Origin of the sequence: Lyngbya sp. CCY1209, from assembly GCF_035615495.1 — a bacterium.
In the GTDB taxonomy this organism is placed as follows: Bacteria; Cyanobacteriota; Cyanobacteriia; order Cyanobacteriales; family Microcoleaceae; genus Limnospira.
The window spans coordinates 1-53,435 of record NZ_JAJENU010000588.1 but is presented as its reverse complement, the minus strand read 5'-3'; the positions used below and the strand labels follow the sequence as shown (position 1 = coordinate 53,435).

At 54.1% G+C, this 53,435-nt stretch carries 44 protein-coding genes; 17 read left to right on the top strand and 27 right to left on the bottom strand.

The features are described 5' to 3' along the window. Positions 1-235 (top strand): hypothetical protein (locus LKE08_RS21560; RefSeq protein WP_324706321.1); only part of this gene is annotated, 235 nt, incomplete at its 5' end. Positions 236-397: 162 nt separating this feature from the next. On the opposite strand, the gene LKE08_RS21555 is transcribed toward LKE08_RS21560, so the two are convergent. The 7 genes from LKE08_RS21555 to LKE08_RS21525 all read right to left on the bottom strand — a co-directional run bounded on the left by LKE08_RS21555 (position 398) and on the right by LKE08_RS21525 (position 7,101). After that, positions 398-2,101, bottom strand: a complete 1,704-nt coding sequence (locus LKE08_RS21555; RefSeq protein ID WP_324706320.1) for an NAD+ synthase — start codon at positions 2,099-2,101, stop codon at positions 398-400. A 98-nt stretch (positions 2,102-2,199) separates the two neighbouring features. After that, positions 2,200-2,997, bottom strand: coding sequence for a BMC domain-containing protein (locus LKE08_RS21550; RefSeq protein WP_324706319.1), 798 nt, complete (start codon positions 2,995-2,997; stop codon positions 2,200-2,202). Positions 2,998-3,209: 212 nt separating this feature from the next. After that, positions 3,210-3,839, bottom strand: a complete 630-nt coding sequence (locus tag LKE08_RS21545) for a carbon dioxide concentrating mechanism protein (protein ID WP_324706318.1) — start codon at positions 3,837-3,839, stop codon at positions 3,210-3,212. Between the two features lie 45 nt (positions 3,840-3,884). Further along, entirely contained in the window at positions 3,885-5,525 is a 1,641-nt protein-coding gene (locus LKE08_RS21540; RefSeq protein WP_324706317.1) for a ribulose bisphosphate carboxylase small subunit, read from the bottom strand. A 120-nt stretch (positions 5,526-5,645) separates the two neighbouring features. Then, a complete protein-coding gene (locus LKE08_RS21535) occupies positions 5,646-5,954 on the bottom strand; it encodes a EutN/CcmL family microcompartment protein (protein WP_324706316.1) in 309 nt (102 codons plus the stop codon). 225 nt (positions 5,955-6,179) lie between these two features. Continuing rightward, positions 6,180-6,536, bottom strand: a complete 357-nt coding sequence (locus LKE08_RS21530) for a carbon dioxide-concentrating mechanism protein CcmK (protein WP_324706315.1) — start codon at positions 6,534-6,536, stop codon at positions 6,180-6,182. A gap of 253 nt (positions 6,537-6,789) precedes the next feature. Then, positions 6,790-7,101: a carbon dioxide-concentrating mechanism protein CcmK gene (locus LKE08_RS21525; RefSeq protein WP_324706314.1), complete on the bottom strand. Its 312-nt coding sequence runs from the start codon at positions 7,099-7,101 to the stop codon at positions 6,790-6,792. Between the two features lie 430 nt (positions 7,102-7,531). Here LKE08_RS21525 and LKE08_RS21520 point away from each other — a divergent pair, with 430 nt between their 5' ends. The 6 genes from LKE08_RS21520 to folK all read left to right on the top strand — a co-directional run bounded on the left by LKE08_RS21520 (position 7,532) and on the right by folK (position 15,552). Further along, positions 7,532-9,403: an NAD(P)H-quinone oxidoreductase subunit F gene (locus LKE08_RS21520; RefSeq protein ID WP_324706313.1), complete on the top strand. Its 1,872-nt coding sequence runs from the start codon at positions 7,532-7,534 to the stop codon at positions 9,401-9,403. 37 nt (positions 9,404-9,440) lie between these two features. Beyond that, a complete protein-coding gene (locus LKE08_RS21515; protein ID WP_324706312.1) occupies positions 9,441-10,964 on the top strand; it encodes an NADH-quinone oxidoreductase subunit M in 1,524 nt (507 codons plus the stop codon). A gap of 57 nt (positions 10,965-11,021) precedes the next feature. Further along, entirely contained in the window at positions 11,022-12,176 is a 1,155-nt protein-coding gene (locus tag LKE08_RS21510; protein ID WP_324706311.1) for a CO2 hydration protein, read from the top strand. Between the two features lie 438 nt (positions 12,177-12,614). After that, entirely contained in the window at positions 12,615-14,360 is a 1,746-nt protein-coding gene (locus tag LKE08_RS21505) for an ABC transporter ATP-binding protein (RefSeq protein ID WP_324706310.1), read from the top strand. Positions 14,361-14,627: 267 nt separating this feature from the next. After that, positions 14,628-14,999, top strand: coding sequence for a dihydroneopterin aldolase (gene folB, locus LKE08_RS21500; protein ID WP_324706309.1), 372 nt, complete (start codon positions 14,628-14,630; stop codon positions 14,997-14,999). A 49-nt stretch (positions 15,000-15,048) separates the two neighbouring features. Then, the gene (gene folK / locus LKE08_RS21495) at positions 15,049-15,552 is read left to right on the top strand and encodes a 2-amino-4-hydroxy-6-hydroxymethyldihydropteridine diphosphokinase (protein ID WP_324706308.1); all 504 of its coding nucleotides are present in this window, start codon (positions 15,049-15,051) and stop codon (positions 15,550-15,552) included. 1 nt (position 15,553) lies between these two features. On the opposite strand, the gene LKE08_RS21490 is transcribed toward folK, so the two are convergent. The 7 genes from LKE08_RS21490 to LKE08_RS21460 form a co-directional block, all read right to left on the bottom strand. Further along, complete coding sequence (locus LKE08_RS21490) at positions 15,554-16,504, bottom strand: NAD(P)/FAD-dependent oxidoreductase (protein WP_324706307.1); 951 nt, start codon at positions 16,502-16,504, stop codon at positions 15,554-15,556. A gap of 78 nt (positions 16,505-16,582) precedes the next feature. After that, positions 16,583-17,488, bottom strand: a complete 906-nt coding sequence (locus LKE08_RS21485) for a dihydropteroate synthase (protein WP_324706306.1) — start codon at positions 17,486-17,488, stop codon at positions 16,583-16,585. A 121-nt stretch (positions 17,489-17,609) separates the two neighbouring features. Further along, complete coding sequence (tmpR, locus tag LKE08_RS21480) at positions 17,610-18,332, bottom strand: bifunctional dihydropteridine reductase/dihydrofolate reductase TmpR (protein ID WP_324706305.1); 723 nt, start codon at positions 18,330-18,332, stop codon at positions 17,610-17,612. A gap of 34 nt (positions 18,333-18,366) precedes the next feature. Continuing rightward, positions 18,367-18,768 (bottom strand): NUDIX domain-containing protein, encoded by a 402-nt coding sequence (locus LKE08_RS21475; RefSeq protein ID WP_324706304.1) that lies wholly within the window; start codon positions 18,766-18,768, stop codon positions 18,367-18,369. A 119-nt stretch (positions 18,769-18,887) separates the two neighbouring features. Then, on the bottom strand, positions 18,888-19,136 hold the full coding sequence (locus tag LKE08_RS21470; protein ID WP_324706303.1) for a hypothetical protein: 249 nt from the start codon (positions 19,134-19,136) through the stop codon (positions 18,888-18,890). Beyond that, positions 19,136-19,639, bottom strand: a complete 504-nt coding sequence (locus LKE08_RS21465; RefSeq protein ID WP_324706302.1) for an acyltransferase family protein — start codon at positions 19,637-19,639, stop codon at positions 19,136-19,138. Before LKE08_RS21465 ends, LKE08_RS21470 begins: the two co-directional genes overlap by 1 nt. A 168-nt stretch (positions 19,640-19,807) precedes the next feature. Continuing rightward, positions 19,808-20,002, bottom strand: coding sequence for a cation transporter (locus LKE08_RS21460; protein WP_324706301.1), 195 nt, complete (start codon positions 20,000-20,002; stop codon positions 19,808-19,810). Positions 20,003-20,270: 268 nt separating this feature from the next. Between LKE08_RS21460 and LKE08_RS21455 the strand changes: the two genes are divergently transcribed. The 7 genes from LKE08_RS21455 to LKE08_RS21425 all read left to right on the top strand — a co-directional run bounded on the left by LKE08_RS21455 (position 20,271) and on the right by LKE08_RS21425 (position 34,297). Then, positions 20,271-20,843: a DUF3611 family protein gene (locus LKE08_RS21455; RefSeq protein WP_324706300.1), complete on the top strand. Its 573-nt coding sequence runs from the start codon at positions 20,271-20,273 to the stop codon at positions 20,841-20,843. A gap of 142 nt (positions 20,844-20,985) precedes the next feature. Next, positions 20,986-22,068 carry a CAP domain-containing protein gene (locus LKE08_RS21450; protein WP_324706299.1) on the top strand — a complete coding sequence of 361 codons (1,083 nt, stop codon included), beginning with the start codon at positions 20,986-20,988 and terminating at the stop codon, positions 22,066-22,068. 292 nt (positions 22,069-22,360) lie between these two features. Then, positions 22,361-22,549: a hypothetical protein gene (locus LKE08_RS21445; protein ID WP_324706298.1), complete on the top strand. Its 189-nt coding sequence runs from the start codon at positions 22,361-22,363 to the stop codon at positions 22,547-22,549. A 152-nt stretch (positions 22,550-22,701) separates the two neighbouring features. Continuing rightward, on the top strand, positions 22,702-31,743 hold the full coding sequence (locus LKE08_RS21440; RefSeq protein ID WP_324706297.1) for a polyketide synthase: 9,042 nt from the start codon (positions 22,702-22,704) through the stop codon (positions 31,741-31,743). 164 nt (positions 31,744-31,907) lie between these two features. After that, positions 31,908-32,534, top strand: a complete 627-nt coding sequence (locus LKE08_RS21435; protein WP_324706296.1) for a methyltransferase domain-containing protein — start codon at positions 31,908-31,910, stop codon at positions 32,532-32,534. A gap of 31 nt (positions 32,535-32,565) precedes the next feature. Beyond that, on the top strand, positions 32,566-33,738 hold the full coding sequence (locus tag LKE08_RS21430) for a TauD/TfdA family dioxygenase (protein WP_324706295.1): 1,173 nt from the start codon (positions 32,566-32,568) through the stop codon (positions 33,736-33,738). Further along, positions 33,731-34,297, top strand: a complete 567-nt coding sequence (locus LKE08_RS21425) for an HD domain-containing protein (RefSeq protein ID WP_324706294.1) — start codon at positions 33,731-33,733, stop codon at positions 34,295-34,297. Before LKE08_RS21430 ends, LKE08_RS21425 begins: the two co-directional genes overlap by 8 nt. 75 nt (positions 34,298-34,372) lie before the next feature. Here the strand turns inward: LKE08_RS21425 and LKE08_RS21420 are convergent, their stop codons facing one another. The 5 genes from LKE08_RS21420 to LKE08_RS21400 all read right to left on the bottom strand — a co-directional run bounded on the left by LKE08_RS21420 (position 34,373) and on the right by LKE08_RS21400 (position 41,751). After that, positions 34,373-35,380: a tetratricopeptide repeat protein gene (locus LKE08_RS21420; RefSeq protein WP_324706293.1), complete on the bottom strand. Its 1,008-nt coding sequence runs from the start codon at positions 35,378-35,380 to the stop codon at positions 34,373-34,375. Between the two features lie 415 nt (positions 35,381-35,795). Beyond that, positions 35,796-38,372, bottom strand: coding sequence for a leucine--tRNA ligase (leuS, locus tag LKE08_RS21415; RefSeq protein ID WP_324706292.1), 2,577 nt, complete (start codon positions 38,370-38,372; stop codon positions 35,796-35,798). A 63-nt stretch (positions 38,373-38,435) separates the two neighbouring features. Continuing rightward, positions 38,436-39,146 (bottom strand): hypothetical protein, encoded by a 711-nt coding sequence (locus LKE08_RS21410; protein WP_324706291.1) that lies wholly within the window; start codon positions 39,144-39,146, stop codon positions 38,436-38,438. Between the two features lie 139 nt (positions 39,147-39,285). Beyond that, positions 39,286-40,581, bottom strand: a complete 1,296-nt coding sequence (locus LKE08_RS21405; protein WP_324706290.1) for a serpin family protein — start codon at positions 40,579-40,581, stop codon at positions 39,286-39,288. Positions 40,582-40,791: 210 nt separating this feature from the next. Further along, complete coding sequence (locus LKE08_RS21400) at positions 40,792-41,751, bottom strand: 3'(2'),5'-bisphosphate nucleotidase (protein WP_324706289.1); 960 nt, start codon at positions 41,749-41,751, stop codon at positions 40,792-40,794. A gap of 217 nt (positions 41,752-41,968) precedes the next feature. Between LKE08_RS21400 and LKE08_RS21395 the strand changes: the two genes are divergently transcribed. Continuing rightward, positions 41,969-42,760 carry an MOSC domain-containing protein gene (locus tag LKE08_RS21395; protein ID WP_324706322.1) on the top strand — a complete coding sequence of 264 codons (792 nt, stop codon included), beginning with the start codon at positions 41,969-41,971 and terminating at the stop codon, positions 42,758-42,760. Between the two features lie 242 nt (positions 42,761-43,002). Further along, positions 43,003-43,488 (top strand): hypothetical protein, encoded by a 486-nt coding sequence (locus tag LKE08_RS21390; RefSeq protein WP_324706288.1) that lies wholly within the window; start codon positions 43,003-43,005, stop codon positions 43,486-43,488. Between the two features lie 262 nt (positions 43,489-43,750). On the opposite strand, the gene LKE08_RS21385 is transcribed toward LKE08_RS21390, so the two are convergent. The 5 genes from LKE08_RS21385 to modA all read right to left on the bottom strand — a co-directional run bounded on the left by LKE08_RS21385 (position 43,751) and on the right by modA (position 48,454). After that, entirely contained in the window at positions 43,751-44,338 is a 588-nt protein-coding gene (locus LKE08_RS21385) for a PAP/fibrillin family protein (RefSeq protein WP_324706287.1), read from the bottom strand. Positions 44,339-44,520: 182 nt separating this feature from the next. Next, positions 44,521-44,730: a molybdopterin-binding protein gene (locus tag LKE08_RS21380; protein WP_324706286.1), complete on the bottom strand. Its 210-nt coding sequence runs from the start codon at positions 44,728-44,730 to the stop codon at positions 44,521-44,523. Between the two features lie 10 nt (positions 44,731-44,740). Then, positions 44,741-46,642: a molybdate ABC transporter permease subunit gene (gene modB / locus LKE08_RS21375; RefSeq protein ID WP_324706285.1), complete on the bottom strand. Its 1,902-nt coding sequence runs from the start codon at positions 46,640-46,642 to the stop codon at positions 44,741-44,743. Positions 46,643-46,778: 136 nt separating this feature from the next. After that, positions 46,779-47,624 carry a ModD protein gene (gene modD / locus LKE08_RS21370; protein ID WP_324706284.1) on the bottom strand — a complete coding sequence of 282 codons (846 nt, stop codon included), beginning with the start codon at positions 47,622-47,624 and terminating at the stop codon, positions 46,779-46,781. A gap of 32 nt (positions 47,625-47,656) precedes the next feature. Beyond that, the gene (gene modA / locus LKE08_RS21365) at positions 47,657-48,454 is read right to left on the bottom strand and encodes a molybdate ABC transporter substrate-binding protein (protein WP_324706283.1); all 798 of its coding nucleotides are present in this window, start codon (positions 48,452-48,454) and stop codon (positions 47,657-47,659) included. Between the two features lie 190 nt (positions 48,455-48,644). On the opposite strand from modA, the gene LKE08_RS21360 reads away from it, so the two are divergent. Next, the gene (locus LKE08_RS21360; protein ID WP_324706282.1) at positions 48,645-50,063 is read left to right on the top strand and encodes a radical SAM protein; all 1,419 of its coding nucleotides are present in this window, start codon (positions 48,645-48,647) and stop codon (positions 50,061-50,063) included. A gap of 79 nt (positions 50,064-50,142) precedes the next feature. Here LKE08_RS21360 and LKE08_RS21355 read toward each other — a convergent pair whose 3' ends face one another. Genes LKE08_RS21355 through LKE08_RS21345 form a run of 3 tightly spaced genes read right to left on the bottom strand, consistent with a single transcriptional unit; the run spans position 50,143 to position 53,338 of the window. Next, positions 50,143-51,156: an NAD-dependent epimerase gene (locus LKE08_RS21355; protein WP_324706281.1), complete on the bottom strand. Its 1,014-nt coding sequence runs from the start codon at positions 51,154-51,156 to the stop codon at positions 50,143-50,145. Positions 51,157-51,167: 11 nt separating this feature from the next. Next, a complete protein-coding gene (locus tag LKE08_RS21350) occupies positions 51,168-52,460 on the bottom strand; it encodes a nucleotide sugar dehydrogenase (RefSeq protein WP_324706280.1) in 1,293 nt (430 codons plus the stop codon). A gap of 20 nt (positions 52,461-52,480) precedes the next feature. Continuing rightward, the gene (locus LKE08_RS21345; protein WP_324706279.1) at positions 52,481-53,338 is read right to left on the bottom strand and encodes a polysaccharide deacetylase family protein; all 858 of its coding nucleotides are present in this window, start codon (positions 53,336-53,338) and stop codon (positions 52,481-52,483) included. Positions 53,339-53,435 lie beyond the last annotated feature (97 nt).

Below are 53,435 nucleotides of genomic sequence, written 5' to 3'. Positions count from 1 at the left end.
AATTGCCAGCACCTATCCGTCTCTAAACCTAGAGCAAGTCTACGCCACGATCTTGTATTATCTGCACCACAAAGAAGCCGTTGATGCGTATATGACCGATTGGCTGGAGTGGGCGGAACGAATGCGGGAAGAGCAGCAACGCAATCCACCCCCAGTGGCAGAAAAAATACGTCGATTAAGGGCCCAAAGAGATGCAATGAGGCAGGCGAATGACCCTCAAGTATCTTATGGATGAAAATGTTGATTTTCTACCACTCCCTTGAGATGTGGAGGATAAAATGTTAGTGCGATACTCTCGCCCTCACCCCCAGCCCCTCTCCCAATCCTGGGCGAGGGGAGCAACTTTCTTGTTCCCCCCAAAATTGGGGGGTTAGGGGGGCTTCCGAGACTGCCATCCCTACAGATATTTCCCCTTGGCGATCGGCATCCGCCACCCCGTCCCGAAGGCGCGATCGCTGATTTTCAGTCCCGGCGGCGCCTGACGACGCTTAAATTCCGCCCGCATTACCAACTGAATAATTCGCTTAACGGTTTCTTCGTCGTGTCCCGCCTCGACCATCGTTTTTAAGGATTCGTGCCGCTCGATCAGGCGATACAAAATATCGTCTAAAATTTCGTAAGGCGGGAGAGAATCGCTGTCAACCTGACCCGGTTTTAACTCGGCGCTGGCGGGTTTTGTTATCACATTTTTGGGGATAATTTCTCGCCCTTTGTCGCGGTTCAACCACTTGCAAATCGAGTAAACTCGGGTTTTGGGTACGTCGGCGATGACCGCCAAACCGCCGTTCATATCCCCGTATAAAGTACAGTATCCCACCGACAATTCCGATTTGTTGCCGGTCGATAATAACAAGTTGCCGAACTTGTTGGAAATTGCCATCAGCAACGTCCCCCGAATTCGGGATTGGATATTTTCCTCGGCGATGCCGAATTCCGTCCCGGCGAACAGGTCGGCGAGGGTGCGATCGAAGGCGCCCATCGCGTCTTGAATGGGGAGGGTTTGGGTTTCGATTTCCAAATTTTTCGCCAATTCCAAAGCATCTGTAATCGAGTGTTCGGAACTGTAGGGGGAGGGCATCAACACCCCCAAAACCCGATCGCGCCCCAAAGCTTCCGATGCGATCGCGGCCACCAAAGAGGAATCGACGCCGCCGCTCAACCCGATCACCGCTTTAGAAAAGCCGCATTTCCGCGTATAATCCCGGACGCCCAAAACCAAGGCCCGCCAAATTTCTTCGTCGATATCGTCCGTGGGTTTGGCGGGGGATTCGGGGGATTCGACGACGATGGGAGTATCTGCAGAAGTGCGATCGAAACTCAATACTTGAAAGTCGGTTTCAAAGGCGGCTAACGCCTTCACCACCTCGCCCTTTCCGTCGAGGATGAGGCTGCACCCGTCGAAGATCAGATCGTCGTTGGCGCCGACCTGGTTGGCGTATAAAATGGGGATTCTGTAGCGGCGGGCGCTGTGGCCGAGCATGGATTTCCGCAACTGTTGTTTGGCGGCGCGGTAGGGGGAGGCGGACAGGTTGACGACCAAATCCACGTTGCGATCGCCGAGATCCTTCATCGGGTCGCAGGTGTAGGTGCGGTGTCCCCAAAATTCTTCGTCATTCCAGAGATCTTCGCAAATTGTGACGCCAATTTGCAGCGGCGCGTCGGCGTCCGGGTCCGGGAGGGTGACGACGTTGCAGTTTTTCCCCGGTTCAAAATATCGATATTCGTCGAAAACGTCGTAGTTGGGGAGCAACCGCTTGTAAAAAATCTGTTGAATTTTGCCCCCCATCACCCAGGCGGCGCCGTTGAAGAGGGGTTTGCCGCCCTGACGGCCCGATTCGGGGTTGGGAAAGACGGTTCCCACCAAAACCGCCAATTCCGGGGGCACTTGTGTGGCGAGTTGTCGCAGTTGGGTGTCCGCCGCCTCGATGAAACTGGGGCGGATGAGCAGATCTCGGGGGGGGTAGCCGACGAGGGCGAGTTCCGTGGTCACGAGGAGGTGAGCGCCGGCCTCGATGGCCTGGTGGGCGGCGTCCAAAATCTGTCCGGCGTTTCCGCTCAAATCGCCGACGGTGGGGTTGAGTTGTGCGATCGCAATTTTCATCGAAATTAGGGGGTAGGGTGTCGGGTGTGGGGTGTGGGGAACAATTAATAATTGTCAATTATCAACTGATTTGTCTGGCACGACTCCCGATTACCAATTTAATCCCAAGTTTCCAGGGAGCGATCGGATTCCTTTTCTTCCATGGGCACGGATTCGGTGGAGAGTTGTTTGAGGTCGGGCAGTTGGATCACTTCTTTTTCGGGCTGTTTGATATTGATGGGCAACTGCAGCGGCTCGTCTTTTTCGATCCAACAACTGGCCAGCGGCAGGGTTTGTTCCAGGTCATCGAGGGGTCTGGGGATGACCATGACGGCGTTCAATTCTCCGATCCGTTCAGCTTCGTACATCCCCGCTTCCACGGCGACGGCGACATCAGCGACGGACCCCCGGATGATGGCGGTACAAAGTCCCGCCCCGATGGTTTCGTAGGAAGCCAGGTAGACATCGGCGGCTTTGAGCATGGCGTCGGCGGCGCCGACCATGGCGGGAAATCCTCGGGTTTCCAGCAGGCCCACGGCTCGGTTGCTGAGGCGGGAGTGGCTGCCGTTGGCGAGTTGGGAGAGGCGGGAGCCGATGGGGAGGACGTATTCCAAGTTGGGGAGGGGTCGGGCGATGACCAGGGAGGACACGAACTGATCGAATTGTTTGGCGGTGTCCACTCCGGTTTGAATCGCCAGACGGATGTCGGCGATGCGGCCCCGCACGATCGCGGTACAGTGGCCGCTGCCGATTTTTTCGTAGCCGACGAGGTGAACACCTGCAGATTTGAGCATCATATCGGCCGTGCCGACGATCGCGGGAAAGCTGCGGGTCGAGACCAGACCCAGAGCGGCGTCTTTGAATTCGGGCTCGATGTTCCTTTTTTGGGGAACGGATATTTGCAAGTGTTCGTCCATGTTTCGTCTCTTCTCCAACAAGCGCGTGCGACTGACCGACTCGGTGTTTCGGGAGAAGGGTGGGGGGTCGGGGGGTTCGACGGGTGATGTTTGGCGATCGCACTTCCAAAGCTCGGGGCGATATCACGTTCGCTCAAATAGTTTTTTTTCAAACTATTTCTGTGATTCGATAATCAAAAATCTATACAATAACTGATTATCGGAACTTGATATTACGAGAGTCCCGAAGGAGGCGATCCGGAATTGGGGGGGGTTATGGGGTTACGGCGGTGGGGGAGCAAGGTTTTCAACAACTCGTTGATTTGAGTGTGTCCGTAAACCTGCGGCCCCATGCGCGTCTGGGGTTCTGATGCCGGCTGTGTCCGGGCCGGTTCGGGTTCCGAGTTTTCTGTTGCCGGTTCGGGTTCCGAGTTTTCTGTTACCGGTTCGGGTTCCGGTTCCGGGTTTTCTGTTGCCGGTTCCGGTTCTGCCGCCATATCGGGGGAGGATGCCCCCACCCGACGCGAGCGATCGCCAATTAAGGAACCCGAAGCGACCACATACTGGGCTTCGACGGCCGGATCGATGGCGGTCGAGTCGGAACCGATGCAGGCATTGACCCCAATTTTTCCAGTTCCCACCACTAGCACGCCCGCACCGATGCAGGCGCCCTTCTCTACTTCTAGGATACCGTGATGAGCATGAAGAATTGTTCCCATGCCAATGCAGACCCCAGCGGCGATCGCGATCTGAGAATCCGGATCGGCTCGGAGAACCACTCCGGGGGCGATGGCAGCACTGGGGTCAACGGTCACATCGCCACTCACGTAGTAAGACGGGTCTGGGTGATGCGGTGGCGACATACACATTCGGTCTGAACCTCTGGAAATGTGGACGGCGTTTCTACGTCATTCGGGACGCTGGATAATTTCCTCCAGAACCCGGCGCTTGGCTTTCGGATCGATACCGATCAAGCGGACATATTCGCCCTCATGTTCCTTCATACAGGCTTCCAGACCCGCGATCACCTCCCGCTGGTTGTTGGAGTCGATGGGGGTGCAACTGCGCCAGGAACCGGTGCGGAAGCGGCGCTTGTCGGCGTGTTCGGTGCCGATCTTGTAGCCCTGGGACAGGAGGCCCTGCACTTGGGCGATCGCCTCGGAACTCAAGTTCCCCTGAGACGGGGAGACGGAGGCGGCGCCGCTGCGGGCGGGGGTCGGGGCGGCGGGGGCCGTCACCGAGGTGGTTTGGGATACCTTGCCGTCGGGGCGCTGAATGATTTCTTCCACAACCCGGCGCTTGGCTTTCGGGTCGATGCCGATCAGGCGCACATATTCCCCGGTATGCTCGTTCATGAACGCATCCAACTGGGCCATGACAGCGGAGGCTTGGGTGCTGTCAATTTTCGGGCCGCTGCGCCAGGAACCGGTGCGGAAGCGGCGTCCATCGGCGTATTCGGTGCCGATTTTCAAGCCCTGGGCCAGCAGTTGGCTCACCTGCTGCCCGAAGTCCGAACCGCCGCCGGACGCGGATGCCCGAGGAGCCTGACGGGAGGCGGATTGGGAGGCCACCTGGCCGTTGGAGGACTTCCCGCCTACCGGACCGTCGGGGCGCTGGATGATTTCTTCGAGAACCCGGCGCTTGGCCTTGGCGTCGATCCCCAGCAGGCGGACGTATTCGCCCTGGTGTTCTTGCAGGCAGGCCTCCAGAGCCGACACCACCTCGCCGGTGTTCTGGGAGTCGATGGGGGCGCAACTGCGCCAGGAACCGGTGCGGAAGCGGCGCGGGTCGGCGTGTTCGGTGCCGATTTTGTAGCCCTGGCCCAGGAGTTGGCTGACGGTGGACACCGTTTCGGCGGGCAGGCCGGAATTGCCACTGTCGGCGCGGGTGCGATCGCGTCCCCCGCCGTTGCTGCCGGCCCGCTGGGACTCATTGCGGAGGGGGGCGATGCAGGCCACGTTTTCCGAACACTGGTAGCCCGCGGCCAGGGCTTGGTTGACGCCGATGACGTGGGTGGAGAACTTGATGTCGGTATCCGTCACGTCGGGCAGGCGATCGGCCTGTTGTTGGTTGGTGATGATGGCTCCGGAGGGGATGTACTTTCCGGCGGGAATTTCCACATCTTGGATCAGGGCGTGCATCATCACGATACACCCGTTTCCGACCCGGGCGTTGAAGACCGTGGACCGGAAACCGATGAAGCAGTTATCTCCCACGTAGGCCGGTCCGTGAATCAGGGACATATGGGTGATGGAGGAATTTTTTCCCACCCACACGGAGTAGGATTGCCCGTCATCTCCTTTGACCCGCCCTTCATCTAAACCGTGGATGACGACGCCGTCCTGGATGTTGGAGTTGTCGCCGATGTAGAAGGGGAAGCCTTCGTCGGCCCGGATGGAGGTGCCGGGGGCCACGAGGACGTGGGCGCCGATGCGGACGTCACCGATGATATTCGAGAATGAGTGGACGTAAGCTGAGGGGTCGATTTTGGGCTCCGCCAGGTTTTTAGACCAGGGTGTTGGAGGAGCCGCGTGGCTGCGAACTGCCATAACTCGATTTCTCCTAACCGACTTTCTATAAGGTTGACTTGTTGTTGGTGGACTCGGGCACGGGAGACGCCGGACGGAGGTGTTTCCGGGTTCGATCCCGATGGGATGGAACCCGGAACCTCAGCCCTGGCGGCCGTGCTCTCTTTGGTTGTAAATCTGCCGATTTCCGGCCGTCACCGTGTCGATAATGCCGACGACGGCCGCATCGGTCGGACGTGTTTCACTTCCGGACATTTGGCGGGCTGCACTTCCTCGGCTCACCAGGACCCATTCATCGAAACCCGCACCCACGTAGTCGATCGCAACTTCATATTCGGCGGTGGGCTCTCCCTGTTCATCTAGGAGTTGCAATAGCAAAAACTTGGACCCCCTGAGACTGGGTTCCTTTTGGGTACTGACGACGGTGCCAAGAACTCTGGCAATTTGCATTGGTTTTGCGGGGAATGGGTGACAGGATTCGGATAACTGACGGTTGAGAGTCGCTCCGAAGGCGCGAAGACGATGCCCCGACAGGGTTCGGGGGACGCAAGTTGCCCATGGTTTCGCGCCGGGGTGCGCCCGCTTCGGTGCGATGGTTCGGAAGCCATGTTTTGAGGTTGTCGTGGGGACGGGCGATGATATGGGTGGAGAAAACTCACCCCCCATTTACCCGCCTCACGGACGTCCCGGCGACGGACGGTTCAGCGGACGCAGGCCGCTGACGCTTTCGCGGAATTGTTCGACCTCTTCGGTGTAACGGATCGGAAGCACGTATTCTAAGTTTTCGTGGGGACGGGCGATGATGTGGGTGGAGAGTACCAACCCGCCATTGACCCGCCGCACGGACTCCGTTCCGGCGCTCACAGAGGCTTGCACTTCCGAAACATCGCCTCGCACGATGACGGTCACACGGGCGCTGCCGATTTTTTCGTAGCCCACCAGGGTGACGCGGGCGGCTTTCACCATCGAGTCCGCCGCCTCCACTACCGCTGGGAACCCCAGGGTTTCTATCATGCCAACTGCAATGGCCATAGTCGATTTTGACTCCTGAATCTCAAGATTGAAAACCCGCTCGGATGTCGTACTCGACGGCAGTCCGCTCCCCCGTTCCGGCGATGCCATCTCGGACACCGCGCCGATCCCCCGAGACTCGATCTCGGGGCGGGACTTTCGCAACTCACGTCAATCTCCTCGACGGTTGCCAGCCCCGTCTCTTCGGAGCGGGGTGCTGACTCCTGTACGACCTTTCCGGCGATCGGGTCGGGTCGCCTGACCGGCGGGCGATTTAGTAGGTCCGGAACTGTTCCACCGCGTCGGTGTAACGGATCGGGAGAACGTACTCCAGGTTTTCGTGGGGACGGGCGATGATGTGAGTGGACGAGAGCTCGCCACCGTTGACTCGTTTAATTGCTTCCATGCCCGCCGCGACTGAGGCTTGCACCTCGGAGACATCTCCTCGGACGATGACCGTTACGCGACCGCTTCCGATCTTTTCATATCCCACCAAGGTGACGCGGGCGGCTTTCACCATCGAGTCCGCCGCTTCGACGACGGCCGGAAAGCCTATGGTTTCAATCATTCCAACAGCGATTGACATCGTATTACAACTCCTAATGACGGACAGACAGAATTTCCGAGCGTCAATGCCTTACGCACTGAGTCCGGCGATCGCACAGACTACGGATTCTTTCTGCCTTTTGCGAAAAAAGTTTTCAACCTCCCTCAAATTTAAGAATAGGAGAATTGTGCGTTCTTTGACAATATTAATCTTCATTATAATTTCTCATATTCGTTATTATTTTTATTGATTAGTAATATAAATTAAGATTTTTTTAAAAAACTTAATAATTCCGCCGATCTCTTCGCCATTTGTCTTGACTTTTGTGCCAAACTGTGGTCAAAAAATCCCCCGGTCGCGCCACAGGTGGGGGGCGATCGCCGGGGGATTTTCGACATCCCCCGCCTCCGAGACGGACGCAAATGCTGATATATTAATTTGAGAGTTAATATTTCTTTATCTAACTTAAATGATTGAGTTCCTCCTACAAGCAAGTTGGTGGATACCGATATATGGCCTGATCGGGGCAGTTCTGACCCTGCCGTGGTCAACGGGACTGATCCGCCGCACCGGGCCGAGGCCAGCGGCCTATTTTAATCTGTTGATGACCGTGGCGGCATTCGCGCACGGTTCGGTCATCTACCGGGCCACCTGGGACCTGCCGAGACAGCAAATAACCATTCAATGGCTCGACGCTGCGGGCTTAGATTTATCATTCTTATTGGAAATTTCCCCCGTCAGCCTGGGGGCGGTGGAACTGGTGACGGGCATCAGCCTGGTCGCCCAGCTTTACGCCCTGGGATACATGGAAAAAGACTGGGCGACGGCTCGATTTTTCGGCCTGATGGGATTTTTTGAGGCGGCGGTGAGCGGGTTGGCCCTGAGCGATTCCCTGCTGCTGAGTTATATTTTGCTGGAACTGCTGACCCTCTCCACCTATCTGCTGGTCGGGTTCTGGTACGCCCAACCCCTGGTGGTGACGGCGGCGCGGGATGCGTTCCTCACCAAGCGGGTAGGGGACGTGCTGTTGCTGATGGGGGTGGTGTACCTCTCGACGGTGGCGGGGAGTCTGAACTTCTCCGATTTGGAACTGTGGTCGGAAAGCCACAACTTGCCCCCCCTGACGGCGGCTCTGCTGGGGTTGGCCCTGATCGCCGGACCCGTCGGCAAGTGCGCCCAATTTCCGCTGCACCTGTGGCTGGATGAGGCGATGGAGGGGCCTAACCCGGCCTCCCTGCTGCGGAATTCCGTGGTGGTGGCGGGGGGCGCCTACGTTTTGATCAAACTGCAGCCGCTCCTGGCTTTGTCCCCGGTGGTCTCCGATACGCTGATGGTGTTGGGGACGGTGACGGCGGTGGGGGCGTCCCTGGTGGCGATCGCACAAATTGACATCAAACGGGCGCTCTCCCACTCCACCAGCGCCTATCTGGGGCTAGTCTTCGTGGCGGTGGGTCAAAATCACGTCGATATTGCCCTGCTGCTACTGCTCACCCATGCGATCGCCAAGTGCCTCCTGTTCATGAGCGCCGGTTCCGTTATCCTCACCACCAACACCCAGGACATGACGGAAATGGGGGGACTCTGGTCGCGGATGCCCGCCACCACCACCGCCTTTATTGTCGGTGCCGCCGGGATGGTCGCCCTGATGCCGTTGGGGATGTTCTGGACGCTGCGGCGGTGGGTGAGCGGATTTTGGAGCCTGCCGCCGTGGCTGGCGGTGCTGCTGGTGCTGGTGAATTTTCTGACGGCTTTGGGTTTGACCCGGGTGTTCGGTTTGGTGTTCGCCGGAGAAACCCAGCCCAAAACCAGGCGGGCGCCGGAAGTCCTGTGGCCGATGGCCCTGCCGATGGTCGCCATGACCGTCGTGACGCTGTTGGTGCCGCTGATGCTCCAACAGTGGCAACTGTTGCTGAGTTGGTCCGCGCCGCTGGTGGAAGTCCCCGCCTCCGGCCTGGAAGCCCGGATCGAAGACTTCACCTTCCCCCTGGCGATCGCATCTGGGGGACTGGGGGTGGCGATCGGTTCGTTCATCTACCTGTACGGTCCGGACAAGCAACCCTACAAACTGCCCTGGAAGTCCGTACAGGATTTACTGGCCTACGATTTTTATATCGATCGCCTCTACGATGTCACTGTCGTCTTTCTCGTCAACCGCATTTCCGCCGCCAGTGCTTGGGTCGATCGCTATGTCATCGATGGGGTGGTAAACGGATTCGGTTTGGCGACCCTATTGAGTGGGGAAGGGCTCAAATATAGCATTCCCGGACAATTCCAGTTCTATGTCCTCACCATCGCTGCTAGTATCGGTCTGCTAATGATTTTGATGCTGTGGCAATTCTAGACCCCTTGGGAAACCCAGAGAACGGACAACCTCAAAAATGCTAAGTGTTTTAATTTGGATTCCCCTCATCGCCGCCCTCTATATCGGGATCTGGCCGAAACTCACCGCCCAACTCGCCCGCCAAATTTCCCGATTTGTAGCGGGGGGATTGTTTCTGTGGTCGGTGATATTGACCCGTTGGTTCGATCCCGCGATCGCCGATTTGCAGATGGTGGAGCGGATTCGGTGGATCGAGTCCCTAGGGTTAAACTATACCCTGGGCATTGACGGGTTGTCCCTGCCGTTAATTATTATGACCAGTCTGTTGGTGGCGATCGCGATCGGGTGCACCGACCTGGAAATTCCCCGCCACCGCCTCTATTACGCCCTGCTGCTGGTTATCTTTTCCGGCATTGCCGGGACGTTCCTGGCTCAAAACCTGCTCCTGTTTTTGCTGTTTTACGAAATCGAACTGATCCCCCTCTACCTGCTGATCGCCATCTGGGGCGGCCAACGCAAGGGGTACGCGGCGACCAAATTCCTCCTCTACACCGCCGTTTCCGGGTTCCTGATCCTGGCCGCATTTTTGGGGGTGGTGTGGCTCACCCAGGCGCCCAACTTCGATTTGGACACCCTAGCCACCGCCCCGACGGGCATCGCGGCCCTGGCCCCGACCACTCAATTCATTCTCCTCGGGGGAATTATCGTCGGATTCGGGATTAAAATTCCCCTCGTCCCCTTCCACACCTGGCTCCCCGATGCCCACGTCGAAGCCTCCACGCCGATTTCTGTCCTGCTGGCGGGGGTATTGCTGAAATTGGGAACCTACGGGTTGCTGCGGTTCGGCGTGGGGTTATTTCCGGACGCCTGGAGTGCGATCGCGCCCTACATGGCGGGTTGGGCGGTGGTCAGCGTCCTCTACGGGGCCTCCTGCGCCATTTCCCAGAAAGATATCAAAAAAATGGTTGCCTACAGCTCCATCGCCCACATGGGTTATATTCTGTTAGCATTTGCGGCGGCCACCCCCCTGAGTTTGCTGGGTTCGGTGATGCAAATGGTCAGCCACGGCCTGATCTCGGCCCTGCTATTCCTCTCCGTGGGGGTCGTTTACAAAAAATCGGGAAGTCGAGATATCGACGTGATTCGAGGATTGCTGAATCCGGAACGGGGTTTACCGCTAATTGGCAGCATCATGATCGTCGCGGTGATGGCCAGCGCCGGCATCCCAGGTTTGGTCGGTTTTATCGCCGAATTTATCATATTTCGCGGCAGTATGGAAGTGTTCCCGGTGCAGACGTTATTGTGCATGGTGGGAACGGGTCTGACCTCGGTTTACTTCCTGATCATGGTCAACCGCGCCTTTTTCGGGCGCCTGTCCGAAACCGTGGTGAATTTGCCCCCGGTTCAGTGGCGCGATCGCATCCCCGCGATCGCTTTAGCCGTGATTATCACCTTCCTCGGCATCCAACCGGCTTGGCTGGTAAAGTGGACCGAAACCACCACCTCGGCGTTAATGCCTGTTCCTGCGATCGTCGCACAAATGGGAGGGAGTCGGGAGTCGGGAGTCGAGAGTCGGGAGTAGGTCATTTTTCACTTTTCATTTTTCACTTTTCACTTTTCACTTTTCCCCACCCCATCCATGACATCTCAAACCCATCCACTCAGCAACTACATCCATCGCCTGGAGTCGGGCGACGCCCTGCTGCCGGACTATCCCGAAAACCTGGTCGAAGTCGTCGGCATCCTCAAAAGCTACGGCGTGGTATTGGACGCCTACTCCGTCAACCTGATCTATATCGCCGACCATCAATTCTTGGTCTTATTTCCCTTTTTCAAATACTTCAACGGGGAAATCAACCTGCAAAAACTCCTCAAATTTTGGTGGCACGATCGCATCAACTACGAATACGCCGAATACTGCATGAAAACCATGCTCTGGCACGGCGGGGGCGGATTGGATACTTACCTCGACTCCCAAGAATTTAAAACCCTCGCAGAAGCCGCAATTCAGGCGAAAATTAAAAACAATCCGTTCATGGTCGGGCTGCACAAACTCTTCCCCGAATTCCTACCCGAACAAGTCCGGCAACTCGCCTACTACAGCGGTTTGGGACAATTTTGGCGGGTGATGAGCGATATGTTTTTAGACCTGTCCGATCGCTACGATCGCGGCGAAATCCAATCCATCCCCGCCGTCGTCGATCACATCCTCAACGGCTTGGTCGCCGCCGCCAACCAACCTATCACTTACTCCGTCGAAATCAAGGGCACAACCTACGACATCATCCCCAAATCGGCGGGACTGACCTTTTTGATGGATACGGCGGTGCCCTATGTCGAAGCCGTTTTCTTCCGGGGGGCGCCCTTCCCGGGCACGGTGTCCTACAACGCCCAGGCCCACCAGATCCCCGGCGAACAGAAAGATTTCGCCTACGGCGCCCTCTACGCCGACCCCCTGCCCATCGGCGGTTCCGGCATCCCCCCCACCCAGTTGATGCAGGATATGCGCCACTTTTTGCCGGACTACCTGCACGAAATCTACCGCAATAGCTGCCGGGGGGAAGATGACCTGCGGGTGCAAATCTGCCAGAGTTTCCAAAAGTCGATGTTCTGCGTCACCACCGCCGCCATCCGGGGACTTGCCCCCCACCCCCTCGACACCGACGACCCCGCCCAAAAACAGGCCAACCGCGCCTATCTGGAAAACTGGATGAATCGCTTCGTCCACTCCCGCCTTGCCGAAGTCAACGAACCCACCTCCCGCGAGTGCCGCCCCTTCACGCGATCGGAATAGTCAATCGGCGTTAAAATTTGGGGAGGCGACCGGAGGCGGAGGGGGCACAGGAGGCAGATCTGCCAATTCTAGACCCGCCTTGAAATTCATTTCAAGGCGAATCGCAAAAGTCCACGCTTGCGTGGACTGGGTTGGACATAGGGTGTCCTAATCTCAGATCCGTATGAACTCCCCAATCATCTTTAGATGATTTGAGCTCTTAGCTTGGGAATTAATATCAAATCCGGTTATCCCCTCCTAAACCTCCCCAATCATCTTCAGATGATTTGAGCTGTTAGCTTGGGAATTGATTCCCAAGCGGTTTGGAATATCCAACCCGTTTTGTTCCGGGCATTCAACCGGATTTGATATAATTCCCAAGCGGTCTAGGCGGAAAACCCGCTCCCTCCGCTTCCTCCGCCCCCTCCGCCCACACCCCACACCCCACACCCCAACCCTATGGCTCATTCAAGACTCAAAACCCTGGGAAGATACCTGCGCCCCCACTGGAAAGTGTCGGGGCTGGGGACGATCGCCCTTTTGGTCGTGAATGCCTTGGGCGTGTACATTCCGCTGCTGATCCGCAACGGGGTGGACGATTTGCAAGAGACAGTCGATTTTCAGCCCGTCATCTGGCAGGTTTTATTGATTGTCGCCCTGGCGTCGATCATGTGGACGATCCGGATGGCTTCCCGGATTTTGATTTTCGGGGTGGGGCGGAAGGTGGAATTTGACCTGAAACAGAAGATTTTCAACCACCTGATCGGCTTGGAAGCGTCCTATTTTTCCAACAGCCGGATCGGGGACCTGATCAACCGGGCGACGAGTGACGTGGACAATATCCGCCGTCTGGTGGGGTTCGCGGTGTTGAGTTTGGTGAATACGGTTTTCGCCTACGCCCTGACGCTGCCGGTGATGTTGGCGATCGATGTCAAGTTAACATTGTTGTCGGTGTCGGTTTATCCGCTGATGTTGCTGCTGGTGCAGGTGTTCAGCGGGAAGCTGCGGGACCAGCAGATGGAGGTGCAGGAAAAACTTTCCAATCTCAGTGACTTGATTCAGGAGGATATGAGCGGCATTTCCCTGATCAAAATTTACGCCCAGGAGGAGAACGAACGGCGGGCGTTTGTGGGGAATAATCGGGAATTGCTGGAGGCGAATTTGAAACTGGCTCGGACGCGGAATTTTTTGTTTCCGTTGTTGGGGGGTTTGGCGAGTTTGAGTCTGTTGATTTTGCTGGCGGTGGGGGATCAGGCGATCGCCACCGGGGAACTTAGCGTCGGGGATTTCGTGGCGTTGGTGCTCTATATCGAGCGGTTGGTGTTCCCGACGGCGTTATTGGGTTTTACGATTACGGCTTACCAGCGGGGGGAAGTGAGTGTCGATCGCGTCGAGTCGATTTTGTCGATCAAACCGAAGATTCAAGATCCTGTCGATCCGATACCGCTGCGGACTCCGGTGAGGGGTTGGCTGAGTGCGCGGGATTTGACGTTTACTTATCCGGAGGCGAAAACCCCGGCTTTATCTGAGGTGAATTTTACCATCGCGCCGGGGGAAACGATCGCCGTGGTGGGGCCGATCGGTTCGGGGAAGACGACGCTGGCGAACGCGATTCCCCGGTTGTTGGATATCGACATTGATCGCCTGTTTCTCGACGGCCAGGATATCACCCAAGTGCCGCTGGCACAACTGCGGGCGGCGATCGGTTATGTCCCCCAGGAGAGCTTTTTATTTAGTACCACGATCGCGAATAATATCTGTTATGGCTGTCCCCAGGCGGAGCGATCGCAAATTGAGGCGGCGGCGAAGTTGGCTCGAATTCACGACGAAATTCTTAATTTTCCCGATGGCTACGATACCATCGTGGGGGAACGCGGCATCACCCTTTCGGGGGGGCAGCGACAGCGGACGGCGTTGGCTAGGGCTCTGATTTCGGATGCTAAGGTTTTGATTTTGGACGATTCTTTGTCGAGCGTGGATAATCAGACGGCGACGGAAATTCTGGATAATTTGACGGGTGGAACGCAGCAGAAAACGGTGGTGTTTATTTCTCACCAGATGTCTGCGGCGACGACGGCGGATCGGATTTTTGTGATGGATAAGGGTGCGATCGTTCAGGTGGGGAGTCATGAGGAGTTGGTGGCTGAGAAGGGGTTGTATCAGTTGCTTTGGAATCAGCATCGGTTGGAGGAGATTTTGGGGTAAGTCCGCAGATTTCGCAGATTTTCGCAGATGGGGGATTTCGGTTTTGTGGCAGTCCCCTGGCGGGGAATTGACTCGCACAACCCGCGAGAGCGTACCTATCGCGGATCGCACCCCGGAAAAAATGAGAAAATCCCGTCGGCGGCCGGCCGGGAGAGGTGCGGGGGTCAGTCGGCAGATTTCCCGGATTTTCGCAGATTGGGGATGGCCGGGTATGGGGTATACTATTAGCTGGCGTACTGGGGCATTACGGAGTAACCTTTAGAAACAATGGACGCGATCGAAATTACGGGCTTGCGCTATTACGGATATGTGGGATATTTCCCGGAAGAGCAGGCTCTAGGTCAATGGTTTGAAGTGGATTTGACCCTGTGGTTGGATTTATCTGGGGTTGGCAAAAGCGATCGCCTGGAAGATACCTTAAATTATGCGGATGTGGTGGAACGGGTGCGCCAACTGATCGAAACTTCAAAGTTCAAGATGATCGAACGGTTGAATACTGCGATTATCGAGGCCGTTCTGGATATGGAAATGGTGCAAAAAGTGCGATCGCGGGTGATTAAACAGCCGCCGATTCCCGGTTTTGGCGGTCATGTGGCGATCGACATGACTCGGAGTAGAGATGAAGTCGCTGAATTTTGAGAATCGCAATAGTTTTGACCGGAATTTTATAGTCTATCAAACTGAAAAGATGATCACTACAAAACGGACCCTGAGTGCGATCGCTATGGGTAGTAATCTGGGCGACTCTCACAGAACCTTAGAAAAGGCCCTCAAAACGATTGACCAAACTCCCGGCATTACTGTCAAGGCCTATTCGAGTTGGTACAAAACCGCACCCATCGGCCCCTCACAGCCGGATTTTCTGAATGGTTGTGCCCTGTTGGAAGTGCAGCTAACCCCCCAAGAGTTACTCCAAACGCTGCTCGATATTGAGGATCAATTTGGCCGAGTCCGTCAAGAGCGTTGGGGGCCGCGAACTTTGGATTTGGATGTGCTATTATTTGGCGATTTAATCCTAGAAACGCCGGAGTTGCAAATACCCCATCCGCGCATGACTGACCGAGCATTTGTGTTAGTTCCCTTGGCGGAAATTGCCCCGGATTGGATCGAACCGGTTTCCGGAAAGGCAATTTCTCAACTGGTGAAACAGGTGGACGATTCGGGAGTCTCTTTGGCGCTGGTGCGAAACTAAACTATCGCAGATCTTCTTCTGCACTGCGGGCGGCAATTGCTCCGTGACCGACAGCGGTGGCTACGCAGGCATCGCGGGGATTGGTCACATCTCCCACTGCGTAAACATGGGGGATTGAAGTCCGCAAAAATGGGTCGGTGGCGATATATCCTCCTGAATTGAGTTCCAGGGTCCCCACCCCTCCGGCGTCAAAGAGTTGAACAATGGGCTCGACGTTGGGCGCAAAGCCCATCCGAAAACAGATGTAGTCAAATGGGAGAGTTTCTGGGGATTTTTCGCCCTCTTGAAATGTCAGACAAAGGCGATCGCCTTTGTCTGACATTTTCTCAATATTTGCCGGTTGGTGCAACGTGATTTTGCCGGCTTTAATATACTCCAATACCTTATTTTGATTGATTCCGAATCCTTTCAGATGGGAGCGAATAAACAGGTGAATATGTTGGGCCGTGTCGGCCAGCATGATTGCCGTACCCAGTCCGTTATCGCCACCCCCAACCACTGCCACGACTTGTCCGTAGGTCATGGGAATTGCCCCCGGATTAAAGCAAATGCGGTTGGAGGATGATAGGCGATCGCTTCCGGGAATCGAGGCGATCGCTTCAAATCCTTTAAACCTTTGACCGGTGGCAATTACGATCCCTTCGGTGGTGATTTCGTGTTCTGGGGTACAAATTTTAAAATTCTCCCCACCCTGAATACTTTCGATCGGAGAGTTACACAGAGTCCGAATCACCTCGACCTCAATATGTCGGCGGAATTCCTGGGCCAATTCTTTGCCGGTTTTGCCCGCCACTCCCAGATACCATTTCTGATGAAATGGATTGATATTTTGCAACCCGCCCAGTTGCGGGCTTTTTTCGATGATAATGGGATACAATCCGAGGTATTTTAACCACAAAGCACAAGACATCCCGGCTGGCCCGCCACCAATTACTGCAACCTTTTTTTTCATCTGACTTTCTTTTTTTAGTCAATGTTTTGCGATCGCCTGTGGGAGCCCGGGCGATCGCGACGTTGAGCGACCCAACCCTCACATCAAACTCATCGTCTCCAAAACTGCTTTCACTTTGGAGACTTCATGGGTTCTGAGTATATCGTTTTTTCCCAAGGCGGCAAAAACCGAGGTAAAGACTTGAGCGCTTCTGACTTCTTCTGCAAAAACTTCCAGAGCCGTCGGAATTTGATTGAACACAGGAAATCCTAATTTTCTCAGTCGAAAAGCACTCAAAAGGCTTTTGATTTGATAGTTGAGTCGCTTGGATACATATTCATATTTGTAGTAAAAATTCGAGTATCCCAAGCCAACAGCGGGATCGATAAAGATTTTTTTAACCCCCAGTTTCGTGGCGATTTCTGTTTCTTTTCCGAAATAATTATACAAAAATTCAATCGGATCTTTCGCTAAGGTGAAGTCGAACTCTCCCACATCTCTGGCGTGTTTTCCTTGAATGTAACACATGATAATTGCCGCATCAAACTCGGCTACCACCTGGTACATTTCTTCACTCTTCTCGGTGCCCGTAAAATTGATCACATTGGCTCCGGCTTTCAAACATTCTCTGGCCACTTCCGGGTGATAGGTTTCGACCGAAGTCAATATGCCTTCTTGACTTAAAGTTTTAAGAATCGGCAGCAGTTGACTGGTCTGCTTAACCTGATCGGCCCGTTGGGTGTGTTGTGAACTCGCTTCCGCCCCAATATCAACAATGTCGGCTCCTTGAGCGGTTAAAATTTTGGCTCGTCGAATTGCTTGTTCGGAATGATAACAGACGGCATGATTAAACCAAGAATCAGTGGAAAGATTGATCACTCCTAGCAGGGACGTTTGAGAATTGAAGTTAAATGTTTTATGCCCGATGGTGAATTCTTCGACTCGGGCATTGTAGTCATCTTTATGGGCGACGTAAATTTCGTATATATCTTCGAGAGTCAGCATCTTTAACTACCTGTAATAAATCGGATGATTGGTCAGTCGGGCGAGGGTCTTGAGCGGGCAGGAAAGATTTCGGTTTGGGGAGAAATTTCGCCTTTACGACCCATGGAAAATTCTCCGAAAATTACAACTTCCAACCCCCCGCCACTTCCAAAAATTGTCCGGTGATATATTCGGACTCGGGACTGATAAAGAAATCGACCGCATTGCAGATTTCTTTTAATCGGGCGGGACGTTGGTTGGGCAAGAGCGGAATTGTCTCCTCTAAGCCGACTGAATTTTCGGCAACTCCGGGCGCGATGATATTCGCCGTAATGTTGTCCTTAATTAACTCCTTTGCCAGTGACTTAGTATAGATGATAATACCGGTTTTGGCAATGCGATACGCCGTCTGGTCGTCGGTGGCGATGAGATGTTGGGCGCTGGCGAAGGCAAAGTTTACAATCCGTCCCCAACCGGCTGCTTTGAGGTGGGGAATTGCTGTTTGAGTCACGTAAAAAGTGGCATTGAGATTGGAGTCGATCATTTCTTGCCACTCTTTTATGGAGGTTTGACTGGCGAGTTTTTCCAAATAATTGCCCACGTTGTTGACAACCACAGACAGGCCGCCGAGTTTTTCGGCGGCGGTTTCTACCAGGGACTGGGCTTGTTCCGGTTTCGTGACGTCGGCTTGCAGCGCCATCGATTTGATGCCGTAGGTGGCGGCTTCTTGACTGGCTTGGTTGGCCGCGTCGGCACTGTTTTTATAGTGAAAAGCGACATCGAATCCCTGACCGGCAAGGTGAAGTGCGATCGCCCGTCCAATTCCCACTGCCGATCCGGTGACAAGGGCCTTTTTTAGCATCATTAGTTTGGGTTAACTTTGCCAATTAATAATGATACTATAGATCAACATTTTTGTCAATATAATTCTGAATTAAAATTCGAGTATAGGTATTGAGATTGTACTCCATTGCCTCTCGGGGTGTCACCCAAGCCCACTCCCGAATTTCTTCATTGGGAACAATTTTTTCCCGGGCGGAGAAAGCGTAGTAGTTGATCATAATAAAATGGGCGGGTTGGCAAAACTGGGAATCCAGAATAGCTTCTTGTAACAGGGCAAAGCGGATTTGCGTCAACTCCAAACCCACTTCTTCTTGGAATTCTCGTATCAGGGCGGAAACGAGACTTTCCCCCCATTCAACTTTCCCCCCGGGAACGCCCCAGGTTCCCCGCCACTTGGTCGTTTTCACGATTAACACTTGTCCGCGATCGTTCGCCACCAAAGCACCGACAGTTGACAAGGGAAATTGTCTTTGTCCTGATGGAGCCGATGTTTTGGCTAGGGTCGTTGGATTTTGTCCGCTCACTTTGATGATTGACTGGTAAATTAGCTGTTCGAGTTGAAGATTGCGATCGCATTTTACCAGATGACGATCGCGGGAGCCAAGAAATGACCCGAAGATCTGCTGCGACGCGGTTTCCGTCCCCGGGCAGGGAATGGAGCGAGGTTAATTGAAAAAGTGATGGTGAGGGTCCAGGTGGCGATCGCCCGTTCCTCGGCGCGAACGGTGACTCCCAGCATGAAAACGAATAAGAACAGGTAGACGTAGCTGGCATCGGCCAAGAAAATGGACTGCTCCCAAGCGGTATAACGGAAAATCCCAAACATCAATAGGGTAGCGGCCAGAACGATCGCCCTTTTGACCCGAGAATTAGCCAGGGCAAGGCGATCGGTATCAGCATCAGGGTCGAAAGGTAGACGGCAATATACCACAGACTGCCGGGGTAAACGGGGATGCGAGACCACAGCTTGCTATCCGGGCTGACCTTTAGCATGGAAGAAAAAGCCGGCAAAAAATTGGGGAAGGCATTCTCTTTGAGGGCGAGGGCAAAAAAGATGCCGATCAGCAACAAAGCGCTGACCATGAGATAGTTCAAATACAGATTGATGAACTGCTTGAGCGATCGGCGCAGCGATTTGACGAAATTTCCACTTCGATTCAGGTAGCCAGAAATGAAAACAAATGCGGTGACATCTGCCAGCAAACTGACTTGCCGAGACACATCTGGTAGATACTCTTCTCCCGTCCAAAAGACGGTGTGGATGTGGATGACCCAGAGGATGAGCAATCCCTTAAATAAGTCGATGAATCGATCGCGATTGGCAGGCATGGTGAGATGTTCAAAATGGTGAGTAATCGGCGCGAGGCAAGTTTTTGTTTCCTCGTCACGCCGGACGGCTAGACTTTAACTTAACTGGATCAAAAATGGCAACCCGCAGCCCGCCGGTCCCCCACCCCGTCCGAACTCGCGACAACCGCGAATCGCACCCCCGAACCCTTATTCGATGGTTTCACCCGTGGAACGGAGCGCCTGTCTGACGGATTCTTCGGACATGGATGTATCGACTTCGACGGTTTTTCCTTCCCAGTCAACTTTAACGTCCGCGTCTTTGTCGGCCGTTTTCACCACTTCTTTGATGGTGGTGGCGCATCCTTGGCAAACCCAACTGGGGACCCGATAGACTGTACTCATAAATAATGACTCTCTATGGTGACTTCAATCTGGCTGTACTTTACAGCTTGGGGGGCGATCGCGTCGTCTGTCTGTCGAAAGATTGATCCCGTTTTGACTGTCATTTTTCCTTCGCCCACCTGCAGATGGAAATCGCTGTCACCTCCGATGTACTCTCTAGCCAATTCGCGGCCGTGGAGCTATAATACTCTAAACCGAACTTTTTAAATTAAAAAATCGGGCGATTCCCACGTGATCGCCTCAGACTTCAAACCGGAGGTACGGTCAATTGACAGGTAATAAAACAAAAAATATCAATAATCCTTTGCTCCCCAACGAGTTGCAAGAAAAAGGAAAAATTCTCCGCATGAGCGGTTTGGCGGGTTTGTCTTTACAATTTATCGCCGCCTTCATCGCCATTTTATCGCTCATTTTTACCAGCACCGGACGGGGCATCGCCGACGACACGAATCCGGCCTTGGGAATCGGAGTGACGTTTGCCGTCATCGGGCTGATCGCGGCGGGATTCGGCATTTTTTTCTCGTTTCGATATAGCCAAATTGGCACACAATTGTTGACGCCCACCGGCGTCGCCCAACCCAAGAAATCGGATACGGTCAAACTGTTGAGGCTGGGGTTGTTGGTCGGGTTGATTGGCATTTTAATCACGTTGATCGGTTCCGGGATCACGGCTTCTGTCTTGATCGCTAAAACGATTTCCCAGCCGCCGGGAACCACCCTTACCGAAGCCAGCGAAGCCGTCCGCGCCCTGGATGTTTTTGTCATCGTCGCCAATTTGAACGGGTTGGCTTCCCACTATATCGGAAGCGTGACTTCGATTTGGCTATTATATCGACTTTAAATCCTCCGTTGTTGGGCTTGAGCCCCCGGAGTGCGTCGCAGCGCCGCAACTTTTTCGGAACAGGAAGGCGGGTATGCGAAGATTAAGTAGGGGGAATTCTCCGGGACTTCCCCTGTTGAGTCGATCGCGAGGAAAAAGAAAAATGGTATTGACACCGGATGGGGAACTCGGCGCGTTATTGGGTGAGGATAACGCCGAACAAATCAACCTGTTCTCCGGACAGTTGAGCGGATTTCCGGGGGGACTGCTGGCTTTGGGGGGAAATGACACCGTTGCGGGATCGGATGACGACGAATTGATTATCGCCAACCGGGGTGCGGACAGCGTATTCGGCGCTGGAGGGGCCGATCGCCTCTACGGTGGAAAAGAAAATGATATCCTGGATGGCGGGGGCGGAGACGACCATTTATTCGGAAATCTCGATGCCGATACGGTGGTCGGAGGTGACGGAAATGATTCTTTATTTGGGGGTCAACAAAATGACCAACTCATCGGTGGGGCGGGCTCAGATACCCTCTACGGTGATTTGGGAATGGATACGGTGACGGGGGGAGAAGGAAGCGATGTTTTCGCCCTTGCCAGTGGCGGACGGGACGTGATTACCGACTTTGAAGATAACATCGATCGCATTTTACTCCCCGACGGGATCGCCGAGATCCAAATTCGGGCGATCGGGGTGAATCAAACCTTAATTACCGTCGCCAATACCGGGGAAGAATTGGCGGTTTTGGAGGGCATCGCAGGGGATGCGATGGACGAAAACGATTTTGTTGGTAATGTTGTTATTGTCGATAACGGCGGCCCGACCGAACCGCCAACCGGTACCAGTTTCCCCGAACAGGTGATTGAATTGACCAATAATTTCCGCGCCCAAAACGGTTTATCTCCTTTGGAATTCGACCCCCAACTGGCGACGGCGGCGCAAACCCATACGGAAAATATGGCGTTTCAAGACTTTTTCTCCCACACAGGGGCGGACGGTTCCGACGTGGGCGATCGCGTCACCAATACGGGCTATAATTACTCCACCGTCGGCGAAAATATCGGCGCGGGTTATCAAACCCCCGAAGCCGTCGTCCAGGGTTGGATCGAAAGTCCCGGACACCGCGCCAATCTGCTGAACCCGGATTTCCAAGAAATCGGAGTCGGCTATTTCTTGTTAGAAGAAGATACCGGAAACGAAAATTGGAATTACTACTGGACGCAGGTTTTCGGTGCCACCTGATCGCCGACCGAGATGCCGGGTTTCCATGCAGAATTGCCGCCAGAAACCCGGTTCCCGGTCTATTCTCAACCGTCGGTCGAATCACCCCATATGGCAGGGAGCGATCGTCGCCATAAAAATCATTGTTTTTGCGTCAAATTTTTCCAAAGAACTGGAGACAATCACCGCGACCATCAATGATGAATGATTGGTCGTTGATTCTTAAATGACTTCAATTCGAGAGTGAGACCTCCTAAATCGGGAACTTAAACTCCCTTTAAACCCAGTTTTAAAGGCGGGTTGCGATCCTCAAATGGTCAAGATCCTGGCAGCCATCGTCACGGAAATATTAGCCGCCCCTAAATTTTACACCACCCCGCAGTTTTTGTCAATTTTATTAACAAGTCAGAGCCGGGGCCGATGGCGCGATCGGCGGCAGTTCTCCCTGCCACCGTCGCCTCAAAATCTGACCTTGACAGATCGAGAGCGGCAATCGAGCTGAGGCAATCCGAGTTGAGAACACCCGAGTCCTGCCAGCCCAAGACCACCCATCTCTAAAGGTACAATTTCTCCCAGCACCAAGCCCATGAAAATGTTATGCTGTATTGAGCCTGTATTGAGTTGAAGCGGGGATTGTTATTTGTGGAAGAATTGATGCTAACAAAATCGGAAAGCCATCAATTTTGGGTTCAGTGGAACGATACTGGAGCCGAGTACCCCCGGGACAAGTGCATCCACCAGTTACTTGAAGAACAGGTAGAAAGAACTCCCGATGCGGTGGCCGTCGTTTTTGAAAACGAGCGACTGACCTACCGACAGTTGAATGCCAAGGCCAACCAACTGGCCCACCATTTGCAACATCTGGGTGTCGGACCCGAGATCTTGGTCGGCATTTGTGTCGATCGCTCCTTAGAAATGCTCGTGGGACTGCTGGGCATCCTGAAAGCGGGCGGCGCCTATGTTCCCCTCGATCCGACCTATCCCCGCGATCGCTTGGCTTACATGGTAGAAAGCGCTCAAGTCGCGATCATCTTGACCCAGGAGAAATTAGTCCCGATCCTCAGAGAAGGGGTGCTCAAGGGCCAAGAAACCCACGGAGAACAGACATCTCGCCTGTTAACCCTGGACGGGGACTGGGACAAAATCGCCCAGGAAAGTGATATGAATCCCGATGGGGGAGTCCAACCTCATAACCTAGCCTATACCATTTACACCTCCGGCTCCACCGGCAAACCCAAAGGCGTGGAAATCGAACATCGCTCGGTGGTCAACTTCTTAACCTCAATGGCACGTCAACCCGGACTGACCGACCGAGACATTCTGCTGGCCGTCACCACCATTTCCTTTGACATTGCCGGACTGGAACTGTACCTGCCCCTGGTGGTGGGAGCCCGAGTGGTCATTGCCCCCCAAGAAGTTGTATCGGAAGGGCAGGTCTTAGCTCAATTAATCGAAAATTCCGGCGCCACGGTCATGCAGGCCACGCCAGCCACTTGGTATCTGCTCCTCGCTTCCGGGTGGCAAGGCCAACCGGGCCTGAAAATCCTCTGCGGCGGCGAAGCCCTGCCCCAAGCCCTGGCCGATCGCCTCCTTGACACCGGAGCCCACCTATGGAATATGTACGGGCCTACAGAAGCCACCATTTGGTCCACGACCTACGAAGTGGGCAACGGTCGCCGTTCCGCCGACAATGCCGATGATATTAGCCACCTCACCCAAAACGGTCCTGAATCCGTCGGCACTCCCATCGCCAATACCCAAATCTACATTCTCGACGAAGAATTTCAACCCGTCCCCATCGGGGAACTCGGAGAACTGTACATCGGCGGAGACGGTCTGGCCCGGGGCTACCGCGATCGCCCCGATTTGACCGCAGAACGATTTATTGCCAATCCCTTCGGCCCGGGACGACTCTACAAAACGGGGGATCTGGCCCGCTACCTGGCTAACGGACACATCGAATTTCTCGGTCGCATCGATCACCAAGTCAAAGTCCGGGGTTTCCGCATCGAACTCGGAGAAATCGAAACCGTTTTGAACCGGCACGGCGGCGTCCATCAAAGCGTCGTCGTCGTTAAAGAACGGGAACGGACCGGGGAATACCTCTCGGAAGCGGATAAGCGCCTGGTGGCCTACGTCGTCCCCGACCCCAACTACCGGGGCGAGGAGGAAGCGGAAGCGGAAACAGAAAACACAGAAGAACAAATTTCCCAGTGGCAGGAACTTTGGAACCTCGCCTACAGCAAAGAAACCCGGGCGTCAGACCCCACCTTCAACATCAGCGGTTGGAACGACAGCTACACGGGGGCACCCATTCCGGCGGTAGAAATGCGGGAATGGCTGCAAGGGACCGTGGGGCGAATTCTCTCCTGTCGTCCCCAGCGGGTGTTGGAGATCGGCTGCGGTACGGGGATGCTGCTGTTTCGGGTGGCGCCTCACTGCCAGTCTTACTATGGCATCGACCTGGCCCCGGCGGCTTTGCGTTACATCCAGACGCAAATCGAGAAGTTGGAGGGGGATTGGTCCGGCGTCGAGTTGCGGCAGGGGGTGGCCGACGAAGCGATCGCCCGTATTGAGCCGGGAGAAGTGGATACGGTCGTGATCAACTCGGTGGTGCAGTTGTTCCCCAATATCGATTATCTGGGGTCGGTGCTCTCCCAAGCGGTGGAAAGGGTTGGATCGGGGGGGACTGTCTTCGTGGGAGACGTCCGCAGTCTGCCCCTACAGCCAGCTTTCCACACCTCGATTCAATTGCAGAAAGCCCCCGACGAACTGCCCCGAGAAACACTGCGAAAGCGGGTTTTGAAAAGTATTGCCGGGGAGGGACAGATGACCATCGACCCCGACTTTTTTATCGCCCTGCAACAACGCCTACCCCAGATTGGCTGGGTGGACATTCAACTGCGGCGGGGGCGTTACCACAACGAAATGAGCCAATTTCGTTACGATGCCATCCTCCATGTAGGGGATGCAGGCGAGGCGGTAGAGCCGAATTGGGTGGATTGGCAAGAAGACGGACTGTCCTTGGCGGCGGTGCGGGACTTGTTGGGAGGTGAGCCGGAAATTGTCGGTATCAAACGAATTCCCAATGCCCGGGTTTGGGGGGAAGTCAAACTGTTTGAATTGTTGGAAAGTGCCGAGGGACCCGCAACCGTTGGCGAACTGCGCCAAATTTTACCTCAATTGACCGAAAATGCCGTGGAGCCGGAGGATTGGTGGAGTTTGGGCGACGAATTCCCCTATCATATCGCCATCACTGTGTCGGGTTCCGATGCCCCGGGCTGTTACGACGTGATCTTTCAACACGATGCGATCGCGCCCAAGCCCGTCATGACGACCCACCCAGGCCCGCTCAAACCGTGGACGGCCTACGCCAACAATCCCCTGAGCGGGAAAGTGGCCGGGGAGCTGGAACCGGAATTGCGCCGATACTTGCACGATCGCTTACCAGAATATATGGTACCGGCGGCTTTTGTCATTCTCGACGAAATGCCCCTGACTCCCAACGGCAAGGTGAATCGGTTGGCCCTCCCCGCCCCGGAACGGTCCCGCCCGGAATTGGCGACGGCTTTGGTGATGCCGCGGACCGAAACCGAAAAAGCGATCGCCAACGTCTGGCAAGACCTTTTACAGTTAGAAATTGTCGGGATTAACGATAACTTTTTCGATCTGGGAGGGAATTCTTTACTCCTCACCCAAGTTCATCAAAAATTAGTCGCGCTTTTTGACCCGACCTTATCAATCGTCACCCTCTTCCAATACCCCACCATCGCCACCCTCGCCCGAGAGTTGAATCCCACCTCGGAAGAATCGGCAAAAGTCGAGGGTTCTGCTCACCGAAAAAATGGTGCCACCCGCAATACAGACGGCTCAGATATCGCCATTATCGGCCTAGCCGGTCGCTTTCCCGGGGCTAACAATATCGATGAATTTTGGCAAAATTTAGCGGCGGGTGTCGAAAGTATTTCCAGTTTTGATGATCGGGAATTGGAATTCGCAAACCCCGAATTACTCGAGGATTCTAACTACGTCAAAGCCGGTGGCGTTTTAGAAGATATCGATCAATTTGATGCCGCGTTTTTTGGCTACTCTGCCAAAGAAGCTGAAATCATGGACCCGCAACAACGGCTGTTTTTGGAATCGGCCTGGACCGCCGTTGAAAGTGCGGGTTACAACCCCGAAACCTACCCGGGATCGGTGGGGGTGTACGCCGGCTCGGGGATGAACAGTTATTTAATTAACAACGTGCATCCCAACCGGGGATTTTCTCCCCATCGCACCTTCTTAGAATCCGCCCAAGACCTCCAGGTGAGACTCACCAACGGCAAAGATTATCTGCCGACGCGGGTTTCTTACAAACTCAATCTCAACGGTCCGAGTCTGAACGTTCAAACCGCCTGTTCGACGTCTCTGGTGGCCGTTCACATGGCTTGTCGGAGTTTAATCAACGGCGAATGTGACATGGCTTTGGCGGGAGGCGTTACCGTCAGCGTCCCCCAAAAGACGGGTTATTTGTACCAAGAGGGTATGATCGGTTCTCCCGACGGAAAATGTCGGGCTTTCGATGCGGATGCGAAGGGGACGGTTTTCGGCAACGGTGTCGGCGTGGTGGTGCTGAAATTGCTCTCCCAGGCAATTGAAGATGGGGATAAAATTCATGGGGTGATTAAGGGCTCGGCCGTCAATAACGATGGTGCCCTGAAAGTCGGCTACACGGCGCCGAGCGTCGAGGGGCAGGCGGCGGTGATTTCCGAAGCCCTGGCGGTGGCGAATATCGATCCTCGTACTATTGGTTATATCGAAGCCCACGGGACGGGCACGACCCTGGGAGATCCCATCGAAATCGCGGCATTGACTCGGGCGTTTCAGAACTCGATTGAAGAACCCGAAGAAAAGGGCTATTGTGCGATCGGTTCGGTGAAAACGAATATCGGACATTTGCTCGAAGCGGCGGGGATGGCCGGTCTGATCAAAACGGTGCTGGCCCTTAAACACAAGCAAATCCCGCCCTCGCTGCATTTCCGGCAACCCAATCCCAATATCGATTTTGACAATAGCCCGTTTTATGTCAATACGTCCCTCTCGAAATGGGAGAAAAATGGCACGCCGCGACGGGCCGGGGTGAGTTCGTTTGGGATGGGCGGCACGAACTGTCACCTGGTACTTGAAGAGGCGCCGGAGATCCCCCCCGGCCCCCCTTACAAAAGGGGGGAGATGGAAGATCCCCCCCAGCCCCCCTTGGGAAGGGGGGGGCCAGAAAGTTCATGCTTGGAAAGGGAAGATCCCCCCCAGCCCCCCTTGGGAAGGGGGGGGGCAGAAAGTTCATGCTTGGAAAGGGAAGATACCCCCCAGCCCCCCTTGGGAAGGGGGGGGCCAGAAAGTTCATGCTTGGAAAGGGAAGATACCCCCCAGCCCCCCTTGGGAAGGGGGGGGGCAGAAAGTTCATGCTTGGAAAGGGAAGATCCCCCCCAGCCCCCCTTGGGAAGGGGGGGGCCAGAAAGTTCATGCTTGGAAAGGGGGGAGCCGGGGAAAGGGCGTCCTCTGCATCTGTTGACGTTATCGGCCAAGACGGAAAAAGCGCTGTTGGAGTTGGTGGGGCGTTACGTTGACTATTTGGACTCGGAACCCGAGGCGGATTTGGGAGATATTTGTTTTACCGCGAATACCGGACGCCAGCATTTTAACCATCGTTTGGCTGTGGTGGCGAGCTCTCAAACCGAACTGCGGGAACAGTTGGCAACCGTTGACCCGGATAGTGTCAGAAAAGTGGAGGTCAAAGCCACAAAAGGAGCCATTGCATTTCTATTTACGGGTCAGGGTTCCCAATATGTGAATATGGGCCGGCAACTGTACGAGACTCAACCGACGTTCCGGGATGCGATCGCCCACTGTAATGAAATTCTACGGCCCGAGTTGGAGACGCCCTTACTCGATGTCCTCTATCCCCCAGAAGACATCGGAGATGCCAACCTGATCAATCAAACCGCCTACACCCAACCGGCTCTATTTGCCCTGGAATATGCCCTGTACCAGCTATGGACCTCCTGGGGCATTGAACCGGATATCGTCATGGGACACAGCATCGGCGAATATGTTGCCGCCTGCGTGGCCGGCGTGTTTAGCCTCGAAGACGGTTTGAAACTGATCGCCGAACGGGGGCGCCTGATGCAAGCCTTGCCACCGGGTGGGGAAATGGTTTCCCTGCGGGCGACGGAGGAACGGGTTAAGGCCTTGATCCCTCCCGACTCGACCGAAGTTTCCATCGCGGCCATTAACGGTCCGGAGAGTATCGTGATTTCCGGAACAGGGGAGGCGGTGCGAAAGGTTTGTGCGGTTCTGGAAGCAGAAGGCGTCAAAACCAAGCCGTTGACGGTTTCCCACGCCTTCCACTCGCCCCTGATGGAGCCGATGCTGGCAGAGTTTGAGAAAGCGGCGCGACAGATTGACTATTCGCCACCCAAGATGAAGCTGATTTCCAATGTGACGGGTTCTCTGGCTGGGGAGGAAGTGGCGACGCCCGAATATTGGTGCGGCCATGTGCGGCAGGCGGTGCGTTTTGCACCGGGGATGAAAGCAATTGATCGCCAGGATGTGGGAGTATTTATCGAAGTCGGCCCGAAACCGATTCTGTTGGGTATGGGGCGGCAGTGCCTACCCGAACATGAGGGGCGATGGCTTCCGAGTTTGCGTCAGGAGCGAGAAGATTGGCCGCAACTGTTGAGTTCTTTGGCACAATTGTATCTGGATGGAGTGGCGATCGCTTGGTCTGGCTTCGACCGGGATTATTCGCGCCGTCGGGAATTGCTCCCGACCTATCCCTTCCAGCGAGAGCGCTATTGGTTGGAGACTCCCGAGTGGTATCGCCGGGGTTTATTGGACCGGGCGGGTCAAGTCGCCTCTGAGTCCGAAAACGGCGAGTCCGCGGCGGGCGAGCCCCTGGAAAACTGCCTCTACGAAGTGGACTGGCAACCCCGGCCGCTCCCGCCGGGACAACCCCAACCGGCGAAACATTGGCTGATTTTCGCCGATGGGTACGCGATCGCCGATCGCCGGGGGGTCGGGGATCAGTTGGCGCGACGGTTGCGGGCGAGTGGCTGTCCCACGACGATCGCGGTTCCAGGGCCGGAATATCAGCGCAAGGACGACGGACATTTCACCCTCGACCCCGATCGCCCGGAACAGTTCCGGCAACTCCTACGGGCCGTCCCGGATGTGGAGGTCGTCGTTCAGATGTGGGGTTTGGATGCCCCCACAATTGAGACAACCACCCAGTTGGAAACGGCGACGAAAATGAGTCTGGGCAGTACCCTGCACCTGGTTCAAAGCCTGATCGAAGAATGTGCCGAACTGCCGAAGCTGTGGCTGATCACCCGAGGGGCGCAGCCGGCGGGTGATGCGGCGAACGTCCCGGAAATCGGCCAGTCTCCGCTCTGGGGAATGGGTCAAGCGATCGCCCTGGAACACCCGGAACTGCACTGCCGCATCGTCGATCTGGACCCGGATGCCGGGGCAGAAAATGAAGTCGAACTCTTGACAGAAATTGCCTCTTGTGATACAGAAGACCAGGTGGCGTTCCGGAACGGCACCCGCTACGTCCCCCGCCTGGTGTCCCGCCGTTTGGAGGAGAAACAACCGCTGGCTCTCAATGCCGATGGCACTTATTTGATTACCGGCGGTACGGGCGGTTTGGGATTGCGGGTCGCCGGTAGCATCGTCGAACGGGGGGGCAAAAATCTCGTTCTCGTCGGACGCGGCGAACCGAAACCCGAGGTCAAAGACCGGATCGAAGAACTGGAAGCGGCTGGGGTGCGGGTTATGAGTTATAGCTGCGACGTCTCCGATCCGGAAAAAGTGGCCGAGTTACTGGCGCACATCGACAACACCTTGCCCCCCCTGCGAGGCATCGTCCACGCGGCGGGAGTGGTGGACTTCTGCGGACTGTGGCAGCAGGACTGGACCCGCTTTGCCCGGGGGCTGGCGGCTAAAGTGCAAGGGACTTGGAACCTGCACTCGCTGACGGGCGATCGGCCTTTGGACTTCTTTGTGTGTTTCTCTTCCCTCGCTTCCTTGTTGGGTTCCCACGGTTTGGCCAGCTACGGGGCGGCGAACGAGTTTATGGATGCGATCGCCCATCACCGCCGTTCTCTGGGACTGCCGGCATTGAGCGTCAATTGGGGACCCTGGGCGGAAACGGGTATGAATGCCCGACTGGATGCGAACCACCGGCAACGGTTGTCCGCCTGGGGACTGGCGGAAATCGCCCCCGATCGCGGTTTGGCGGTCTTGGAGCAACTCTTGACCCAAGAGACGGCCCAGGTGGGAGTGCTGCCGGTGGATTGGTCTAAATGGCTCGGGCAGTTTTCTGAAGTGCCCCCGTTTTACGAACAAGTTGCCGCCAATACAGGTGATCGCCAAGAAGTAGAGACGCGATCCCCCCTAACCCCCCTTAATAAGGGGGGAACCGGATCTGTAGAGACGCGATCCCCCCTAACCCCCCTTAATAAGGGGGGAACCGGATCTGTAGAGACGCGATATATCGCATCTCTACCAGCAGAGCAGCGGCGATCGCATCTGATGTCACACCTGTGTACTTTGGTGGCGAAAACCCTGGGGTTGAAGAATGCCCAGCAAATTGATCCAAATACCCCGTTAGCCGATTTGGGACTGGATTCTTTGATGGCGATGGAATTGCGGCATCGTCTCAAATCGAGCTTGGGATGTTCCTTGGGTTCGACCTTTCTGTTTAAATATCCCACCGTGACGGCGTTGTTGGATTATTTGGAACAAGAGGATTTCGTGATTCCCGGCGAAACCACGCCAGCATCGAGCCCACCCACCCCGGACCGTTTGGGCGATCGCTCCACGGTGGTGCCCATTCGCCCGGAAGGGTCCCAACCCCCGCTGTTCTTGGTGTCGGGAATTTTGGGGAGCGTTTTCGACCTCTATCCCTTGGGGAAATATTTGGATGGCGACCGGCCTATTTACGGATTGCGATCGCTCGGCACCGATGAGGGTGAACAACCGTTAACCCGGATGGAAGAGATTGCGGCGTACCATATCCAATCCATACTCGAAATTCAGCCCGACGGACCCTATTATTTGGGCGGCCATTCCTTCGGCGGGAAAGTCGCCTTTGAAATGGCCCGACAGTTGCGATCGCGGGGTCAGGAAGTCGCCTTTTTGGCCGTCATGGACATTCAAGTGGGCGTCCCCGAACCGGAAAAAGATGTGGCTTCTTGGGATGAGTCCCGATGTCTTGCCCATTTGAGCAAAATTTATGGCAGCATTTTGGGGAAAGATTTGGGGGTCGAGTCTGGGGCGCTGCAACTTCTGAGCGATCGAGAACGGCTCGATTATTTACACTTGGTTTTGAAAATGGCCGGTCAGCCCTTGGCCCAAAGCGATTTGCGGCGAATGGCCGCTATTTATAAAGCCAATACTCAAGCCAGCGTCGAATACCGAATACCCAAGAGCGATCCGATACCGATGGTTCTCTTTCGGGCGGCGGAGGCGGGCGCCCTGGGAAATTATCTCCCGGATGAGGCCGGCACCGAAGCCGATCCCACCTGGGGATGGCAGGGGGCGATATCGGTTCCGATCCAGTGGGAATTGGTCCCGGGGAACCATTTCACGATGCTGGCCGAACCCCACGTCCGGGTTTTGGCCGAACGGCTGCAATTGGTTTTGGAGCAGTAAGCCATCAGGTTTCAGCTATCAGGGTACTCGGGACTTCCGAAAATGCCGAAACATTTCAATAATGGGCAGTTCACCGATGCTGATGGCTGAAAGCTTGTCCTGGGCTGGCCGAAGGGCTAACTGCTGATTGCCATCTGAAAATACGCGATTAAAACTCTCACAAAATGAACAAAAAAACCGACAAAGTGCATTTGGTTTACAGTGCCAAGAGTCCCGAAGAATTGGCGAAAAGATATGACGAATGGGCGAAAGAATACGAGGGAGATTTGTTGCCGGAAAACTACACCGGGCCGGAACCGGCGGCGGACGTTTTGGGCAAATATGTCTCCAAGGATGCCAGCATATTAGATGCGGGCGCCGGAACGGGTTTGGTCGGCGAAATCCTCCACCGGCGGGGCTACCGCAATATAGAAGCGATGGATCTGTCGGCCGGAATGCTGGAAGAAGCGCGGAAAAAAAATGTTTATACCGGATTTCACCAAGGCATCTTGGGCGAACCGTTGGAGTTGACAACTGACCGGTTTGATGCCATTATTAGTGTGGGCACGTTTACATTGGGTCATGCGCCGAGCCGCGGGTTTGACGAACTGATCCGGATTACCAAACCGGGAGGATACATCGTTTTTACTATCCGCCCGGACTATTACGAAAACAGCGATTTCAAAGATCAGCAAGCCGCCCTGGAAGCAGAAGGCAAATGGCGGTTGGTGGAAACAGGAGAACCGTTCCTCAACCTCCCGGAAGCCGAACCGGATATTTATTTGCAAGTCTGGGCTTATCAAGTTTGCTGATTTGGGCAGAGAAACTGAGGAGATAAAATTAATGCAGAATCTAGAAGAGAATTTATTAACCCAGAGCGATCGCTTTTTGACCGTGCGCGGCAAGCGATTTCATTACATCTGGTTGTACGACCATTGTTTGTGTCCCAAATGTCACCATCCCAGTTCCTTTCAAAAAATTCAAGATCTGAGTGATGCCGTAGAACTGCCCAAACCAAAATCAGCGAAGTTGCACGATGAAACGCTCATCATTGACTGGGAAGAAAACCCACCCCATCGCAGTATTTTTCCCGTATCTTGGCTATTAAATCGCGCTTATGACCCCCAACCCGAGCCGAGATTGGCTCCCCGGGAAAAGGTACTTTGGGACCCAGCCATGTTGGAAAGTAATCCACCCGAGTGGTGCGATTATAAACCGGATTGTTTTGAACCTTGGATGAATCAACTCTCTACCCTGGGCTTTACCCGATTGCGAAAAATGCCTTGGGAGAAGTTAAATGGGTTCATGTCTTCCATCGGGCCGACTTACTATCTCGGTCAAAATGGTCCTTACTGCACCGTCAAAGCAACTCCAAAAGATGGAGACAAATCCTTGTCCCCGGAGGGTCAGGACTTATCTTTCTTTGCCAATGGCTTATCGCCCCATACGGATATTACCTACCTCCCCACTCCCCAAATTGTACAACTGCTTTATTGTGTAGAAAATGAAGCATCTGGAGGGGAGTCTATCGTCATCGATGGGTTTCGAGTGGCGGAAGACTTTCGTCGAGATTATCCCCGTTACTTTGACATTTTGACTCGCACTCCTGTCACTTTCTCGCAATTCTATCAAAGCTGGCATTATTACGTTTCCCAGACTACGCCTATTCTCCAGGTCAAAGATACGGGGGAAGTCGCGAAGATATTCTTCTGCCATAAAAATTTAGACTTGGATTTACCGTTCGAGCAGGTAGAAAGTTTTTATGAAGCCTACTCTACCTTCTTTCGCTACCTGAAAAATCCCGCTTACGAATACTCTTTCCGGATGCGGCCGGGAGACTGCTTGTTGGTCCAGAATTTCCGAATTCTGCACGGACGCAAAGCCTTCGATCGCGGTTCGGGATCTCGGCATCTAGAAGTGTCCTATATGGACTGGAACTACTTTGCGGGGCGACGGGACTTTTATGCAGTAGAATTTTTGTACAAATCAATCGGAGGTTTCTGCGACAATGGATAGTCAAACTTACACCCGACTCGATACCCTGACTCGGGAACAGTGTGATTTTTCCTTCAAATGTTTTGAAGAAGAACTGGTCAACAATATCCCAGACCGAATTATTCAAAGTTTGCTCAACTTGCGAAACTATCACTTGGGAAGTCAAGTCAATAGCCTCGAACATTGCTTGCAAACAGCGACACGGGCATTTCGCGATGGGGCCGACGAAGAAATGGTGGTTTGTGCCTTGCTACACGATATTGGCGAAGAACTCGCACCCTACAATCACGGTCAAATGGCCGCCGCGATTTTACGCCCTTATATATCGCCGGAAAATGCTTGGATGCTGGAACATCACCAACTGTTTCAAGCCTATTACTACAACCATTTTATCGGGCGCGATCGCAACGAGCGCGACCGGTTCAAAGGGCATCCGGCTTTTGAACGAACTTTGATGTTCTGCGAAGGCTGGGATCAATTGTCTTTTGACCCCAATTATGATACCATGTCCCTGTCTGATTTTCGACCGATGCTCGAGTCAGTTTTGAGTCGGGAACCTTATGGTTCTATCAAATCCTGATCATTAACCACACAACATCTGTGTCCGAACCGTTCGGGCGAGATCGCTGTAGCAACCCGGTTTCTAAAAACCGTTTCAATCGTCGATAAATTCCGCTTCGCAGATGGTCGATTCTCGGTGGCTGAGATCGATTTCGTCCCACATTCCGTTCAATAATGTGGTGTGAAAGTATTCTCCCCCCTGATTCATTTCCACCTGCGGCGCTTCTTTGGAATAGTTCTGGCCCTGGGTGATGCTTCTTTGGGCCTGATAGTAAACGTAGGCATCCGCGTTGACGCACATGACGTGATAAAAGTCTTTGTTGGCGCCGACTTGATCGCCGATTTTATAACGCGCCAAACCCCGGTTTAAGTAGGCTTTAATGTAGCTGGGATCGATCGCCAGGGCCCGGTCAAAATCCGCGATCGCCGCCTTGACATCTTTGAGGCTGTAGTAGGCGCAACCGCGATTGTAGAAGGCGTAGACGTTGTAGGGATCGATTTTTAGGGCACTGTTGTAGTTGGCGATCGCCTCGTCGTATTGCCCCAACTGCTGCAGGCACAAACCCCGATTGATGTGGGCTTTGATATAGTGGGGATCGAGCTTCAAGGTGCGGTTGAAATCTTCGATCGCCTCCTGCTTTTTCCCTAAAATATAATAAGCCCTGCCCCGATTGTAATAGGTTTTGTGATTGTGGGAGTTGATTTCGATCGCTTGGTTGTAGTGAAGGATCGCCTCTTCGTTGTTTCCGGTTTGCGCGATCGCCAGTCCCAAGTTATTATAAACTCCGTCACTCTTCGGACTCAGTTTCAGGGCTTTTTTCAAGTCCCGCAGCGCCTTTTCCGACTCCCCCAAATGCCGCCAGGCGTTGCCGCGATTCAGATAAGCATCCACCAGCTTGGCATCGATCAACAGGGCGCTATTAAAATCTTTGATGGCTTTTTTGTAGTCTTTTAAGTAGTAATACAACAGCCCGCGATTGTTGTAGGCGATCGCGTGATTGGGGTTTTCTTCCAAAACCCGATTCAGGTCGTTCAAAGCACCTCGATAATTCCCTTGCTTGGCTTTTGTCAAACCTTGTTGATAGAGTTTTTTGGCTTTCATGGGAGAACTCCTCAAATGACTGGCTCGGGGTAGAATGTCGCGTTTTTAATAGAATTGACTGGCAACCGTTCGGCAGGCTACGGGGAATCAATATCAGTTATCGGGATGATGTCACGCGGGGATAGATTGACCCGTTCAGATAAACGATACGTTGGCAAATTGTCGGCTTGGAAAAATCCTGCGATCGCTATAGAATCGATTTCAAAATTTTAACCTTTCCATCTTTTTGGGAAGTCGGCTCGTCAGAAATTTCTGCACCGATCCCACATGGCGAATAGAAAGGATTCCAAGTCACCGCACAGATTCTATTATAGCAATCATATAGCTATGGGCGATCGTCTTCGGCTCAAATCCCCATCGAAAATCCCCCCATCTGCCGGAAATTGGGGGGAAATTTCGAGTCAACTGAAACGGTTCACGCCACTACGAAATTGACCAATTTGCCGGGGACGACGATCGCTTTCCGGATTGGTTTGCCCTCCAAATAGCGTTGGGCGACTTCGGATTCCCGGGCGAGATCTTCGAGGGTTTGCTTGTCCGCCCCGCTGGGAACCGGAATCGTCCCCCGGGTTTTGCCATTAATCTGGATCACCAGGGTAATTTCATCCACCGCCAATGCGGATTCGTCCAACTCGGGCCAGGACTGGACGTGGACGGACTCCCCGCCGCCCACCATTTGCCACAACTCCTCGGCGATGTGGGGGGCAAACGGCGCCAATAACTTCAGCAGAGTTTCGATTCCCTCAGCATAAACCGGCGACTCCCGCAGGTCCTTGGCATCGGAGAGGGCGTTACTGAGTTTCATCATCTCGGACACCGCCGTATTGAACTGGTAATCCCCCTCCAGGTCCTCCGTCACTTCTTTGATGGCGGTGTGAATTGCCCGCCGCAGGTCTTTTTCGGCTTTGTTGAGATTCCCTTTTTTGGCTTTTTTGCCGCCGGAAGGCTGACGGTTGGCAAAGTCCGCCACCAGCCGCCACACCCGATTCAGGAAGCGGAACTGTCCTTCAACATCGGCGTCGTCCCATTCTAAATCCTTCTCCGGCGGGGCTTTAAACAGGATGAACATCCGGGCGGTATCGGCCCCGTATTTCTCCATCACCACCAGGGGATCGACGCCGTTGTATTTGGATTTGGACATTTTTTCATAAAACACCTCCAAGCGATCGCCCGTCTCGGGATCTTTGGGGTCGTCGGGATTAACCTGGCCGGCGGGGATATATTTGCCCGTTTTCGGGTTTTTATAAGTCAACCCCTGTACCATCCCCTGAGTCAGCAGCCGCCGGAAGGGTTCGTCGCACTTCAACAAACCGCGATCGCGCAACACTTTCGTAAAAAAGCGAGAATACAATAAGTGCAGAATCGCGTGTTCGATGCCCCCCACATACTGATCCACCGGCATCCAATCGTTCGTTTTTTCCGGGTCAAATACCTGTGTTTCATTTTTGGCGTCGGGGTAACGGAGGAAATACCAGGACGAATCGATAAAAGTATCCATCGTGTCCGTCTCCCGCTTCGCCGGAGTCCCGCAACTCGGACAGGGAACATTCACCCAATCCTCCAACTTCGCCAACGGAGACGGCCCGCGGCCGCTGAACTCCACATTTTCCGGCAATTTCACGGGTAAATCGGCGTCGGGCACCGGAACCGCCCCACACTCGGGACAGTGAATGACGGGAATCGGAGAGCCCCAATACCGCTGTCGGGAAATCAGCCAGTCCCGCAACCGATACTGTATCCGCCCCTCGCCGTAGCCCTCATCTTCGGCATATTCAATCACCGCCTGTTTGCCGTGGGCGGAATGTTCCCCGCTGAACGGCCCGGACTCCACCATGATCCCCGGTTCGGTGTAGGCAACCTTCGCCTCGTCGGGGTCATTATCATTATCCGCGTCGTCGGGGACGATCACCTGCCGGATGGGCAAACTGTACTGGGTGGCGAAGGCGAAATCTCGGGTATCGTGGGCCGGAACCCCCATCACCGCCCCGGTTCCGTATTCGTACAGAACATAATCGGCAATCCAGATGGGCACTTCTTTTTCCGTGAAGGGATTGATCGCCTTCCCGCCGGTGGGCACGCCACGTTTGGGCTTGTCCTCGGCGGTCCGTTCCATCTCGCTTTCGGCGGTGACTTCTGCGATGAATGCCTCCACGTCCGCTTTCCGGTCTGGGGTGGTGACTTTCGCCACCAGGGGATGTTCCGGGGCGAGGACAACATACGTCACCCCATAAATTGTATCGGGGCGGGTGGTGAAGACGGAGATTGTCGCGTCGTGTCCGGCCACGGGGAAGTCCAAACGGGCGCCGACGGATTTGCCGATCCAGTTTTCCTGCATCAGTCGTACCCGTTCCGGCCAGCCGGGGAGTTTTTGCAAGTCGTTGAGGAGTTCTTCGGCGTAGTCGGTGATTTTCAGGAACCACTGGCGGAGCAATTTCCGCTCCACTTTGGCGCCAGACCGCCAGGAACACCCCTCGTTATCGACCTGTTCGTTGGCCAATACCGTCTGGTCGATGGGGTCCCAGTTGACGGCGGATTCTTTTTGGTAGGCGAGTCCGGCTTGGAAAAATTGCAGGAAAATCCACTGGGTCCATTTGTAATAGTCGGGGGAACAGGTGGCGACTTCGGCTTCCCAGTCGATGGAAAAGCCGAGGCGTTGCAGTTGGTCCCGCATTTGGGCGATGTTTTGGTTCGTCCACTCGGCGGGGGGGATGCCGCGATCGATGGCGGCGTTTTCGGCCGGAAGCCCGAAGGCGTCCCACCCCATCGGGTGCAGGACGCGGTATCCCTGCATCCGCTTGAGTCGGGCGATCACGTCGGTGATGGTGTAGTTGCGGACGTGACCCATGTGCAGGCTTCCCGAGGGGTAGGGAAACATGGATAGGGCGTAAAACTTGGGCTTCTGGGGGTCTGTCAGGGTTCGGTACAGGCCCCGTTCCGCCCAGGTGGTTTGCCACTTGTGTTCGATGGATGTGGGATGATATCGGGACTCCACAGCTTTCACTCCGTGCTGGCTTGCTCGTCAATTGTCACCGTCCATTTTTGCACAATGCGGGGGTCAATTCGTCCAGGGGACGTTGATGCTCCAGCGGTGGATTTCCCGATAGGCGGCTCGTGCCATGTCGTCGGTGACGATTCCGATGCGGTTTCTGAGGTAGTCGTCGGTAATTCCTAGGCGGATGCTGATGTCGTGGGCGCCGTCGGCCAGACTGGGGTCGATCGCGGTAATTTTCCAGCGTTCGCATTTTCCCAAAATTCGATGCACCAAATCTTCGACGATGATTTCCCAGTAATCCAAGTTGGTGGAGCGGCGGTCGAAGGACTCCATTTCCCAAAAGTTCTCTTCGATGTCGGGGGCTTCCCAGTCCGACAAAACATGATCTTGATAGGCTTTCCAAACGAAGGAGCGAAAAAAATATCGGGTCCGTTCGTCGGTGTCGATATTTCCTTCGAGTTCCGTTTCGACTTCCGCCTCAATTCGGATTTTTAAATAGGCGAAGGGAAGGTAGACCGCAGCTTCTAAAATGTGGGTGAGGGGCGGAGGGGGAATCGCCCGGTTTAAAAGGGCGGATAAACAGTCATTTAATAAGTAAAGTTTTTGATGGGTTGTCGCCGTATCAAATAGGGGATTTCCTGTTTGAGATCCCAACTCGTCAAAATTGTCGCCGAAAATATAGAGATCTTCGGCCAACAGTTGGACGGCCGCAATGAACAGATCGGCTTCCGTACCCGCCAAGGTGCGATCGCCCAAAGGTGTCCGCCAAGCCATACGGTTGATTAGATGGTTATTTAATGATCATACCACCCAGTTTGACAAAATGGCGGGGGATGGGAGCCGAGTCTCCGAAACCCGCCAATTTCAGAAAGCGATTAAAAATCCCGACTGCCGACGGCTGACTCCCGACTCCCTACTCCCTCTCCAAGGGGTTGAGGACGGCGCCCAAAAACAGGATCGTGCCGCTTTCAAAGTCTCTGATCAGGAAGATGAAGGGGCGATCAACCCGGATGCGATCGCGAACCGCGCTGCGACTGCCGGCAATGACTCCCGTGGCGGCGGAGGCTTCGGTTCCCCTCTCATTCACGTCCACGAAGGCTTTGTGGACGACATCGTACAGGTAAAACGGTTTTTCCGGGCTGATGCCGGACAAGTCTGCCGCTTCGGTAAATGCGGATTTCATCCCCATCGAACTCAAGGTCGATTTCATCTTAAAAGACGAAGTGAGTTGAAATTTGGGAAACCAGACTTCGAGTTCGACATATTCACTGGCCTCGATCCAGCTTTCCAAGCGGGCGATCGTGAGTTTTTTTTCCAACTGTTGTAAATCGCTATTTTCGTCGGGAAGCAGGACGACCATCGACAAGTTTCCTGCCGCGTAAGGCAATTCTAAAACTTGCAAGTCGGGCAGTTTATAGTAGCCGATCGCAACCTTGGGATGGTGCATCATCGGCACCGTAATTTCTTCTCCGGAAGGGAGGGTGAAGCGATCGCCCGCCGTCAGTTCTTCTGGAAATGGGAACAGCCAATCGCCTTTGAAATAGACGGCATTGGTGAGGACGAGTCGGGTCCACTCGTCCAAAATTCCGGCCGGAATGAGATCGCGAATTTGATTCTGTGTTTCTTGGCTGACCCAGGCATTAATTTGTTGCCGAGACGCTTCCGTATTTCCCCGAAAATCGACCGGAGTTAAGGGGGCATCGTAGTAGGTGCGGGTGATTTCCAGGAACGGTTCTTGGAAGGTGTAGCCGGACTGTCCCCAGAGGCGATTGACGATGCAAAGTTGAGAATTCGTGCGAGTTTTGATGTTATTTAGGAGGGTGGTAAATTCCGGGTGGAGGCTGTCGGGCGATCGCTCGAAGTGAAACACCCGGGCGATTTCCGCGGCGGTTTCGGTTCTCGCCCCGGCGTAGGTCATCGCCATTCCGACGGACAGGCTGTAGGGGGAGAAAAACAGATTTCCCCCCGTTTCGGTCTGCAGTCGGTTGTAAAGATCCAGGGCAAATTGATTGTTTTGATTCACGATCGCATCACTCTCCACAGCGACAATTTCGGGGGGATTATCGGCCGGCGGTTCGGGCAGGGGATGGGCGAGGGCGGGGTGGCAGACTCCCCAAACGGACAGCAGGAGGGCGAGTAGGAATCGCGATCGCGGGGGCGAGGATTTTTCACGCCGGGAAGGTTGCACTTTCATGGGACGGATCATCATTTGGGTTCTCCGATTCAATGTTAATGAATATCAATCGCGAATCGCCCCGAAAGTGATCAAATCCGGCGAGTTCAAAACATCAAAGAATAGACCGGAGAGCCGTTGTCGCAGAGGGGGCGATCGATGGCGGAACGGCGAAAAAAAACGGTTGCCGTCTTTTTAAATATCCGACCGAAAGCCACTTTCACCGGACATTTTCCCCCTCTAAAATTACGCTTTCAAAGCTGCCAAAACGGTGTCGTGAATGATGCCGTTGCTGACCACCACGCCGCGGTTGTCGTGCATCTTGCTGTCGGAGGCGAAATCCAGGGGTTTGCCGTTCATGTCGGTGACGCGGCCCCCGGCCTCTTCCACGACGATCGCCCCCGCCGCGTGGTCCCAAATATTCTCCCGGTAGTCGGGGTATTTGGGGGAGGGGAGGCGCAGGTACAGGGCCGCTTGTCCGGAGGCCACCGCCCCGTATTTGGCCTGGGAGTCCATCCGCACGGAGGGGGAGGTAATTCCGACGGCCTGGGCGATCGCATTTTGGCGGGACTGGTTGCCGTGGGCGGCTTCGACGCTTTCGACGAAGCGCAGATTTTCGGCGTCGTCGGCCTTCACGACCCGGATCGGGGCAAATTCCCCCGCCGCGATCGGTTTCATCGTCGCCCCTTCTCCGCGCACCGCCACGAACACCATGCCGGGGATATCAGTATCAGTCGGGTAGGCGGGACAACCCATAATTCCCAGTTTCACTTCCCCATCTTCGATCAAAGCCAAAGCGATCGCGTACTGGTCCTTCCGGAGAAATCCTTTCGTCCCGTCGATGGGGTCGAGGGTCCAGAACCGCCGCCCCACAGTGCCATTGCCGCGATCGATCCAAGTCGCCACGTCCTCCGGGGTCGCCTCCGGGAGAATCTCTTTCACATAATCGGTGACTTTGGCCAAATTGTCGGCCATTTCCGGCGATCGCAGGACGGTAGCATCTTCCTCGCCGACGATCGCATCGTCCGGAAAGGCTTCGGAGATGGCTTTGCAGATAATCGCCTGGGAACCGAAATCGGCCACCGTGACGGGGCTTTTATCTCCTTTTTCGATGGCGGGGGGAATCTCTTGGCGCACCCGTTCGCAGAGTCGGGCGGCGGCGAGGACGGCATCGAGGGCGACCTGTTTTTCGCGATCGTAGGGCATGAAAACTCCTCAAGGATTTTGGGGATGGATGGACCGGTCCGGTGTGAATCAGTTTGGATCCGCTCCTTTCCCAGCTTGGCACTTGGTCGGGTACTCGTCAAGATTTCCGAACTGGGGGGATGAAAGGCGATCGCGGAACCGGACTCGAATTTGAGTTAAACTCTAACAATTCCCACTCAAAAAAACTCTGAATATCCAAAATTTTACAATGGACAAAATCGACATTCGGGAGATCTTCGTGCACCCTGTCAAAGGCCTGACGCCGCAGCGGTGCGATCGCGTGGAATTGCTGGAAAATTTTGGCATCCGGGGCGATCGCGCCTTCGCCCTCATGTTCGCCGACACGGGAACCCCGAAACCCCGAACGCCCTGGCTTTCTAAAAAGCATTTCGCCGTCCAAAATGACTGGGGAAAATTAGCCGCCCTGGATTGTTCCTACGATGGGACTCGCCACACCCTGGAAATCAAACGAAATGGGGAATCCGTCCTGGTGGCGGATGTGGGGACTTCGGAGGGGCGCGATCGCGTGGGCGATTTTTTCACTGAATACCTGCAAACCCTGACGCCGAGTCCTTCGGCGCGGCACCCCCACGTCTCCCCGGTGCGCCTGGTGGGGACGCCGACGGGAGAAACCCGCTACCAAGACCGCGATCGCGGCCAAATTTCCATCATCTCCCAAGCCACCCTCGACGATATCGCCCGCCAAGTGGGACTCGGGGCGATGGACCCGCGGCGGTTCCGCCCCAATTTTATCGTCGATGGCGCCGATCCGTGGGCGGAGTTCGACTGGGTGGGGGGTCGCCTCCGGTTGGGTCCGGCCCTGGTGCAGGTGACGGCCCGCATCGGGCGCTGTCTCAATATCGATGTCAACCCCGACAGCGGCGATCGCGATTTTCCCCTCCTCTCCAAGCTTTCCGAAGGGTTCGGACAGGCCCAAACTGGAGTGATCGCCACGATCATCGAAGGTGGCACGGTCGCGAAGGGAGATATCGTCAAAATTGTAGACTGATCGGATTTTTCGCAAATCAAAGTCGAAAAAACATCGGTTATCGGCATTTTTAAAACTGCATCCGCAGCAGTCGAACCCCTGTTTTCTGAGACTTTCGGAGGAACCCCGGGCGGTTGAGGTCAAAAATTTTCTGCGACATTATCTCGAAAGGACGATGGATTTTGACTCGGCAATTGCTAACTTAAAACTAGAAGATTTTTAAATTGAATTGACATTCAAGACGTTAGCAGCGGGAGATAATTATGAATTTGCGATCGAAAGTTTGGCAGCCCTTCGCCATCCTGTCGGGCGGGATTTTCGCCGCCATGTTAGCCTTTTCTCCGATGGGAGTCGAGGCGAGGCCCCCATGGATCGGGGGGAACGGGGCGACCGATGTCCCCATGCACGATCTAGCCAGTCGCTATCAATTTTTATCGGCCGATTTGCAACCGGAAAACGGCGAAGTCAGCATCGAGTTAATCAATACGATGGATGCCCCGATCACCTATCAGTTGGTGGGAGATACACAAGCGAGACGTTTACGACCTTCCGAGGCGGTGATGTTGACCTCTGTCGAACCCCCAACCACCCTCAATATCTATCGGAAAGATGGCGGTTTGTTGTCCGCGATCGCCGAAGAAACTGACGACCCTTCAAAAGTGCAGATTATGGTCAATCCCACGGACGAATTGGAGGGCGACGAACGGGCGATTTGGATTAACGAAGAGGGCGAAGTTTTCGTCAACTAATCCATCGAAAACATTGACAGCTTGACGGGTCGGAGGAGAACCGGGTTTCAACCGCTTCGCGGACGAGAAACCCGGTTTTTGATTGATCAGGCAATAGGCAACAGGCAAAAGGCAATAGTGAGAATCAGTTTCCGACTCCCGACTCCCCATAGTTGGGTCGGTGATGTCTTGCAGATGACCGTTGCCTTTCGTGGACCGGGCGATCGCCTCCTGATGAACCATCGAATGATTCTCCTTTTCTAACTGTTTTTTAATCCAGAATTTAAGCTACTTTAGTTAAGACAAATACACTGCCCACATTGCCCCGCCCGATCCGCATATCTTCGTCCAGATAGGTGGTTTCGAGCCACCCCTGCTGGTCCCGTTCGGCGATGCTGAAATCCACCGCCAGGAATTTTTGACCCGATGCGATCGCGTCGATTAATTGGTTGGGGGATTGATATCCGATCAGGCGCTGCAAACCCACCACGAAGCGGTTGAATTTCACCTGCACCCGGCGCTCGGAGACGGCTTCAAACCGGGCGACGACACTGACCATTCCCTCCAAATAGGGGATGCCGGTCACTTCGGCGATGTTGTAGATTTTGCCTTCCTTGGCGCGGATACATTGGTAAACCTGCCCCAAGTTGTAGACTGGGACGCGATCGATTCCCAACAGTTCGTCGCTGCTGGTGTAGAGGAGGCGCCAGTTTCCGTCCAACAGTTCCGCCGCCTCCACCGGCCGCGGCGTCGGATTGTAATCTTCCAATTGGGCGATCGCGGACAAAATTGCCGTTTTTTCGGCCGGACTGGCCAGCAAACCCCGATTTTTTCCGGCGATGGCTTCCAGCAAAGTTGCTTTTTTAATCATATTGATTTAGAGTCCCTCAATCCAATTGATCCGACACCTGACGACATGGAAGATGCGAATTTTTCAAGGTGACTCAATTCTAACAACTTTGATTCTCAACCGGACACAACCTCAAGTGATATTCTAGCAGACCCCCATCGACCGATCATTGAAGATGGGGGATTTAACAGTTTGCGGAGTGGCTATTCGACGGCCAACATGACGTTGCTGGCTTTGATCACCGCGTAGGCTTCCGAACCTTCGGAGAGTCCCAAACTCTCCGCCGAGGCTTTCGAGATAATGGAAACGACCTCGACGCCGGGGGCGACTTCTAGGGTGACTTCGGCGTTGACTGCGCCGACAACGAGTTTTTTAACGGTTCCTTTGATGGTGTTTCTGGCGCTCAATTTCATGGCATTTTCCTCACAGCATAGAGTTGGATTTTGGACTGAAATTATTCTCGAATTTTGGCGAATTTATGCTATCATAATCTTTGGGCAAAAGCAACATGATTTTTTCGGGATTTAACTGAATTTTCCAGGGGAAGGGTTGCCCGTTCATTTCCTGCCATTTTTCGTGGGAAATATCGGCCTGTAGCTGATAATCTTCGGGATGACTGGGGGGATGATTTAACTTGAGGTAGAGGGCGATGTGTTTGGGGGATTGGATCGTGGAGACGACCCAACAGGAAAAGGTGTTTTCGGCATGGGGATGGTCGCTTTCTGGCCATAAATTCAGGCTTTCCCCCACTTGATACGCCCGGATTCCGATGTGGGTTAATTTTTGGGGCAGGGGGTTTGAGAATTGCAATTGACAGCCCCAGTCGGGGGCTTCGATCGCCCGTTCGGAAATGGCGATCGCCCGGGAAAAATTCTTGCATCCGGTGAGTTGGGCGGCGACTAAAGTGGGGGGGGTGTCGAATAGATCTCGGGTGGCCCCGTAGGCGGCGACTCGGCCCCGATCCATAATTAATAATCGGGGACAAATTCGATAGGCTTCGGAACGGTTGTGGGTGACAAATAAGGTGACGCCGGAATAGGTGTCGAGAATTTGGATTAATTCCCGTTCCATCTGATATCGGAGGTGGCTGTCGAGGGCGGAAAAGGGCTCGTCTAATAGCAGGATTTCCGGTTCTCCGGCTAAAGCCCGGGCGAGGGCAATTCGCTGCTGTTGTCCGCCGGAGAGTTGGTGGGGGTAGCGATCGCCCATTCCGGGCAGTCGGACGCGGATCAACTGCTGTTCGACTCGTTGCTTAATTTGACGAGAAGAGAGTCCCCGAGGCAAGCCAAAGGCGATATTTTGGGCAATTGTTAGATGGGGAAAGAGGGCGTAATTTTGAAACAGAAAACCCACGCGGCGATCGCGGCTGGGGAGGTCGATACCCCGTTCGGAGTCGAACAGCACCCGGCCGTTTAAAACGATGCGTCCGGAGGTGGGGGTTTCCATGCCGGCGATACACCGCAAAATCATGCTTTTTCCGGTTCCGGACGCCCCCAAAATTGCCAGCGGTTGTTCGCAATATCCGTCCAATTTGGCTTGCAGGGAAAAGCCGGAGAGTTCCTTGTAAATATTCACCTGCAACCCGGATGCGATCGCCGGATAGTCGGAGATCATCAAGTCCAGTTGGGTTTTAATTTTGGGAATTTTTTGGGGTTTTTCTTGACGCGATCGACGCCGCCCCGTCCACAGGTTCACCGCCGTAATCGCCGACAGGGAAATTGATAAAATCCCCCCCGACCAAACCCACGCTTCCCCCATTTTTCCGGCTTCCACCGCAGAATAAATCGCCAATGGAATGGTTTCGGTGACGCCGGGAATGTTGCCCGCCAGCATCAGCGTCGCCCCGAATTCTCCGAGTCCTCGAGCGAAGGCTAATGTCGCCCCAGAAATAATGCCCGGAAACGCCAGGGGAAGGGCGACCCGCCAAAAAATTGACAGTTCCGAAGCCCCCAAAATTCTCGCCGAACTCAACAGGTTAGCATCGATCTGTTCAAAGGCCCCGGAGGCGGTTTTGTACATCAGCGGAAATGTCACCACAGTGGCGGCGATGATGCCCGCGTACCAGGTAAAAACGATGTCGATTTTCAACAGATCCAACAGGGGACCTAGCAGTCCCCGCCGGCCGAAAATTTGCAGGAGAATAAATCCCACGACGGTGGGGGGCAAAATCAGGGGAGAAATGAAGATTCCGTCGATCAGGGATTTCCCGCGTCCGCGATAACCCTGGAGTTTGTAGGCGGCGATTATCCCCAATAAAAATGTAAAACCTGTGGCGATCGTGGCAATTTTTAAGGAAATCCACAGGGGCGAGAGGTCGGCTGGCATGATCAATTACCTGTCATCATCAGTCGGGCAAATACAGACAGTTATTAAACGCCGATTTTAAACTGTTTTGGGTTTTATATTTTTCTATTTTTCCCACAAAACTGTGGGAAAGTTTGTAGCCTAGATAACAGACCGATCAAATGGGCAAAATTTTGACGTCGATGTTGGCGGGTTTGGCGTAGTAGGGGGAAGTGGAGACGATGCCGTTAATGCCGGTGGCGGCATATTCGGCGATGTTGGCTTCGTCGATTCCCCCCGCCGCCAGTAGGGACATTCCGGGATGGATGGATTTGAGTTTGGGGATGATTTGGGATAAGTCGGCGGCGGACACTTTGTCGAATTGAATTTCGTCGATTCCGGCCTCCGCCAGGGCGATCGCATCTTCGGCTTCCGACACTTCGACGACGATCTTTTTTTCCAACATCTGAGGTTTGAGAATTGGCAGTTTTTGAATCAATCCTTCGAGGCCGCCGATAAAGTTGAGATGCTGTTCAAAAATCAGGATACTTTCCGAGAGCCCCAAACGGTGGGGATAGGCTGACCCGGCGAGAATGGCCCGGACGGCGATCGCTTTGGTTCCGGGGATGGATTTGCGGGTGGTGTACAGCATCACCTGGGGGTTGACTTCCCGGGCGAGTTGAACCAAACGATGGGTTTTTGTCGCCACACCGCAGGCGTATTCCAGCAGGTTTTGGGAGGCTTTCCAGACAGCGTGCAAAGCCCCGGCTTTTCCGGTGGCAATTAAGATGGGAGTTCCGGTTTCGAGGGTTTGACCGCTATCAACTTTTAAGGTAATTTCCGCCCCCACTTTCGTCAACATCGCGGCGGCTTCTTCCACGCAGGCGAGGCGGGTTTGATGGCGGGTCGCGTAGCGAATTTCCGCCGGTTTTTCGCCAAAGTTGAGGGCGTGGGTGGTGAGGTCGAAGTAGGGGACATCTTCTTGAATCAGGCGATCGATGAGTTGTTCGGGAATGAAAACCATTGGACTCGTGGTTGAGGGGTCAAAATTTGGCTTCAAGTTGCCATTTTAAATCCGTATTTTTCAAACACGGACTTTGCCGTTTCTCCGGATAGAAATTCGAGGTAACTTTGGGCGGCTTCCGGATTTTCGCTATCTTGGACGACGGCGATGGGGTAGACGATGGGGGAGTGGCTATTGGCGGGGGCATTTTCTACGATTCTGATGCGATCGCTCAAGGCGGCATCCGTGGCGTAAACCAACCCCGCGTCGGCGTTCCCTGCCTCGACAAAGGAAAGCACCTGGCGGACGTTATTTCCGAATACCAATTTATCCCGAATGTCTTCCAAAATGCCCAAATTGGTCAGCACTTCTTCGGCGTACTGTCCGGCGGGAACCGATGCAAATTCTCCCACGGCAATGCGACGGAGGTTTCCGGAGGTCAGGTCGGAAAAGCTGTTGACAGTTTCGCTATCTTGGGGTACGATTAAAACAATGGTATTTTGCAACAAGTTCTTTCGGGTTTCTGGACGGATAAAATCTTGTTCTTCCAAGGCATCCATCTGCCGTTGAGCTGCTGAAAGAAAAATGTCGGCTGGTGCCCCTTGTTCAATTTGTTGTTGCAGCGCCCCGGAAGAACCGAAGTTGTGTTGAATCGTGGTGTTTGGCTGTTGTTCGGGATAGAGCGTTGCCACCTCTTCCATCGCGTCGGTGACGCTGGCGGCGGCGGAAATTAACAGGGTGGTCGCTTCGGACTCGGGGGCGGGTTGTTGTTGGGCACAACTGACCGCGATCGCCAAGCAAAAGGCGGCAAAACCCCGTAGCATTAGGGGAAATAAGCGTCTTTGGGACATGGGAAATTAGATGTTTTGGGTATTCGGCTAAAAAGCACGGCTGAACGGGTCCTATGGCGAACTTGGGTATATTATTATGCAGTTGGATTGATCGCGTCTGTATCGGTAGTTACCTTTACCCGTAGCAAAAATTGCCGGTCAGTCGCTATGATATCCCTGAATTGCTGTGCGATCGCCCTTGTGAGGAGTCATGCAAACCCTAACCGAAACCCCGTCCACTGCGACGGAGAAACAAACCGTCCTGCTGCTGAACCCGCCGGGGGATAAAAAATACTTTCGGGACTACTATTGTACCAAAGTTTCCAAAGCCCATTATTACTACCACCCCGTCGATTTGGTGTATTTGAGTGGAACCCTATCCGAGGCGTTTCCGGTGGCGGTGATCGATGCGATCGCCGAATCTTTAACTGAGGAAGAATGTCGGCGGCGGGTGGAAGCGATCGCCCCGGACGTGATTTTATTTCTGATCTCGTCCCCTTCTTATAATTTAGACGTTCCCTTCATCACCCAACTCAAACAAACCCTTCCCGAAACTCGCTTTATCGGGACGGGCGACATCTACCGGGAATTCCAAGACGAAGCCCTGGAAATGCACCCATTTTTGGATGCCATTTTGCTGGATTTTTCCACCGACGATATTATCACATATCTCCAAAACGGGACGGGGGAGGTCATCAATAATATCATCTACCGCCACGGGGGAGAAATTGTCGCCGGGGAGGAGATCCACGGCAACGGAAATTTCCGCATCCCCACCCCCCGCTGGGACTTATTCCCCATCGACAGTTACCGCTTCCCCTTTGAACGGCGGGGGAAATTCGCCTCAATTTTAACCGATTTCGGCTGTGCCTACAGTTGTACATTTTGCCCGATCAGCACCTTGGGTTTCAAGCTGCGTCCGGTGGCGGATGTCGTCGCCGAAATTGAACTGTTGAAATCCTTGGGAGTGCGGGAACTGTTTTTCCGCGATCAGACCTTCGGAGTCAATAAAAAGCGGACCTTAGAACTGTGCGAAGCTCTGAAGCCTTTAAACATGAGTTGGACCTGTTTCACGCGGGTTGACGTGCTCAACGAAGCGATCGCCAAACCGATGAAAGAGGCGGGATGCCATACCATCATGTTCGGCATCGAATCGGCGGACGAAGAACTGTTGAAAAAGTACGAAAAAAATACCCAACAAAACCAGATGTTGGAAGCGATCGCCCTGTGTAAAAAATATGCGATCGAAACCGTCGGCACCTTCATCCTCGGACTCCCCGGAGACACGCGGGAATCCACGTTCAAAACCCTCGAATTTGCCAAAAAGCTGGATTTAGATTTCGCCTCTTTTAATATTGCCGTCCCCCGGTTCGGAACCGCCTTCCGAAAAGATGCCCTCGCCAACGGCTGGGCCAGCGAAGAAGAACTGGTATTCGAGTCTTCCGCCAGCAAACCCATCTGGCAGAATCAGACCCTTTCCAACGAGGAAATTTTTGAGATTCACCAACAGGTAAAGCGGGGATTTTACCTGCGTCCTGCTTATCTATTAAAGCGGATTTTCGGCATCCGCACCCCGCACCAATTCCTCAATTCTTTGGAAGGGTTTTACTTTTTGCTGTTCAAAAAATAACCCATCCCACCTGTAGGGGCAGTGCCTCCGCGCCTGCCCTCCTCACATTCCAACTTTTTTCTTTTCTACTCCCTATTCCCTACTCCCTACTCCCTACATTATAATAGGATTTGTACCAAGAAATAAACCGTTCCACCCCCACTTCAATGGGGGTGCTGGGTTGGAAGCCGACATCCTCGATCAGGGAATCCACATTGGCATAGGTGATCGCCAAATCTCCGGGCTGCATGGGAAGCATATTTTTTTCAGCCTTTTTCCCCAACAATTTTTCCAGGACTTCGATCAAATACATCAATTCAACCGGCTTATTATTGCCGATGTTGTAAACTTTATAGGGTGCGGTAGTTTTAACTCCGCCAATTTCGGTGCCGTCTTCTCCCGCAGTTGGGATGCGATCGATGACCCGAACCACCCCCTCGACCACATCATCGACGTAGGTGAAATCTCGCTTCATATCTCCGTAGTTGAAAATGTTGATCGGCCGATCGGCCAGAATGGCTTTAGTAAAGATAAACATCGCCATATCCGGGCGACCCCAGGGGCCGTAAACCGTGAAAAATCGCAGTCCGGTAACGGGGATGTTGTAGAGGTGGCTGTAGCTGTGGGCCATCAGTTCGTTGGCTTTCTTGGTCGCCGCGTACAAACTTACCGGATAATCGACATAATCTTCGACGGAAAAAGGCACGGTTTTGTTAGACCCGTAAACCGAACTGGAGGAGGCGAAAACCAGGTGTTTGATCTGGTGATGGCGACAGCATTCTAAGATGTTCATAAATCCCACCAAATTGCTGTCAACGTAGGCGTAGGGATTTTCGAGGGAATAGCGGACGCCCGCCTGGGCCGCCATGTTGGCGACCGCATCAAAATGGTGGTCGGAAAATAGCTTTTCGATCCCGGGGCGATCGCACAAATCCAACTGATAAAATGTAAAGGCTTCTTGGGGCTTAAGTTGGGCGAGGCGGTTCTCCTTCAAAGACACTTCGTAATAATCGTTGATATTGTCAATTCCGACCACCGTATCTCCCCGTTCCAGCAGCCGCTGACACAGGTGAAAACCGATAAATCCCGCCGCACCAGTTACTAAAATTTTCACTAACTTTTCTCCTACAAACTCCAGTAGTGAACCTCGGATGTCATCAAAGCCGGATCTAAAACGGATTTGACATCCATCACAACACCCCGAATATTCAAGCCAGCCAGCAATTGTTCCGGTGGCATCTCCAAATAAAATTGATGGGGCACCGCCAGGACGATCGCATCTAAATTGCACAAGTCCGACCAGTCTATTAATGTCATATCATATTCCCGGCGGGCGAGGTTAGGATTGGCGAGGGGATCGTGGATGAGGGGCTCGATGCCAAATTGCTTCAATTCGGCGACGATATCGGGGACGCGGCTGTTGCGGAGATCGGGGACATTTTCCTTGAATGTGAGGCCGAAAATGGCGACTCGGGCGCCGGAGATGGGGCGATCGGCTTCCACTAACAATTTAACCAAACGCTGGGCGAGATAGGTGCCCATGCTGTCGTTGATGCGGCGTCCGGCTAAAATAACTTGGGGGTGGTATCCCAACTGTTCGGCTTTGGTGGTGAGGTAGTAGGGATCGACGCCGATGCAGTGTCCCCCGACGAGTCCGGGGGTGAAGGGGAGAAAATTCCATTTGGTCCCGGCGGCGGCGAGGACGTCGTGGGTGCGAATGTGGAGGCGATCGCAAATAATTGCCAATTCGTTCATTAAGGCGATATTGAGATCCCGCTGAATATTTTCGATCACTTTGGCGGCTTCGGCTACCTTGATGCTGGGGGTTTCGTACACCCCCGCTTTCACCACTTTTCCGTAGACGGCGGCGATGCGTTTCCGGGTGGCTTCGTCTTCCCCCGACACCACTTTGACGATTTTTTCGAGGCTGTGGGTGCGATCGCCCGGATTGATCCGTTCCGGGGAATATCCCAGTTTGAAATCGACCCCCTGTTTCAACCCGGAAACCCGGGCTAAAATTCCGCCGCAGATCTCCTCCGTCACCCCCGGATAAACGGTGGATTCGTAAACGATAATATCCCCCGGTTTGATAATTTTTCCCAAACTTTCGGAAGCCCTCATCAGGGGTGTCAAATTGGGTTGGTGGTTGTCGTCTACGGGGGTGGGGACGGCGACGATGAAAAAGTTGCGATCGCCGATTTCTTCCAGATTTGCCGTCACTTTCAGGGGGGAATTGTTCAGGACTTCCGGCGACACCTCCCCGGTGCGATCGCACCCCTGTTTTAATTCTAATACCCGGTCTATATTAATGTCAAATCCCACCGTCCCCGGAAACTGTTCCGCGAAGGCGACGGCGACGGGCAAACCGACGTATCCCAAACCGATGACGGCTATTTTATGTTCTGAAAGCGGTATCATTCCCGATGGTTTCTTGCAGTTTAAACTGGGGTGTTAACGAGGGGCGTTTCTCCGGATTTTTCCAATTTCACCAATTCCCCCGCCGTCACAAAAGAATAACCCGAGAGTCGCAACCAGGCGATCGCCTTTTCCAGCGTCCGCAACGCCGAACCCCGACGGCGAGTATACCACAGTTTCGCCCCCCGAGGAATAGCGAACCCCTCCACCGGATAGGCGGGGATAAAATCGAAGGGGTGCATATATAAATGTACCAGGGATGGCAGGGGAGAAAATTGCGTCAATAATTGAATTGAGGATAGGTTGAATAAATCCACCCACAGCAGCCCCATCGGCAAGGGAATCAACGGCAATTGATTCACAGGAATTTCCCAAATTCCTTCTCTCATGTGGGGAAGTTGCGACACTTCCCGGTTGTCGAATCGGGTCGGCATTTTTCCGCCAAAAACAGAGGAATCGTACTCGTAACCCGCCCGTTTCAATTCGGCAAATAGCCCGTCCGTAATTCTCGCCTGGGGGGCGCGAAATCCCGATACCGTTTGCCCCGTGGCAGTTTCTAACACTGCTTTCGATTTCGATAATTCTTCTCGTATTTCCTCCCGCGACAATTCCGGCATCCGGCGGTGGGTGAAGCCGTGGGAGGCGATTTCATACCCTGCGGATACTGCCAAATTCAACGCCTCGGAAATGTGGGGGACGCTTTCCCCGTTCACAAATAGGGTGGCGGGGATTTCATATTTCTGCAAAATCTCAAAAATCGCCGGAATTCCCATCCGGACGCCCCGCAAATATTCCGGCTGGGCGGGCAGTCTCCCCCCCCAGTCGGGCTCCACGTCAATGGAGGCGATCGCGATGCGGTTTTGTCCGAAAATAGAAGCCATGATTCCCAAATCTCAACATCGTGTAGCACAAGCTTCTAGCTTGTCGTAGATACAGTTGTGTAGCACAAGCTTCTAGCTTGTCGTAGATACAGTTGTG

Bases quoted from the DNA above. Each gene is read 5' to 3' on its own strand.
- LKE08_RS21485 (WP_324706306.1), bottom strand. From the start codon at position 17,488: ATGCTGACTCTCGAAGATATATACGAAATTTACGTCGCCCATAAAGAT.
- LKE08_RS21465 (WP_324706302.1), bottom strand. From the start codon at position 19,639: ATGCCTGCCAATCGCGATCGATTCATCGACTTATTTAAGGGATTGCTC.
- LKE08_RS21400 (WP_324706289.1), bottom strand. From the start codon at position 41,751: ATGCCCTACGATCGCGAAAAACAGGTCGCCCTCGATGCCGTCCTCGCC.
- folK (WP_324706308.1), top strand. From the start codon at position 15,049: ATGATCACTACAAAACGGACCCTGAGTGCGATCGCTATGGGTAGTAAT.
- modD (WP_324706284.1), bottom strand. From the start codon at position 47,624: ATGGTTTTCATTCCCGAACAACTCATCGATCGCCTGATTCAAGAAGAT.
- tmpR (WP_324706305.1), bottom strand. From the start codon at position 18,332: ATGATGCTAAAAAAGGCCCTTGTCACCGGATCGGCAGTGGGAATTGGA.
- LKE08_RS21425 (WP_324706294.1), top strand. From the start codon at position 33,731: ATGGATAGTCAAACTTACACCCGACTCGATACCCTGACTCGGGAACAG.
- LKE08_RS21440 (WP_324706297.1), top strand. From the start codon at position 22,702: ATGCTAACAAAATCGGAAAGCCATCAATTTTGGGTTCAGTGGAACGAT.
- LKE08_RS21345 (WP_324706279.1), bottom strand. From the start codon at position 53,338: ATGGCTTCTATTTTCGGACAAAACCGCATCGCGATCGCCTCCATTGAC.
- LKE08_RS21510 (WP_324706311.1), top strand. From the start codon at position 11,022: ATGACATCTCAAACCCATCCACTCAGCAACTACATCCATCGCCTGGAG.
- LKE08_RS21490 (WP_324706307.1), bottom strand. From the start codon at position 16,504: ATGAAAAAAAAGGTTGCAGTAATTGGTGGCGGGCCAGCCGGGATGTCT.
- LKE08_RS21450 (WP_324706299.1), top strand. From the start codon at position 20,986: ATGGTATTGACACCGGATGGGGAACTCGGCGCGTTATTGGGTGAGGAT.
- LKE08_RS21460 (WP_324706301.1), bottom strand. From the start codon at position 20,002: ATGAGTACAGTCTATCGGGTCCCCAGTTGGGTTTGCCAAGGATGCGCC.
- LKE08_RS21360 (WP_324706282.1), top strand. From the start codon at position 48,645: ATGCAAACCCTAACCGAAACCCCGTCCACTGCGACGGAGAAACAAACC.
- LKE08_RS21555 (WP_324706320.1), bottom strand. From the start codon at position 2,101: ATGAAAATTGCGATCGCACAACTCAACCCCACCGTCGGCGATTTGAGC.
- LKE08_RS21430 (WP_324706295.1), top strand. From the start codon at position 32,566: ATGCAGAATCTAGAAGAGAATTTATTAACCCAGAGCGATCGCTTTTTG.
- LKE08_RS21350 (WP_324706280.1), bottom strand. From the start codon at position 52,460: ATGATACCGCTTTCAGAACATAAAATAGCCGTCATCGGTTTGGGATAC.
- LKE08_RS21545 (WP_324706318.1), bottom strand. From the start codon at position 3,839: ATGTCGCCACCGCATCACCCAGACCCGTCTTACTACGTGAGTGGCGAT.
- LKE08_RS21540 (WP_324706317.1), bottom strand. From the start codon at position 5,525: ATGGCAGTTCGCAGCCACGCGGCTCCTCCAACACCCTGGTCTAAAAAC.
- LKE08_RS21380 (WP_324706286.1), bottom strand. From the start codon at position 44,730: ATGAAATTGAGCGCCAGAAACACCATCAAAGGAACCGTTAAAAAACTC.
- LKE08_RS21505 (WP_324706310.1), top strand. From the start codon at position 12,615: ATGGCTCATTCAAGACTCAAAACCCTGGGAAGATACCTGCGCCCCCAC.
- LKE08_RS21530 (WP_324706315.1), bottom strand. From the start codon at position 6,536: ATGGCCATTGCAGTTGGCATGATAGAAACCCTGGGGTTCCCAGCGGTA.
- LKE08_RS21470 (WP_324706303.1), bottom strand. From the start codon at position 19,136: ATGTTTGGGATTTTCCGTTATACCGCTTGGGAGCAGTCCATTTTCTTG.
- LKE08_RS21515 (WP_324706312.1), top strand. From the start codon at position 9,441: ATGCTAAGTGTTTTAATTTGGATTCCCCTCATCGCCGCCCTCTATATC.
- modA (WP_324706283.1), bottom strand. From the start codon at position 48,454: ATGTCCCAAAGACGCTTATTTCCCCTAATGCTACGGGGTTTTGCCGCC.
- LKE08_RS21420 (WP_324706293.1), bottom strand. From the start codon at position 35,380: ATGAAAGCCAAAAAACTCTATCAACAAGGTTTGACAAAAGCCAAGCAA.
- LKE08_RS21385 (WP_324706287.1), bottom strand. From the start codon at position 44,338: ATGATTAAAAAAGCAACTTTGCTGGAAGCCATCGCCGGAAAAAATCGG.
- LKE08_RS21535 (WP_324706316.1), bottom strand. From the start codon at position 5,954: ATGCAAATTGCCAGAGTTCTTGGCACCGTCGTCAGTACCCAAAAGGAA.
- LKE08_RS21550 (WP_324706319.1), bottom strand. From the start codon at position 2,997: ATGGACGAACACTTGCAAATATCCGTTCCCCAAAAAAGGAACATCGAG.
- modB (WP_324706285.1), bottom strand. From the start codon at position 46,642: ATGCCAGCCGACCTCTCGCCCCTGTGGATTTCCTTAAAAATTGCCACG.
- folB (WP_324706309.1), top strand. From the start codon at position 14,628: ATGGACGCGATCGAAATTACGGGCTTGCGCTATTACGGATATGTGGGA.
- LKE08_RS21390 (WP_324706288.1), top strand. From the start codon at position 43,003: ATGAATTTGCGATCGAAAGTTTGGCAGCCCTTCGCCATCCTGTCGGGC.
- LKE08_RS21525 (WP_324706314.1), bottom strand. From the start codon at position 7,101: ATGTCAATCGCTGTTGGAATGATTGAAACCATAGGCTTTCCGGCCGTC.
- LKE08_RS21410 (WP_324706291.1), bottom strand. From the start codon at position 39,146: ATGGCTTGGCGGACACCTTTGGGCGATCGCACCTTGGCGGGTACGGAA.
- LKE08_RS21435 (WP_324706296.1), top strand. From the start codon at position 31,908: ATGAACAAAAAAACCGACAAAGTGCATTTGGTTTACAGTGCCAAGAGT.
- LKE08_RS21445 (WP_324706298.1), top strand. From the start codon at position 22,361: ATGGTCAAGATCCTGGCAGCCATCGTCACGGAAATATTAGCCGCCCCT.
- LKE08_RS21520 (WP_324706313.1), top strand. From the start codon at position 7,532: ATGATTGAGTTCCTCCTACAAGCAAGTTGGTGGATACCGATATATGGC.
- LKE08_RS21405 (WP_324706290.1), bottom strand. From the start codon at position 40,581: ATGATGATCCGTCCCATGAAAGTGCAACCTTCCCGGCGTGAAAAATCC.